This is a genomic window from Binatus sp. (SeqCode) (assembly GCF_049584895.1).
Lineage (GTDB): Bacteria > Desulfobacterota > Binatia > Binatales > Binataceae > Binatus.
Genome location: NZ_JBAUYR010000063.1, coordinates 1 through 56,541, shown reverse-complemented (window position 1 = coordinate 56,541; position 56,541 = coordinate 1). Strand labels below are relative to the sequence as shown.

General features: G+C 61.4%; 55 protein-coding genes and 1 pseudogene (1 of these 56 only partly in view). 39 read left to right on the top strand and 17 right to left on the bottom strand.

Annotated elements, in window-relative coordinates:
- The 18 genes from WB650_RS11925 to WB650_RS11840 form a co-directional block, all read left to right on the top strand.
- Nucleotides 1-355: the 3' portion of a PadR family transcriptional regulator gene (locus WB650_RS11925; RefSeq protein ID WP_423960609.1), read on the top strand. The gene continues 350 nt to the left of window position 1, outside the view; 355 of the gene's 705 nt are visible here — the last part of the coding sequence; its start codon lies beyond the left edge, outside the window; the stop codon is at nucleotides 353-355.
- 344 nt (nucleotides 356-699) lie between these two features.
- On the top strand, nucleotides 700-1,350 hold the full coding sequence (locus WB650_RS11920) for an RNA polymerase sigma factor (RefSeq protein ID WP_422304005.1): 651 nt from the start codon (nucleotides 700-702) through the stop codon (nucleotides 1,348-1,350).
- Entirely contained in the window at nucleotides 1,343-2,878 is a 1,536-nt protein-coding gene (locus tag WB650_RS11915) for a cupin domain-containing protein (protein ID WP_423960607.1), read from the top strand. The genes WB650_RS11920 and WB650_RS11915 overlap by 8 nt, the downstream gene beginning before the upstream one ends.
- A gap of 18 nt (nucleotides 2,879-2,896) precedes the next feature.
- A complete protein-coding gene (locus WB650_RS11910) occupies nucleotides 2,897-3,394 on the top strand; it encodes a VOC family protein (RefSeq protein WP_422304007.1) in 498 nt (165 codons plus the stop codon).
- A 2-nt stretch (nucleotides 3,395-3,396) separates the two neighbouring features.
- Nucleotides 3,397-4,965, top strand: a complete 1,569-nt coding sequence (locus WB650_RS11905; protein WP_422304008.1) for an alpha/beta fold hydrolase — start codon at nucleotides 3,397-3,399, stop codon at nucleotides 4,963-4,965.
- A 10-nt stretch (nucleotides 4,966-4,975) separates the two neighbouring features.
- Nucleotides 4,976-5,452 carry a VOC family protein gene (locus WB650_RS11900; protein WP_422304009.1) on the top strand — a complete coding sequence of 159 codons (477 nt, stop codon included), beginning with the start codon at nucleotides 4,976-4,978 and terminating at the stop codon, nucleotides 5,450-5,452.
- 262 nt (nucleotides 5,453-5,714) lie between these two features.
- Entirely contained in the window at nucleotides 5,715-6,554 is an 840-nt protein-coding gene (locus tag WB650_RS11895) for a phytanoyl-CoA dioxygenase family protein (protein WP_423960605.1), read from the top strand.
- A gap of 358 nt (nucleotides 6,555-6,912) precedes the next feature.
- A complete protein-coding gene (locus tag WB650_RS11890; RefSeq protein ID WP_423960603.1) occupies nucleotides 6,913-7,605 on the top strand; it encodes a hypothetical protein in 693 nt (230 codons plus the stop codon).
- A gap of 232 nt (nucleotides 7,606-7,837) precedes the next feature.
- Complete coding sequence (locus WB650_RS11885; protein WP_423960601.1) at nucleotides 7,838-8,299, top strand: peroxiredoxin; 462 nt, start codon at nucleotides 7,838-7,840, stop codon at nucleotides 8,297-8,299.
- Between the two features lie 230 nt (nucleotides 8,300-8,529).
- Nucleotides 8,530-10,200, top strand: coding sequence for a DegQ family serine endoprotease (locus WB650_RS11880; RefSeq protein WP_423960599.1), 1,671 nt, complete (start codon nucleotides 8,530-8,532; stop codon nucleotides 10,198-10,200).
- An 88-nt stretch (nucleotides 10,201-10,288) separates the two neighbouring features.
- Nucleotides 10,289-11,524, top strand: coding sequence for an FAD-dependent monooxygenase (locus WB650_RS11875; protein WP_423960597.1), 1,236 nt, complete (start codon nucleotides 10,289-10,291; stop codon nucleotides 11,522-11,524).
- Nucleotides 11,525-11,557: 33 nt separating this feature from the next.
- Nucleotides 11,558-11,866 carry a hypothetical protein gene (locus WB650_RS11870; protein WP_423960596.1) on the top strand — a complete coding sequence of 103 codons (309 nt, stop codon included), beginning with the start codon at nucleotides 11,558-11,560 and terminating at the stop codon, nucleotides 11,864-11,866.
- An 11-nt stretch (nucleotides 11,867-11,877) separates the two neighbouring features.
- Nucleotides 11,878-12,714 carry a helical backbone metal receptor gene (locus WB650_RS11865; RefSeq protein WP_422303819.1) on the top strand — a complete coding sequence of 279 codons (837 nt, stop codon included), beginning with the start codon at nucleotides 11,878-11,880 and terminating at the stop codon, nucleotides 12,712-12,714.
- 50 nt (nucleotides 12,715-12,764) lie between these two features.
- Nucleotides 12,765-13,160, top strand: a complete 396-nt coding sequence (locus WB650_RS11860; protein WP_423960594.1) for a hypothetical protein — start codon at nucleotides 12,765-12,767, stop codon at nucleotides 13,158-13,160.
- Between the two features lie 53 nt (nucleotides 13,161-13,213).
- Entirely contained in the window at nucleotides 13,214-14,416 is a 1,203-nt protein-coding gene (locus WB650_RS11855; protein ID WP_422303821.1) for a CaiB/BaiF CoA transferase family protein, read from the top strand.
- Between the two features lie 69 nt (nucleotides 14,417-14,485).
- Nucleotides 14,486-15,808 carry an aspartate aminotransferase family protein gene (locus tag WB650_RS11850; protein WP_423960591.1) on the top strand — a complete coding sequence of 441 codons (1,323 nt, stop codon included), beginning with the start codon at nucleotides 14,486-14,488 and terminating at the stop codon, nucleotides 15,806-15,808.
- A 39-nt stretch (nucleotides 15,809-15,847) separates the two neighbouring features.
- The gene (locus tag WB650_RS11845; RefSeq protein ID WP_422301964.1) at nucleotides 15,848-16,720 is read left to right on the top strand and encodes an alpha/beta fold hydrolase; all 873 of its coding nucleotides are present in this window, start codon (nucleotides 15,848-15,850) and stop codon (nucleotides 16,718-16,720) included.
- A 38-nt stretch (nucleotides 16,721-16,758) separates the two neighbouring features.
- Complete coding sequence (locus tag WB650_RS11840; protein ID WP_422301966.1) at nucleotides 16,759-18,822, top strand: chloride channel protein; 2,064 nt, start codon at nucleotides 16,759-16,761, stop codon at nucleotides 18,820-18,822.
- On the opposite strand, the gene WB650_RS11835 is transcribed toward WB650_RS11840, so the two are convergent.
- From WB650_RS11835 to WB650_RS11820, 4 genes are read right to left on the bottom strand one after another with little or no spacing between them, the layout of a single operon-like run.
- Nucleotides 18,795-19,454 (bottom strand): PHP-associated domain-containing protein, encoded by a 660-nt coding sequence (locus tag WB650_RS11835; RefSeq protein WP_422301968.1) that lies wholly within the window; start codon nucleotides 19,452-19,454, stop codon nucleotides 18,795-18,797. The two genes, WB650_RS11840 and WB650_RS11835, sit on opposite strands and share 28 nt — an antisense overlap.
- A gap of 10 nt (nucleotides 19,455-19,464) precedes the next feature.
- A complete protein-coding gene (locus tag WB650_RS11830) occupies nucleotides 19,465-20,994 on the bottom strand; it encodes a serine/threonine protein kinase (protein ID WP_422301970.1) in 1,530 nt (509 codons plus the stop codon).
- Between the two features lie 59 nt (nucleotides 20,995-21,053).
- Nucleotides 21,054-21,395, bottom strand: a complete 342-nt coding sequence (locus WB650_RS11825) for a hypothetical protein (protein WP_422301972.1) — start codon at nucleotides 21,393-21,395, stop codon at nucleotides 21,054-21,056.
- Nucleotides 21,388-22,719, bottom strand: coding sequence for an FHA domain-containing protein (locus WB650_RS11820; protein WP_423960588.1), 1,332 nt, complete (start codon nucleotides 22,717-22,719; stop codon nucleotides 21,388-21,390). Before WB650_RS11820 ends, WB650_RS11825 begins: the two co-directional genes overlap by 8 nt.
- 142 nt (nucleotides 22,720-22,861) lie before the next feature.
- On the opposite strand from WB650_RS11820, the gene WB650_RS11815 reads away from it, so the two are divergent.
- Nucleotides 22,862-24,103 (top strand): CaiB/BaiF CoA transferase family protein, encoded by a 1,242-nt coding sequence (locus WB650_RS11815; RefSeq protein ID WP_422300599.1) that lies wholly within the window; start codon nucleotides 22,862-22,864, stop codon nucleotides 24,101-24,103.
- Here the strand turns inward: WB650_RS11815 and WB650_RS11810 are convergent.
- Nucleotides 24,100-24,927, bottom strand: a complete 828-nt coding sequence (locus WB650_RS11810) for a TIGR03619 family F420-dependent LLM class oxidoreductase (RefSeq protein ID WP_422300598.1) — start codon at nucleotides 24,925-24,927, stop codon at nucleotides 24,100-24,102. The two genes, WB650_RS11815 and WB650_RS11810, sit on opposite strands and share 4 nt — an antisense overlap.
- On the opposite strand from WB650_RS11810, the gene WB650_RS11805 reads away from it, so the two are divergent.
- From WB650_RS11805 to WB650_RS11790, 4 genes are read left to right on the top strand one after another with little or no spacing between them, the layout of a single operon-like run.
- Nucleotides 24,926-25,654 (top strand): TetR/AcrR family transcriptional regulator, encoded by a 729-nt coding sequence (locus tag WB650_RS11805; protein WP_423960586.1) that lies wholly within the window; start codon nucleotides 24,926-24,928, stop codon nucleotides 25,652-25,654. The two genes, WB650_RS11810 and WB650_RS11805, sit on opposite strands and share 2 nt — an antisense overlap.
- A 24-nt stretch (nucleotides 25,655-25,678) precedes the next feature.
- The gene (locus WB650_RS11800) at nucleotides 25,679-26,701 is read left to right on the top strand and encodes a hypothetical protein (protein ID WP_423960584.1); all 1,023 of its coding nucleotides are present in this window, start codon (nucleotides 25,679-25,681) and stop codon (nucleotides 26,699-26,701) included.
- Nucleotides 26,702-26,720: 19 nt separating this feature from the next.
- Nucleotides 26,721-27,494: an enoyl-CoA hydratase/isomerase family protein gene (locus tag WB650_RS11795; protein WP_422303269.1), complete on the top strand. Its 774-nt coding sequence runs from the start codon at nucleotides 26,721-26,723 to the stop codon at nucleotides 27,492-27,494.
- Nucleotides 27,495-27,510: 16 nt separating this feature from the next.
- Nucleotides 27,511-27,768, top strand: a complete 258-nt coding sequence (locus WB650_RS11790; RefSeq protein WP_422303268.1) for a hypothetical protein — start codon at nucleotides 27,511-27,513, stop codon at nucleotides 27,766-27,768.
- Between the two features lie 9 nt (nucleotides 27,769-27,777).
- On the opposite strand, the gene WB650_RS11785 is transcribed toward WB650_RS11790, so the two are convergent.
- On the bottom strand, nucleotides 27,778-28,893 hold the full coding sequence (locus tag WB650_RS11785) for an LLM class flavin-dependent oxidoreductase (protein WP_423960582.1): 1,116 nt from the start codon (nucleotides 28,891-28,893) through the stop codon (nucleotides 27,778-27,780).
- 203 nt (nucleotides 28,894-29,096) lie between these two features.
- Between WB650_RS11785 and WB650_RS11780 the strand changes: the two genes are divergently transcribed.
- Nucleotides 29,097-30,134: a Dyp-type peroxidase gene (locus WB650_RS11780; RefSeq protein ID WP_422300606.1), complete on the top strand. Its 1,038-nt coding sequence runs from the start codon at nucleotides 29,097-29,099 to the stop codon at nucleotides 30,132-30,134.
- Nucleotides 30,127-30,936, top strand: coding sequence for a family 1 encapsulin nanocompartment shell protein (locus WB650_RS11775; RefSeq protein WP_422300604.1), 810 nt, complete (start codon nucleotides 30,127-30,129; stop codon nucleotides 30,934-30,936). Before WB650_RS11780 ends, WB650_RS11775 begins: the two co-directional genes overlap by 8 nt.
- A 20-nt stretch (nucleotides 30,937-30,956) precedes the next feature.
- Here WB650_RS11775 and WB650_RS11770 read toward each other — a convergent pair whose 3' ends face one another.
- The 4 genes from WB650_RS11770 to WB650_RS11755 are packed head-to-tail and all read right to left on the bottom strand — an operon-like array spanning nucleotide 30,957 to nucleotide 35,755.
- Complete coding sequence (locus WB650_RS11770; RefSeq protein WP_422300603.1) at nucleotides 30,957-32,612, bottom strand: PfkB family carbohydrate kinase; 1,656 nt, start codon at nucleotides 32,610-32,612, stop codon at nucleotides 30,957-30,959.
- The gene (locus WB650_RS11765; RefSeq protein ID WP_423960579.1) at nucleotides 32,605-33,747 is read right to left on the bottom strand and encodes a dihydrodipicolinate synthase family protein; all 1,143 of its coding nucleotides are present in this window, start codon (nucleotides 33,745-33,747) and stop codon (nucleotides 32,605-32,607) included. Before WB650_RS11765 ends, WB650_RS11770 begins: the two co-directional genes overlap by 8 nt.
- Before the next feature lie 44 nt (nucleotides 33,748-33,791).
- Nucleotides 33,792-34,502: a hypothetical protein gene (locus WB650_RS11760; protein ID WP_422303038.1), complete on the bottom strand. Its 711-nt coding sequence runs from the start codon at nucleotides 34,500-34,502 to the stop codon at nucleotides 33,792-33,794.
- Nucleotides 34,499-35,755, bottom strand: a complete 1,257-nt coding sequence (locus WB650_RS11755) for a hypothetical protein (protein ID WP_422303039.1) — start codon at nucleotides 35,753-35,755, stop codon at nucleotides 34,499-34,501. Before WB650_RS11755 ends, WB650_RS11760 begins: the two co-directional genes overlap by 4 nt.
- On the opposite strand from WB650_RS11755, the gene WB650_RS11750 reads away from it, so the two are divergent.
- From WB650_RS11750 to WB650_RS11690, 13 genes are all read left to right on the top strand, one after another.
- Nucleotides 35,733-35,981 carry a hypothetical protein gene (locus WB650_RS11750; RefSeq protein WP_422303040.1) on the top strand — a complete coding sequence of 83 codons (249 nt, stop codon included), beginning with the start codon at nucleotides 35,733-35,735 and terminating at the stop codon, nucleotides 35,979-35,981. The genes WB650_RS11755 and WB650_RS11750 overlap by 23 nt on opposite strands.
- Nucleotides 35,982-36,136: 155 nt before the next feature.
- On the top strand, nucleotides 36,137-36,376 hold the full coding sequence (rpmE, locus tag WB650_RS11745) for a 50S ribosomal protein L31 (protein WP_422303041.1): 240 nt from the start codon (nucleotides 36,137-36,139) through the stop codon (nucleotides 36,374-36,376).
- A 150-nt stretch (nucleotides 36,377-36,526) separates the two neighbouring features.
- Nucleotides 36,527-37,588, top strand: a complete 1,062-nt coding sequence (prfA, locus tag WB650_RS11740) for a peptide chain release factor 1 (RefSeq protein WP_422303042.1) — start codon at nucleotides 36,527-36,529, stop codon at nucleotides 37,586-37,588.
- Between the two features lie 6 nt (nucleotides 37,589-37,594).
- Nucleotides 37,595-38,464, top strand: a complete 870-nt coding sequence (gene prmC / locus WB650_RS11735) for a peptide chain release factor N(5)-glutamine methyltransferase (RefSeq protein WP_422303043.1) — start codon at nucleotides 37,595-37,597, stop codon at nucleotides 38,462-38,464.
- A gap of 6 nt (nucleotides 38,465-38,470) precedes the next feature.
- Nucleotides 38,471-39,730: a UDP-N-acetylglucosamine 1-carboxyvinyltransferase gene (gene murA, locus WB650_RS11730; protein ID WP_423960577.1), complete on the top strand. Its 1,260-nt coding sequence runs from the start codon at nucleotides 38,471-38,473 to the stop codon at nucleotides 39,728-39,730.
- On the top strand, nucleotides 39,727-41,088 hold the full coding sequence (gene hisD, locus WB650_RS11725) for a histidinol dehydrogenase (RefSeq protein ID WP_422303045.1): 1,362 nt from the start codon (nucleotides 39,727-39,729) through the stop codon (nucleotides 41,086-41,088). The genes murA and hisD overlap by 4 nt, the downstream gene beginning before the upstream one ends.
- Entirely contained in the window at nucleotides 41,057-41,725 is a 669-nt protein-coding gene (gene hisB / locus WB650_RS11720) for an imidazoleglycerol-phosphate dehydratase HisB (RefSeq protein WP_422303046.1), read from the top strand. Before hisD ends, hisB begins: the two co-directional genes overlap by 32 nt.
- Nucleotides 41,726-41,730: 5 nt before the next feature.
- The gene (gene hisA, locus WB650_RS11715; protein WP_422303047.1) at nucleotides 41,731-42,468 is read left to right on the top strand and encodes a 1-(5-phosphoribosyl)-5-[(5-phosphoribosylamino)methylideneamino]imidazole-4-carboxamide isomerase; all 738 of its coding nucleotides are present in this window, start codon (nucleotides 41,731-41,733) and stop codon (nucleotides 42,466-42,468) included.
- 449 nt (nucleotides 42,469-42,917) lie between these two features.
- Nucleotides 42,918-43,088: a Flp family type IVb pilin gene (locus WB650_RS11710; protein WP_422301108.1), complete on the top strand. Its 171-nt coding sequence runs from the start codon at nucleotides 42,918-42,920 to the stop codon at nucleotides 43,086-43,088.
- A gap of 103 nt (nucleotides 43,089-43,191) precedes the next feature.
- On the top strand, nucleotides 43,192-43,362 hold the full coding sequence (locus tag WB650_RS11705) for a Flp family type IVb pilin (protein ID WP_422301110.1): 171 nt from the start codon (nucleotides 43,192-43,194) through the stop codon (nucleotides 43,360-43,362).
- 104 nt (nucleotides 43,363-43,466) lie between these two features.
- Nucleotides 43,467-43,637 carry a Flp family type IVb pilin gene (locus WB650_RS11700; protein ID WP_422301112.1) on the top strand — a complete coding sequence of 57 codons (171 nt, stop codon included), beginning with the start codon at nucleotides 43,467-43,469 and terminating at the stop codon, nucleotides 43,635-43,637.
- 159 nt (nucleotides 43,638-43,796) lie between these two features.
- Nucleotides 43,797-45,968, top strand: coding sequence for an acetate--CoA ligase family protein (locus WB650_RS11695; RefSeq protein ID WP_422301113.1), 2,172 nt, complete (start codon nucleotides 43,797-43,799; stop codon nucleotides 45,966-45,968).
- A 32-nt stretch (nucleotides 45,969-46,000) separates the two neighbouring features.
- Nucleotides 46,001-47,179 (top strand): acyl-CoA dehydrogenase family protein, encoded by a 1,179-nt coding sequence (locus WB650_RS11690; RefSeq protein ID WP_422301115.1) that lies wholly within the window; start codon nucleotides 46,001-46,003, stop codon nucleotides 47,177-47,179.
- A 272-nt stretch (nucleotides 47,180-47,451) separates the two neighbouring features.
- Here WB650_RS11690 and WB650_RS11685 read toward each other — a convergent pair whose 3' ends face one another.
- Complete coding sequence (locus WB650_RS11685; RefSeq protein WP_422301116.1) at nucleotides 47,452-48,843, bottom strand: hypothetical protein; 1,392 nt, start codon at nucleotides 48,841-48,843, stop codon at nucleotides 47,452-47,454.
- A 52-nt stretch (nucleotides 48,844-48,895) separates the two neighbouring features.
- On the opposite strand from WB650_RS11685, the gene sppA reads away from it, so the two are divergent.
- The gene (gene sppA / locus WB650_RS11680; protein WP_423960572.1) at nucleotides 48,896-50,713 is read left to right on the top strand and encodes a signal peptide peptidase SppA; all 1,818 of its coding nucleotides are present in this window, start codon (nucleotides 48,896-48,898) and stop codon (nucleotides 50,711-50,713) included.
- Nucleotides 50,714-50,721: 8 nt separating this feature from the next.
- Here sppA and WB650_RS11675 read toward each other — a convergent pair whose 3' ends face one another.
- The 6 genes and pseudogenes from WB650_RS11675 to WB650_RS11650 form a co-directional block, all read right to left on the bottom strand.
- On the bottom strand, nucleotides 50,722-51,645 hold the full coding sequence (locus WB650_RS11675) for a DUF2333 family protein (protein WP_423960571.1): 924 nt from the start codon (nucleotides 51,643-51,645) through the stop codon (nucleotides 50,722-50,724).
- Between the two features lie 26 nt (nucleotides 51,646-51,671).
- Nucleotides 51,672-52,481 (bottom strand): acyl-ACP desaturase, encoded by an 810-nt coding sequence (locus WB650_RS11670; RefSeq protein WP_423960569.1) that lies wholly within the window; start codon nucleotides 52,479-52,481, stop codon nucleotides 51,672-51,674.
- 92 nt (nucleotides 52,482-52,573) lie between these two features.
- Nucleotides 52,574-53,848 (bottom strand): D-alanyl-D-alanine carboxypeptidase family protein, encoded by a 1,275-nt coding sequence (locus WB650_RS11665; protein WP_423960567.1) that lies wholly within the window; start codon nucleotides 53,846-53,848, stop codon nucleotides 52,574-52,576.
- 106 nt (nucleotides 53,849-53,954) lie between these two features.
- Complete coding sequence (locus tag WB650_RS11660) at nucleotides 53,955-55,028, bottom strand: GNAT family N-acetyltransferase (RefSeq protein WP_423960565.1); 1,074 nt, start codon at nucleotides 55,026-55,028, stop codon at nucleotides 53,955-53,957.
- A 194-nt stretch (nucleotides 55,029-55,222) separates the two neighbouring features.
- Complete coding sequence (gene gspC, locus WB650_RS11655) at nucleotides 55,223-56,209, bottom strand: type II secretion system protein GspC (protein WP_422301128.1); 987 nt, start codon at nucleotides 56,207-56,209, stop codon at nucleotides 55,223-55,225.
- Nucleotides 56,210-56,541, bottom strand: a pseudogene (locus WB650_RS11650) (hypothetical protein); the annotation flags it as partial.

Here is a 56,541-nt window from a genome sequence, read left to right as displayed (position 1 = left end):
GATCGAATGGCTCGAGAGTCCGTTCGAAGGAATCAACCTGAAGCATCCGCCGCTGCTGCGATGCCGCTTCCTCGGCCATCTCGGCGCCGACGGCGCGATCGCCGTGCTCAGGGAAGAGCAAAGGTCGTGGGCGATTCATCTGAAGCGCTACCGCGAGATAGACAAGGACTACTTCGCCGACGGCAAGGGCTATCGCGATGTGAACGCGATGTTCTCGATGTTCACGCTCAAATACGGGATCGACTGGATGGAAGAGAACATCAAGTGGTGCGAGTGGGCAATCGACGAGATCGATCGCAATCGCGAGTTGTTCCCAGCGGAGAAGAAGCAAACGGCAGGAAAGGGGGCAGCTTAAATTGAATGTGAAACCCGCGCGGTGGGTTTCACGCTTCCTTCGGCAGGGGTAACCCCTGCACCTTAGTATTAAGAAAGATGCGGGACGGAGTTTACCCTGAGTACTCGTAGGGTCCCTGTTAGAACTGGTTAGCAGAAGACCGGTCGCTCCTCTGTTCTTGTCCCACGGCCGCTGCGGCCTCCAAATACCTCGCCCGTTAAGTTACGGGAGAGGAGGCCGGCCGCAGCGCGGCCGGTAGGTGAGGGTTCTGGATCGCACCACAAGAGCCTGCCCGCTCACCGTCTTGTTCCTCTTCGTTCCGTAACCTTTCCGGGATACCGCGGTTTCTGTAGATAGAGGCTGATGTGTCCCCGCAATCTGCATCCTTATTTGCGCGCTCTGCGACGCGCGAGTTCAGTCGCGCATCGGAGGCCGTGTTGAAGGTGCGGGCGGCGGCTAAGACCGACGTCGATTACTCTGCGGAGCGGGCGCTGATTGAAGCGGCGCAGCTGGATCGTAGCCGGTTTGCGGATTTGTATGAGTCTAACTTCGAGCGAGTTTATGCATATGTCGTCCGGCGCGTTCGTGATCGCGATGAGGCGCAGGATATCACCGCCGACGTTTTTCATTTGGCGCTGAAGAGTTTGCCGCGGTTCGAGTGGCGCGGGGTTCCTTTTGCGGCGTGGCTGTTCAGGATTGCTTCCAACGAAATCGCTGATCGCTCCAAGCGCATCGCCCGACGCCGCGCCCAAGAACGAGAGATTTCTTTCGAGACAACCAACGCTCGTGGCGAGGTAGTCGCTGGCATCGACGAGGCGGAGCGGCGGGGGCGGTTGTTTGGACTGGTCAAGCGGCTGCCGCGCGATCAGTCCCGTGTGATCGTGATGCGGTTTGCGGAGCAGAAATCGATTCGCGAAATCGCAACTGCGCTCGGGCGCTCCGAGGGCAGTATCAAGCAGCTTCAATTCCGCGGCCTGCAGAATTTGCGGGTGCGGATGGGTGATACGAATGGCTAAGGGGAAACTTATCGAGCAACTGGACGACGCGGTGGAGGCTCTCGTGGCCAAGCCGAACGCGCCGCTGCCCACGTCCGATCCGCGGCTGGCGGCGATTTTGCGGATCGCGGGCGAGTTGCGGGATTTGCCGCGCGCCGATTTCAGGAATCGTCTGAAGGCAGACCTGGCGGCGCAATCGAAGGAACTGCAATCAGTCGTCGCCACCAGCGCGGGCGGCAAGCCGCTCATCACTCATCAGGATATTGAAGAGCGGCTCAAGGAGCTGGCCGAGCAGCCGAAATTTGTCGTCCATGACGTGCGCGCCGCACTGAGCGATTTGCCCGAAATGTCGATGCGCTTTCTCGACACGATGAACGATCATCTGTTGGTGGCGTCGCGCGGCAACCGCCGCACCAATTGGGAGCGCCATTTCGGCTCCGACGAAATGATCTACGTGATGGATGGCGAGACCGATATTGTCACGTTGATCGACGGCGGACCGGTCGAGTCTACGATTCATGCGGGGTCGTTGTTTGTCTGCCCCGAAGGATTGTGGCATCGCCTGACGCCGCGTCCGTTCGTGTCGGCGTTCTACCTGACTCCGAGTCGCACCGAGGGATCGACCGCCAAGGATCCGCGGCCGAAAAGCGAGCGCGTCGCGAAGCGTGCGGTGCGCAGGACTACCGCCGCCAAGCTCCAGGAGCGCGATCTGCGCGCGGCTCTGCGCGAGGCGCCGCATCTCAATATTACGTCCGACACGACCGGCGATGACGCTAACGCCGCGGTGCGCAACGTCGCCAGGATCGGGAATCTCACATTGGGCGTGATGAGCTACACGGGTCTGACGCCGTGGGAGCGGCATCCTGATGGCGACGAATTGCTGCTGGCGCTCGATGGCGAGCTCGAGGTGACGACGCTGACCGACGACGGCCCCGTGACGCGAAAGTTGCGTGCGGGCGAGGCGTTCGTGTGCCCGCAAGGAATGTGGCATCGGCAGTTTGCGGAGAAGTCGGTCTCGATGCTGTACGGGACACCGATCGATACGACTGAGAACTCGATGGCGGACGATCCTCGCGTCGTCGTCGAGAGAGTCGAAGCCCCGGCAGCCGCGAATGTCTCACGCAGCATCATGCCGTTCCTGTATATCGAAGGCGCGGCCCGCGCGCTGGAATTCTACCAGAGTGTATTCGGCGCGACGGTGTTGATGCGCGACGAAGAGCCGAGCGGAATCGTGAGCCATGCGATGCTCAAGATGGGCGACACCACCGTCATGCTGTCCGATCCCAGTTCGGCGGACGTGAAGCAGAATGACGTGCATCGGTTGTCGCGCCCGCCGCGTTCGTACGGCGGATCGCCGGTGCATCTGTACATTTACGTTACCGATGTCGACGACGTTGTGAAGCGCGCAATCGCAGCTGGAGCGAAAGCTATCGATCAGGTCGAGGATCGGGACTGGGGCGACCGGTGCGGTGGAATCGAGGATCCGTGGGGTCATGTCTGGTTTGTCGGGACGCCGCTCAAGGATGTGCCGCCGAGAAATTCGAATTAGCGAACGGGGAGAACAACCATGGCGAGCAAAGTGAGATCGATTCCCAAAGGGTGGCATAGCGTGACTCCGTTCCTGTGCGTCAACGACGCAGCGCGGGCAGTCGAGTTCTATCGCAAGGCGTTCGGCGCGACGGAGTTGGAACGAATGGCGGAGCCTGACGGGAAAGTGAATCACGCGCTGCTGAAGATCGGGGATTCGATCGTAAGGCTCTCGGATGATAGTTCCAGGCACGTGGCGGAGTGGGTGGCGAAGGGCTGGTCGCGCAGTCCGCAATCGCTAGGTGGCACGCCGGTGCACTTTTATGTCTACGTCGAGGACTCGGACGCGGTATTCAAACGTGCAATAGCCGCGGGCGCGAAAGCGATGGAGCCGGTGACGGACAAGGAGTGGGGCGACAGGCTGGGCTCGCTGACAGATCCGTTTGGACATATCTGGATGATCGCGACTCACAAAAGAGATGTGCCTTTCGAGGAAGTCTCGAAGGGGCGCGCGGGAGTCAGTCGCGCGGCAAATTGAAGATGAAAATTTCTCGCATCATCTCAATCGTCCTGGTGCTGCTGTTCATTGTCGCGGTTGCGCGGTTGGCGCGACTCGAGAATGGCGGGCCGCCGCATGCCTTCGTGATGCTGCCCGGTCAGGAGCCGGCGACAATGTATCTGCCGGGGCCGGGAGATCCGTTCTATACCCTGTTTCCCAAACCAGCGGCGCAGCGGCCGCCGGCTGTCGTGCTGATTCATGGCTTCACCGGCGATCGCGTGCTGATGAGCGGGCTCGCACGACGACTGGCGGAGAACGGTTACGCTGTCCTGGCGATCGACGTAAACGGGCACGGCGAGAATCGAAATCCGTTCAATGGCGGCACGGCTGAGAGCGACAGCCTGCGCGCGAACGTGAAGACTGCGGTCGATTATCTTCGCGACAATCAGCTGGTAGATGGATCGCGAATCGTCGTGATGGGGCATTCGATGGGCGCGGGCGCCGCGCTCGACTACGCGACCCACGATGCCAGCGTCAAAGGCGCGGTAATGATTTCGGGCGGCTGGGCGCTCGGTCCCGAGCGTCCGAAGAACGCGCTGTTCATTTTTGCGGAGCGCGATCCGCAGGAGCCGATCCAGGACACGTCCACCGCGCTTGCGGCTCATCTGGCGGGCGTGCAGCAAATCGAACTCGGCAAGATCTACGGCGACTTCGCGCAGGGCAACGCAGTCGAGGCGATCCGGATGCCGGGCCTCAATCACATAACGATCGTCAACTCGCCGGCTGCTGCGACTACGATCATAAAATGGCTCGACGGCACATTCGGGATCGCGAGAACCACTCCGATCGAACTCAAAGATGCGCGGCGCGGCTCTGCGCGATTCGCGCTCTTGATGTTCGTGTTCCTGCTTGTGCCGCTTGGCATCGTCTGCGGATCCTTGGCGCCGGGCTGGACCATCGAGCCTCCCGGGCCGAGCGGATGGATGGGGCTATTGATACTCGGCGGGGCGTTGGTTGCAGCGATGCCGCTGTCGGCGGCGAATCCGGCGTACTTTCTGCAGATAGTGGTCGGCGATGTCCAAATCTCATGGTTCATGGTCGCGGGACTGATCATGTTGGGCGTGATTGCGCTGTCGGAGACGCTGGATTGGGAGCGTATCCGGGCGGGCGCAGGTGTCGCGATGCTTGCCGGGGCCGCGGGTTTCGCGGTGGTGTACGTATGCCAGGTCGCGATGTCCGCGATGCTGCATCATCTGTCGTTGTCGCCGGAGCGTCTGATGGTGATGGCGATGGCGACGGTGCTGCTGTTCCCGTTCTGGATTAGCTTCGAGTGGCTGGTGCGGCGCGGAGGGCTGACGATTTCGACGGTACAGGCATCGCTCGGGCGCATCCTGATCCTGGTGTTGACGGTGGTGGGCGTGAGCCTGAACGCTCTGCCCTTCGTACTGATGCTGCTCATGCCGATCCTGACGATTGCCTTCGTGATGATCGAAATATTCTCGGCGTCGGCGTACAGCGCGTCGCGCAATCTGATAGTGATCGCCGTTTTTGAAACGCTGTGGTTCGCATGGATGATCGCGGCGGCGAGCCCGATCACTTTCATGTTCTAGGAGAGCAATGATGGCAGGCAAAATTTATACAATCCCGGTCGGGCCGCGCGCGATCACCGCGTACCTGACGATAAAGGGCGCGGCGAACGGAATCGAGTTTTACAAAAAAGCGTTCGGCGCGAAGGAGTTGATGCGCTGGACGGGGCAGGACGGCAGAGTAGGGCACGCTGAGATCGAGATCAGCGGCACACCGGTGTTCATCAGCGACGAGCATCCGGAGATGGGCATCGTCAGTCCCGAAACGCTGCGCGGCACGTCCGTCGGACTGCATCTATTGGTCGAGGACGCCGACGCAACCTTCAAGCGAGCGGTGGATGCCGGCGGAAAAGCAGTCAGGCCGTTAGAAGACGAGCCGTGGGGCGAGAAATCGGGAACGCTGCAGGACCCATTCGGCCATCGATGGTACGTCACGCAGCGCACCGCCGAACTATCCGCCGACGACATGGACAAAATCGGCAAATCCGCCGGCTACGAAACACTGCGCTAAATTCCGACGTTGCGGCGTCTAAGTGCCGGGGAAGGGGGACGGATTGGATTAGAAAGAGGTTGTAACTGGGTGCGGGCGGTGGCATAAACGAGGTTAGTCGGCGAGCTTTGTAGAGTCTCGCTGCCGGAGCGAAAATATCTGGGCTTGCTTTGCGGATTGCGAGGCGGGCGCTGAACGCGGGGACGCCCCGTGTTTGTCCATCCGGAGTTAGTGGTGGACAGGCACGAGGCGTTTTCATTTTTGTATTTTGGGAGGTGCTCAAATGCTTACTGGTCAACAACGAGATGAATTCGACCGATATGGAATAGTCAGGATGCCTGGGGCGGTCGGGAAAGCTGCGGCTGACGAGATGCTGACGACGGTCTGGGATTGTCTTCGCGACCGGTACCATCTCCATCGCGGGGCTCCCGATACGTGGCCGGAGCCTCAGAGACAAAGCGCGGGAGGACTGCAGCAGATTGGAGGAGCGCATCGGTATTTGGGGACGCATCACATCCCCAAGTCCCTGACGTTCGAGCAGGTCGGCAATACGGCGGTCTGTGGCGCGGTTGACGACGTTCTAGGATCAGGGAACTGGCAGCGGCCCGAGCGATGGGGATCGCTGCTGGTGACGTTTCCGGAATCGACGGAGCGCTGGGAGGTTCCGTGCAGCAACTGGCATCTGGATTTCCCGGCTTCGCAGTCGCCGTCGGGGCCAGCGGGCGTGCGTATCTTCAGCTGCCTGGCGAAATTGCCGGAATGCGGTGGCGGTACTGTTTTCGTCGCCGGCTCTCATCGGCTGGTGGAGAAGGCTGCGCGCGCGGGGGAGATTCTTCGTTCCGCCGACGCCCGGATGCGCCTGATTCGCGCGTATCCGTGGGTGAAGGCGTTATGCTCGAGGGATGAGAAAGCTGACCGCGTGCGCCGGTTCATGCGCGAGGGTACAAGAATCGACGGGGTTGAGGTGCGCGTCGTTGAGATGATCGGAGAACCCGGCGACGTGGTGCTGGTGCATCCGATGATGCTGCACGCGCCGGCGCTGAACTGTTCGTCGATGCCTCGGTTTGTGGTGCAGACCACTGCGTTTCGTAAGGGGGTCGAGCCGTTTAAGCTTTATAGATGATGCGAAGAACCTAACCCCTAACCCCTTCCCATCGTGGGAAGGGGAACGAGAAGAGTGGTGGGTATCTCGTGTCGTCCTATCCCCCTAGCCCCCTTCCCAATAGTGGGAAGGGGGGACTGGAAGTTTGACGCGAAGTGTCCCCGTCTTTAGGTTTTTAAACGTACATTAAGCTGCTCTCTCCGTGCGCATTTTTGGGGTTTGTTTGTCCGGAAACGTTCAATTGCAAAAATTGCCGATTTCTTTGTTCACGGTTGTTTTGGGGTGTCTATTGCTGAGAGGCGTCGGCTTTTCAAGGGGTTTTTTCAAGGTCAGCGATTGGCATCCTTGATGCTCTACCTGTTTGGTGGAGGTTATGACGATGAAATTCAGCAAGAACATAATGACCGGATTGATTGGGGTTGCCCTGATGGCGGCTCCTATCACTGCCGCGGCCCAAGATCACAAGGATAATTCGCGGCAGGCGCAGTCGGAATCGCGATCGAACGAATCGCGTGGCAGCGCTCCCGCACATAATGCGGCGCCGGCCACGCACAATAAGTCACGCGATCAGCATAGCGCGCGCACCGAGACTCCGCGCACTGAGACTCATGCTGCCGCGCCCGCGAATATGAATCGGAACGAGGGCCGCGACGAGCGTGGCGCTCGCGAGACCCGTAATGCGGCGCCGGCGGTTGCTACTCGCAATGAATCACGCGATAACGGCCGCACCTACAACAACGCGCCGGCGGTGGCGACTAATCGCGACTCGCGCGACTACGGCAACCGCGGTGGCAATGATTGGAACCATGGCGATCGTGACGGCCGGAACTACGGCCGAGATTATGATCACGATGACTACGGTCATGATCGTGAGTACGCCGCGAGCGGTTGGGCAATGCCGGGCGGTTACTATGGTGGAGCGTGCGGATGGGCGCAGCATCTTCGTAATGTCATTCGTCACGACGAATACACCGGTCATCCGGCGGCCGCATCCGACCTAATCTATCAGCTGCATCGTGCGGAGCGGGCCTGTGGTGGAGTGCCTTACGGCTATAATAACTGGAGGTACTAAGTCTCTCGATTTCTCCCGGTCCTAGGACCGCGCGCCCCGTCTCCTCCCGGCGGGGCGCGCTTTTTTTTGGTGTTCAGAAATCGTGGTGAATGTGGGCTACCTAACTTAGGTCGCCCGCAAATCTTCAGTGCGAAACGCATCCCACCCGTGCTAGGCTTTGTTGGAGCAGATCAATTGGGCCTGCTCTCCATCACTATTAAACCCGTCGTACGCGACGAAAGGAAAAACAATAATGCTCGAGACAGGAAAACCGTTTGTCAATTTCAATCTGCAGAACCAGGACGGCAAGCAGATGAAGCTCGGCGATTTCGCGCGCAAGTGGCTGGTGGTCTATGTCTACCCGAAGGACGACACTCCCGGATGCACGATTCAGGGCAAGTCATTCACCGCGAGCAAGGCCGACTTCGATGCGGCGGGAATCAAGGTGGTGGGCGTCAGTGCGGACGACGTCGCGTCACACAAGAATTTCTGCAACAAGTTTGCGTTCACGATCGATCTGTTGGCGGACACGAACCACGAGTTGCTCAAGGCGGCGGGCGTCGGTCAGACGGATTACAACGGTACCAAGTACTGGAACCGGACCAGCTTCGTGATCGATCCCAAGGGCAACCTGCGCAAGGTGTATGAAAAAGTGAATCCGCAAGGGCATGAGAAGGTGCTGCTCGAGGACATCAAGGCGATGCAGAAAAGCTAGCATCGAAGGTGGCTCGGGACCGCAATATGCGGGTTCCGGGAACGTTTTGTTGGTGCGGCGAATTTTGATTTGATGTACTATTGGTAAGGGTCTTGGCCAGGCGGCGAGAACGATAGGTGATTCGGCGGGTTACCTGAATTTTGGACGAATTCTATCGTCCTACAACTAGATGGTCCGGTACTTGCCCTGCCTCATGATCCAACAGTTTCGCTACATTCCAGGAGGAATGCATGGTTAAGAAGATCGCCGCCGTAACCGGCGGCGTTTTGATCGGCTTGGTCATTGCCTTTGCGCGCGCCGGGGCGTTCCCTTTTTGGGGATCTGACTCCGACGCTTCCAAGGCTAACCCACCTGCGCAGCAGCAAGCACAGGCAAACCCGGCTGCTCCTCTGCCGGCGCCACCGGTTCCCGGGGTTCATGTGGCGCCGCCGCCCCAGCCTGCGGAGCCGAATGCACCTGAGCCCGGTGAAAAAGTCGGAGTAATCACCTCGTTCGCGCCTCTTGTCAGGAAGATGATTCCGGCGGTGGTGAGCGTCAACGTCGTGCAGGATGTGAAGGTTTCGGGAATGCCGTTTGGCCCGCAAGGCGGACCCGGCGACGATAACGGCGGAGGCAATGACGACAACGGTGCTCAGGGCGGAGGCGGCGATCAAGGAGATCAAGGCGGGATGCCGCCCGGCGGCGGCGATCCGTTCGATCAGCTGCGCCGCTACTTCGGACAAGGCGGTCAGCGCGAGTACAAACAGCATGGGCTGGGTTCGGGCGTGATCGTATCGGCCGACGGCTATATCCTGACCAATAATCACGTGGTCGGTAATGCGGAAGAAATCCACGTCACGCTGCAGGACAAGCGAGAGTTCACCGCCAAGGTGATCGGCAAGGATGCGAAGACGGATCTCGGACTGATCAAAATCGACACCAAGGACCCGCTGCCAGTCGCACCGCTGGGCGATTCCAACTCCACTGACGTCGGCGACTGGGTAATCGCGATCGGCAATCCGTTCAACGTCGGCATGACGGTGACGGCGGGAATCGTGAGCGCCAAGGGAAGAATCCTCGGCGGCGACTACGACGATTTCATTCAGACCGACGCCTCGATCAATCCCGGCAACTCAGGCGGGCCGCTGATAAACACGAAGGGCGAAGTTATCGGAATCAACACCGCGATCTACAGCCGCACCGGTGCTAACAATGGCATCGGTTTCGCGATTCCAATCGACATGGCGCGCAACGTAATGGACCAGTTGAAGGCGCATGGACGTGTGGTTCGTGGATGGCTGGGCGTGGAGATCCAGGAAGTGACCCCCGACCTCGCGCAGTCGTTCGGATTGCCGAAACCCGAAGGCGCCTTGGTCGCGAGTGCGGACAAAGACGGCCCCGCAGGCAAGGGTGGCATCGAGCGCGGCGATATCGTGCTGAGCTTCAACGGCCATCCGGTCGACGACGAGCATGAGCTGCCCGCGCTGGTTGCGCAGACGCCGATCAATCAGAAAGTGCCGGTCGAGGTGGTGCGCAACGGGAAGCACATGACCCTCGAGGTCACGATCGGCGAGCGCAAAGAACCGCAGGTGGCGTCGGCCAAGGCGGAGACTCCTGGCGGGAACTGGGGAATGCAGGTGGGAGACATCACTCCCGAAATTGCCCAGCAGTTCCATCTCGAAGGAACCAAGGGCGTAGTGATTCAAAAGGTCGCGCCGGATAGCCCTTCGGCGGACGCGGGTCTGCAGCCGGGCGACGTGGTGATGGAAATCAACCACGACAAAGTCGCTACGGTTACGGATTTCGTCGCGAAGGCCAAGGATGCGCAGACGAATAAGAAGCCGGCCCTGCTGCTGGTGCAACGCGGCGGCGCGACGCTCTACACGGTGATCAAGCCGTCTGAGGGACAAGCGCAAGGCTGATCGAGTCGTAAGTAAGATAGTGAACGCGGGGCGCATCGAGGAAGTCGATGCGCCGCGCTTGTTTTGATGCTAGGCGTTGAAGCCTCGGATGGAAGCCTCGCGAAAATTTGACGTCGTGATCGCAGGCGCTGGGCCGGCGGGACTCGCGACCGCGCTGTTCCTCGTGAAGAATCGGCCTGCGCTCGCGGGTCGAATCGTGGCGATCGAGAAATCGGCGCATCCGCGGTTTAAGGTCTGCGCCGGCGGGCTGATTCCCAAAACGATGCTCGCGCTCGACGAACTGGGACTCAAGCTCGACGTGCCCGCGGTCGAAGTGATTCGCGGTGAAGCCGCGACGCCGATAGGCGACGTCGACTTGTCGCGCGGCGGCGACGTGCTCGCCACAGTGATTCGACGCGACCTGTTCGACGCGATGCTCGCACGAGCCGCGAGCGACGCGGGTATCGAGATCCTCCAACGCAGTCGCGTGCTTGACGTCACTCAGGACGCAAGCGGCGTGCGCGTCGACACCGACCAGGGCATCTTCGAAGCGCAAATCCTCGTCGGCGCCGATGGATCGGGCAGCCGGGTGCGTCGCGCAGTGTTCGGCGCTCGCAAGGAGACCATCGGGCGCGCGTTGATGACGGATATCGCAGTCGATCCCGAACGTACGCCCGAATTTATCGAACAACGCTACCGCTTCGACTTCCGATGCGTGAGCCACGGAATCAGCGGCTACAGCTGGTCGTTCCCGTGCTTTATCGGCGGCGCACCGCATCTTAATGTAGGCATTTACGATCAGCGGCCGAGCGAATTTGCCCAAAATGGAGGCGAGCAATCGCGGATGATGGCCGAACTAATCGCGGCGTTTCCCGAACTTCCACTCGACGGGTTGAAGCGGCACACCACGCGATGGCAATCGTTTCCGATTCGATGGTTCGACGCGCGCGACAGCTATGCTCGTGGACGCGTCATCCTCGCCGGCGACGCGGCCGGCGTTGATCCGCTGATGGGCGAGGGCATTTCGTGCGCGTTCGAGCACGGCAAGCTGGCGGCAGACGCAATCGTCAAATTTCTCGACGGCGACGGCGACGCGCTGCGGATTTACGATCTCACGCTGCATGAAGGTGCGGTTGGAAAGAAATTGAGCAAGCTCGCGTTTGCCGCGCGTCATTTCTACAGCCCGCATCATCGGCTGTTCTTCCGAGTCGCACGCATCAGCCGCCGCGCGCGGGAAATTGGCGTCGACTGGTACAACGGCGCGCGGCATCTCGACGAGCTGCCCACCCGGCGCCTGATCGCGCGATGGGCGCGCGCGGTTCTATTACGCGAGCCCGTGCGGTAGCATTTTGGTGTCGCTCGCGGTGGAGAGGAACAGGTGGCGGATCGAGTACGAGTCGCTCATGCGCGAAAGCGCAGAGGTGCGAAGCGTCCGGCGAAAAGGAAGAGGACGCGCGGGCTCAGGGTCTTTGGGCTGTCTCTGCTTGCGGCGCTGATTTTGGGATTTTTAGCTAAACGAGTGATGGTTCCGTCGGTGGTTCACTACCTCGCGTATCGACCGCCCGATCAGCCGCAAGCAAATGCTCCCGCCGCGTCGGAAGCAACCGGCGGCGACAACGATTCGGAGAATCTAACGCCCGACGATCGCCGTCAGCTCGACGAGATCATCAAGCGCAAGGCGAAGTGACGAACGGCTAGATGGCAGGCTCGATGCAAATTGCGGACGACATGGGCTTTCGCGTAGAGCTCGAGCGGCCGCCGGTGCGAATCGTATCGTTGGTGCCAAGCTGGACCGAGACGCTGTTCGCGCTCGGCTTCAGTTCCGAAGTCGTGGGTATCACGAAATTTTGTGTCGAGCCGGTCGCGTCGGTTGCGTTGATTCCAAAAGTCGGCGGTACCAAGAATCCGGACATCGCCGCGATCGTAAAACTCGAGCCTGAGCTCGTGATCGCCAACGCTGAGGAGAACCGGCGCGAGGACATCGAGCGAATGCGCGCTGCGGGTATCCCGGTGTTCACGACGTATCCGCGCACGGTGCCGGGCGCGGTCGAATCGATCCTGCGATTGGGCCGGGTGCTCGGTCGCGAACCGCAGGCGGCCGCGCTGGCCAAGGAAATCACGCTCAGCGTGAGCGGCATCGAGGCGTCGCTCGGCGTGTGGAGCAAATTGCGGCTTCGCGTTTTCTGCCCGATCTGGAAAAAGCCGTGGATGTCATTCAACGCCGACACCTACGCGCATGACGTGCTGCGGATGCTTGGCTACAACAATATTTTCGCATCGGCGGGCGAGCGGTATCCCGTTACGACGCTCGAGGACGCGGTCGAACTTCGTCCTGATATCGTGATACTTCCCGACGAGCCGTACGCATTCGATGAGTCCGATGTCGCCGAGCTGAAACCTCTCTTGCCGCCCGCACTCAGCCGCCGCGTGCTGATAGTCAGCGGCCGCGACCTGCATTGGTACGGCGTTCACATGGTGCTGGGGCTCAAGTCGCTGGCGGAAAGAATGGCGCGGGTGCGCGCCGCGGTTCTATAATCGGGCGAGATGCTTCGACGCCATATGATCGGAATGAATGGGAGATTGGTATGATCCCGAAAATCAGCCTCGCGGCCGCGTTTGTTCTGATGATGGTGCCGCCGATGGCGTGCGCTTCGAGTCACGAAGTTGCTAACTCCGCACCGATAACCCGCCAGGCGAATCAGTCGCTGCCGAAAGTTGTCCTTGCGCAAGATAGTCAGGACGCTCCCAGCATGGGCACGACCGACAGCGACAACGATAACAGCAACGACAACGACAACGATTCAAATGATAGCGCTGACAACAATCAAAACGGCGACAGTGGTCAGACCGATCAAAATGCGGCCGGCGACGATCAGACGATTCCGCCGACAGTCCTCGGCTCGCCCGACAATGGTCAGGGCGAACCGGGGCAGGCGCCGCAGATGAATTCATATCCGCAGCCGGTGAACCCAAATCAATAGCAGCGCGCGACTCGCGCACTTGCTTGCTCAATAGCTCTTCCGGGGGACGGACGATGCCTGCACCACTCGACGGAATCAAAGTACTCGACCTGACCAAGCTAGCGCCGGGGCCATTCTGCACGATGATCCTGGCCGACCTGGGCGCCGACGTGATCAGGATCGAAGAGCCGGGTCCTCCCACCGGAAGACGCGCGCAGCAAGCGGGCGCCGCAGGCAGGCTTCCGGCGGGCAACAACTTCAACAGTTCGCCGCACAACGCGCTCGCGCGCAACAAGAAGTCGATCGGGATCAATCTCAAGAGCGGCGCGGGCAAGGAAGTGTACTGCCGGCTCGCCCAGCGCGCCGACGTTATCGTCGAGGAATACCGGCCGGGCGTTGCCAAGCGTCTCGGCATCGACTACGAGAAGCTCGCGTCGCGCAACCCACGGCTGATCTATTGCGCGATCACGGGCTTCGGACAGACCGGGCCGTATCGCGATCTGGTCGGCCACGACCTCAATTACATCGCGACCGCCGGCGTCCTGTCGATGTTCGGACGGCCCGGGCAGCCGCCGACGATTCCGCACAACGTGGTTGCGGACTACGCCGGTGGCGGGATGCATGGCGCGATCGGAGTGCTCGCGGCGCTGGTCGCGCGCAACCAGACCGGGCGGGGGCAGTACGTCGACATCTCGATGATGGACGGCAGCCTCGCGCTGCTGGCGCAAGCGTTCTCGACATTTTTCGCCAATGGGAAAGTGCCGAGGCGCGGCGAGACCATAAACGACGGCGGAATTCCGAACTACAACGTCTATCTGACCAAGGACGACAAATACATTACGATCGCGGCGATCGAGCCGTGGTTCTTCGCCAACCTGTGCCGCGCGCTCGGCCGCGAAGACTTCATTCCGCATGAATACGATTCGAGCAAACGCGCCGAAATTGGGCAGGTTTTCACCGAGACGTTCAAAACCAGGACGCGCGACGAGTGGTTTGAGATTTTGAGCAAGAACGATATCTGCGTCGGCCGAATGCTCACGCTCGACGAGGTGCCCAACGATCCACAGGTACAGGCGCGCAACATGATCGTCGAAGTGGAAGGCGAGGGCGGCAGGAAGTTCAAACAGGTCGGCATCTCGGCGAAGTTCTCGGACACGCCCGCTTCGATCAGGTCGCTCGCGCCGCGACTCGGGCAGCATACCGACGAAATCCTCGGCGAACTCGGCTACAGCAAGGACGAACTCGACCGCTGGCGCGAGTCGGGCGCCATCAAGTAGTAGCGAGCCATCGCGTCGGTGGCGCGCGCTACGTTGCCCGCGGCATCGAATCACGGTTAAGATTTGGCTATGCCACAGCCAGTTCCGATGTTCATGCGCGGCCCGCACGATCCGATTCGAATCGAGCGCGCCGAAGGCCCATGGCTCTACACCTCCGACGGCCACAAGATTCTCGACGCCGGTGGCGGCGCTGTAGTGGTGAACATCGGGCAGGGACGCCGTGAAATCGCCGAAGCGGCTGCGCGCACGATCTCCAAGCTCGACTACATTGTGCCGGTCTGGACTTCGGCCGAGCGCGAGAGGCTCGTCGAGCGTCTAACGCGATGGACTCCGGCGGGGCTGTCGCGATTCTTCTTCACCAGCGGCGGATCGGAGGCGGTCGAAGCCGCGCTGAAGTTCGCGATTCTCTATCACAAGGCTCGCGGCAAACAGTCGAAGAGCAAGATCATCGGCCGCCGCTTCTCGTATCACGGTAATACCATTGCCGCGTTGTCGGCGGGTGGGAGCGGACGACGCGCTGACTACGAACACATCCTGCTCGACTGGCCGAAGATCGATCCGACGTACTGCTATCGATGCCCGTGGGGCAAAACATATCCGTCATGCGATCTCGACTGCGCGACCGCGCTAGAAAAAGAGATCCTCAAGAATGGTGCCGATTCGATCGCAGCTTTTATCGCGGAGCCGATGATGGGATCGAGCGGCGGCGTCGTGCCTCCCGTCAAGGAATACTGGCCGAAGATTCGCGAGATCTGCAGGCGCTACGACGTGCTGCTGATTGCCGACGAAGTGATGACCGGCTTCGGCCGAACTGGTCGGCGCTTCGGCGTCGATCATTGGGAGGTCGTGCCGGACATCCTGGTCGGCGGCAAAGGCCTCACCGGCGGTTACATGCCGATGGGCATGATCGCGGTGAAGGAATCGCTGGTCGAAGAGGTCGAGCGCGCGAAGGCCGAGTTCATGTTCTACACCTACAGCTCGCATCCCGTGGCGTGCGCGGTTGCCGACGAAGTGCTGGCAATCATGGAGCGCGAGCGGCTGGTCGAGCGATCGGCAGAAGTCGGCGCGCGGCTCGGCTCGAGCTTGAAGGAAGAACTGTCGGGGCATCCGATGGTCGGCGACATCCGCGGTACCGGGATGTTCTGGGGGATCGAGCTCGTCCAGGATAAAGCGACCCGCCGGCCGTACTCTCCTGAAAAGAAGGTGACTAATCGAGTGCTGGGCGCGGCGGTTCGAAAAGGTTTGTTCTTTTATCCGGCGACCGGGATGGCGGGGAAGGCTGGTGGCGACGCGATGATGATCACGCCGCCGTTCATCATTGGTGACGCGGAAATTGAGTTCATCATTCGTACGGCGCGCGCGGCACTCGACGAGATCCAGCCTAACCTGTAGCGTTTGACACACGTCTAAGACTCGTGGAGAGACCGGCACATGGCCGATAGCATCATCGGGCCGACTTCGCACTATTTTTATTCGCAGCGCCTGAAACTGCATTACGTCGATTGGGGCAATTCCGACAAGCCGCTGCTCGTGCTGGTGCATGGGGGCCGCGACCATTGCCGCAACTGGGATTGGGTCGCGCTCGATCTGCGCCAGCACTTTCACATCATCGCCCCCGACCTGCGCGGTCATGGTGATTCCGACTGGGCTGTAGGCAGTGGCTATTCGATGATCGATTACGTGCTCGATCTCGCACAGCTGATGAACGCTGCGTCGACCGAACCCGCGACGCTCATCGGCCATTCGCTCGGTGGTGGAATCGTTTTGCAATACACCGGCACGCATCCCGACGCGGTCAAGCGCGTGGTTTCGATCGAGGGGATGGGTCCGCCGCCCGGAATGATCAAGGATACGCCCGCGTATGACCGCATGAACAACTGGATCGGACAGATGCAGACGCTCGCGCGGCGCAAGGTGCGCGAGTACCCGACGATCGAGGAGGCACTCGCGCGCATGCGCGAGGCCAATCCGCATCTCAGTCGCGAGCAGGCGCGCCATCTCACGATTTGGGGAATTCGCCGCAACGAGAACGGCACCTACTCGTGGAAGTTCGACAACTACGTTCACGCCACCTCGCCGTACATGTTCAACAACCGCGACGCGCGCGAAATCTGGGGGCGCATCACGTGTCCGACGTTGCTGATTCGCGGCACGGAATCGTGGGCGGGCGATTGGGTCAAGGACGGGCGCATCCAGGCGTTCAAGCACGCGGAGTCGGTGACGATCGACAAGGCCGGCCACTGGGTGCATCACGATCGGCTCGACGAGTTTCTAGCGGTCACGCACCGCTTCCTTGGCGTGTAGTTGGTGGCAGATAGCTCGATCACCGGAAGGGGTTGCTGATGCGTCGACCTACGCTTTCGCTGCGTGTCGATCAGTTCGAATACGTGCAGCTGATTTTGCTGGCGGTGATAGTGGGCGTGCTCGCCGCGCTGGGAAATCTGGGATTTCGCCAACTCATCGAACTTTTCTCATGGGTGTTTCGCGAGCTCGAATGGCAAGCGCTCGGAATTGAAAAGGGCGGATTCCATCGCGCGTTGATTCCGCTCGTTCTGCTGAGCGGCGGCGTCGCAATCCTGGTGCTCGACCGGATCTTTCCCGAAGACGTACTCGGTTACGGCTTTCCGAATTTCCTGGAGATGGTGAACCTCGGCACCGCGCGGCTCAAACGCCGATGGATCTTCGTGAAAGCAGCGGGCGCTGCGCTTTCATTGGGATCAGGAGCGTCGGTCGGGCGCGAAGGTCCTATCGCGCAAGTGGGAGGCGCGATCGGCTCGACTATCGCGCAGCTCAGAAAACTCTCGCCCGATCGCGCCAAAGTGCTGGTCGCGGCGGGTGCGGGCGCGGGCATCGCGACGACCTTCAACGCGCCGATCGGCGGCCTGATGTTCGCGCAGGAGATCATCCTGCTCGGCCACACCGAGATCGCCAATCTCACTCTCCTGATCATCGCGACATTCACCGCCGTGATCACCTCGCGCGCGATTATCGGCAACGCGGTCGTCTTCACCGTGCCGGAGTTCGTACTGCGCAGTTACTGGGAGATGGCGACCTATGCGTTGATGGGTGCGGCTCTCGGCGCCCTTGCCGCTGGCTACATCCGATTTTTCAACGCAACCGAAGCGTGGTTTCGCCGGCTGAATCTCCCGGTTTGGGTCAAGCTCGAGGCGGGACTCGCGGTGGTTGGCGTGATCGCAATCTGGCTTCCTGAAAATCTGTCGGACGGATACCCGGTGATCAATCGCGCGATGGCAGGCGAGTTCGGCATCGGGATGCTGGCTGCACTGACCTGCGCGAAAATCTTCGCCAGCAGCGTGTCGCTCGGATGCGGCGCGCCCGGCGGTTCTTTCGGTCCAACGTTTTTCATTGGCACGATGGCGGGCGGCTTCTTTCAGCGCGTGTCGGCGATGGCGATTCCACATCTTACGGGTCCGCGCGGATCGTACGCGCTGGTTGGGCTCGGCGCGTTTCTGGCCGGGACCACCCATGCGCCGCTCACCGCGCTATTCCTGCTCTGGGAGATGACGCACAGCGACACTATCGCGTTGCCTGCGATGATCGCGACGATCACCGCGCTGGTGGTGGCGCGCGCGATCGAAACCGAATCGATCGACGAGTTCCGCCTCGCCCGTGAGGGCAAGACCCTGCAAATCGGCCGCGAACGGCTGGCGCTCGCGCTCATTCCGGTAAGCGCGGTGGTGACCAAAAACGTCACGATCGTAAACGAAAATACCTCCCTGGCGGAGGTGCTGCGCACCGCGGGTGAGACCGCGCAATCCACCCTGCCGGTGCTTAACAGCGATGGCGAGCTGGCCGGGACAATCGTCGTGCGGGATTTGTTGACCGTGATCGGCGGCGGGCAGGAGCTGGGGCCTCTGGTAAACGCATTTGATATCTGCAACGTGCACGGCCCAACTGTGACGCTCGATGCGAATCTCGACGAGGCGAGCCAGTTGATGGAGCACGACGGTCTCGATGAGATTCCGGTGGTCGAACGCGTCAGCCGGCGATTTCTCGGGCTGGTTACCAGCCGGCAGATTGCGCAAGCGCTCAATCGCGTGTCGGTTTCGCTCTCGACGCTGGCCACTCGCGACACCAATATTTACTGGGCGACCGGTTATCGCGTCACGCGCATCGGCGTCCCTGCCAACGCTGCGGGGAAAACGTTGCGTCAACTCGATCCCCGCGCGCGATTCAGTATCACGGTGCTGGCGGTTCAGGATGCGAACAATCCGGATAGCGGATTCGCGCCGATCGCGCCTGACCGTCCACTCAAGCCGGGCGACGAACTAGTCGTCGCGGGGCGTTCGCAAGATATCCGGCAATTTACGCATGAGCTGGAGAGCATCCAGCCGGCCGAAGCGGCGAGAGCTTCGGCTCAATCGAGCGGATCGGGAAAGACATAGGGACGCGCGCGTCCGGCGCGGATTTCTGCACACATTTGCTCGACCGTCTTCACGTCGCGCTCGAATTCCGTCGCCACTGTCATGAACCATTTTGCCGTCGCGAAATGAGCGTCGCTGCCGCCGACCGCAGTCAGCCCGAGCTTGAGCGCCGCGTCCTCCGCGCGCCGATTCTCCTCGATCGAGTTCTGACCGTTCAGCACTTCGACCGCGCCAATCGCCGCGCCATGGCGGCTGAGCAGCGCGTCGAGGCGCGATCCGTAACCCGAATCGCGAAACGGATGTGCCGGTATCGCGACGCCGCCCTCGTGATGAATCACTTCGATCAGGCTGTCGCTCTTGAGCATTCGCGCCGTCAGATCGAATCGACGCATCACTTCGTCGTTGACGCCGAACAGCAGCAGATGACCGAGGTCGGTGTCGGCCTCGATTCCTTTGAAGATCGCAATTTGAAAACGATCCGCGAGTTCCCTGTATAGCCGCTCAACTTCGGCGTCGTTCGGAAACAGCCGATGCTCAGTGAAGCAGATGGCACCGAGGCCGCGGCCCGACGACTTCGCGAATTCGAGATACTGCTCCGGCGCGACGTTCGAGTCGGACGAAAGCTTGGTGTGGACGTGGAGGTCGGCGATCATGAAGTGGATGCTACGGCTCGGCGAAGAAGTTATCGCGCACCTGGAGATGGTCTTCGATTGAGAAAATTCGCGCGACCAGGAAGATCTGCGTCTGTACCATCAGGCGATCGGCTTCGGTCGGTACTGAGCCCCACAGGATGATCGTGTCGCCCTCCATCTTAAAGTGCACAGAATTGTAGCCTTGTGCGTCGAGCGCTTGGCGAAGCGCGATCTCCCGTGGCTCGGTATGCGCTGGCTCGGCCGGCTCTCCCGGCACGGGCGCATCAGGATTGGGCACCGCAGGGACCGAACCGTAGTCGGGTCCGGGTCCGGTGTCGCCGTCAGAGGGCGCCGGCTGTGACGAATGGAAAATCAGGTATCCCAACAGAAAAAATCCACCGATCACGAGCGCCAGCGTTCGCGCCGGACGTCGCCGGCGATGACGCTCATGGAAGATCGGACCCGGAAACTCGCGAGGCGAAGCGACGTCATCGAGTATGATCGTCTGCGCCTCAGGCGTCGCGCCGCGATCCATCCCCGACAATCGTCCCGTCACGTCCGCCGCGCAGAAGGAGCAGTAATTCGAGTCCACCGGGATGCTTCGGCCGCATCGCGGACATTGCGTATCGATCTGATTGCTCAGCATCGTCGGCGCCGACGCTTGCTGCTCTCTGTCCTTGACGCCGCTGAGCGGCAGCTTGAGTTGCGGACGCGACGACGCCGCCGTGGAGGAATTTCGCTGCGGCATCGTAATAGGCGTCCCCGACTTGATCGCCATCAGCCGCTGCCGGAATTCCGCCGCGTCGGCCACTCGCAATACCACGTCGTACTTGAGCGCCTGATCGACCACCTCGCAAAGCGCGGGAGTAACGTCGGGGCATAGCGAGCGCAGCGGCGGAAAACTGAATGGCGGCTCGACCGCAGGATCGCGGCCCGACAGCGCATGATGCATCGTGGCACCCAACGCATACAGGTCAGATCGAAACTCGACCTTGCCGCGATATTGCTCGGGCGGCGCGTAGCCCTGCGTGCCGATCATCGTAGCGTTGCTCAGCGGCTGAAACAGTCGCGCGATTCCGAAATCGATCAGCTTGACCTGCTCCGACGGCGTGAGCATCACGTTCGACGGCTTGAGGTCGCGATAAATCACCGGCGGCTCGAGGTTGTGCAGGTACTCGAGCGTGTCGAGAACCTGCAGCGCAACTTCGATAACCTCGCTCTCGGGAAGCTTTCCGCCGGCGTTCTGGAGTTTCTGCTCGAGGGTTATCCCGTCGATAAACTCCATGACCAGATAGTGATGGTTCTGGTCGCTGAAGCGATCGAACACGCGCGGAATATGTTCGTTGCTGAGTTGCGCGAGCATGTCGGCCTCGCGCTGAAACGCAGCGACGGCAGCCTTCTGAGTTTCGGGGCTGGTGAAAGTATCGACCATCTCGGCCAGCGCGCACTCGCGCGAGGCCAGTCGCAGGTCCTCGGCGAGATACACGAGCTTCATCCCGCCGCCGCCGAGCGGCCTCATCACGCGGTAACGTCCGCCGACGATTGTGTTGGACGCAATCATCCCTGCAATCAGAATCTAACCACTACTCATTTTTATAGCAGCCGAAGCGCGTCTTGGGATCATCGCGCCAGCATGTCTTCGCGGATCGTGTCCGAGAAGGCAGCATTCGCCGCGCATATGATGTGTATCAGGATACCGAACGGGGGCCCCATACCGTAAGCTATCGACACGAAGAAAAACCACATGATTCCCTTGAACGGCTTGCCGCGGTAGATGTGGCCGACACCGGGAACGATGCTCAAAACCAGCGCCAGCACCGGGTTGAACCCCGGGGTTCGGTGCAGCAACGGGAAACGGGTCACCGGCGCGCCGCAGGATTTGCAAAAGCTCGCCTCGGCGACCACGATCGGCGCACCGCATCGCGAACAGAACCTGGGCTTTTCGAAATCAGCTTCAGCCACGGAACGTAAACTGCGCGTCGCCAAAGCGTACCGCCTCGCCGTCGTTCACGCGAGTCGGCTCGGTCACGCGCCGATTGCCGACGAACGTTCCGTTCTGGCTGTTCAGGTCTCGCACCACGAATGAGCCGTTGGAATTTTCGATACTCGCATGATGCCGCGAGATCGACGAATGACTGACGACGATTTCGTTGTCGAGCGCGCGCCCGACCCGGGTAATCGTGCCGGCGCGGACAGGATAGGCCTGTCCCGACGCGTCGATCAGGCTCGGGCCGTCGACCTTGGCATTCGCTCCCGCCAGCCGCGTCGCGATGTGCGCGGGATTCACCGCGTCCGCCGCGAGCGACGCCTGTTCGCGCGCGGGCGCCGACGTTCCACGCAGATGGAACATCATTTCGTAGCCGCCAATATTGATTCTGTCGCCGTCGTGAAGGTCCACAGTTTCGATTCGCTTGCCGTTGACGAAGGTGCCTTCCTGGACGGCGATATTCCTGATCACGTAATCGGCGCCGCGTCGCTCGATAATCGCGTGCCGCTGCTGTACTGACGGGTCGCCAAAAAGGCCGACCGGATTTTCCTCGGCGCGCCCGATTGTCGCGCGCGCGCCTTCGATTCGATACTGACGTCCGCGCAGCCGGCCCTGCTCGACCGTGACCCACGCGGCCTTGGTCAGCTCCTGTACCAGCCCGATGAACAATCCGATCGCCAGACCGGTGACCGCTTCGCCAAAGAAGCGAGAGGCCAACCCGCCGCCGGCGATCGAGCCGATCAAGTCGAAGGCGATTCCGCCCACCGCTCCACCCACCAATCCGCCCACCGCGCCCTTGGGGACGTTGTCCATTGTGAGCGTCGCCAATCCCACACCGGCGCCAACCAGCGCTCCGTCGATTGCCCATCCCATCAATCTCGCGATGACGAGAGTTATGATCGATCCCGAAACCAGCTCGCCGTTTGGGCTGAACATGACGCCGCCAGCCTGCAAGACCCAGTTGAAGACGAGATTTCCGAGCCAGGTCGAGACCAGGGACAGCGCCGCGCAGATCAAAAATCCGCGGATGAAGCGTCGCTGAGTCTCCGGCGTTATACGAAGCTCGGACGTGTCGACGGCGGTGATAAACGCGCCAATCAAGCCGGCGGCAATCGCCGCCGACAGGTAGTACGCGATTAGCGCACCTGTAGTCTGCGCCTCGCCGAGATGAGAGTTGTGCGAGGCGAGTTCGACTGGCAGCCATCCGATCGCGCCGCCACACAGTCCCGCAAGAGCTTTGAGCGTGAGTTCGCGCCGGTTCAGGGAATCGCTTTTGAGAAGAGCTAGAGGTGAATTCACGGGCCCTCTACATCAAATATGCTCATCAAATAATAGCCTGCAACGTAGCCTCGGAAAACGCTCTCCGTGAACTGCGTGCAATCAGTACGCTGCGCACTCGTATTGCTCAGGTCCAGCAAAAACAGGCATCATCGCCGGAACCATGAGCATTGAAAATCTCGTTACGGAGAAGTTCGGCCCGCTGCAGGGCGTGAAAATCGTTTCGACCGGGACTTTGATTGCGCAACCATTCGCCGCCGAGCTGGCGGCCGAGATGGGCGCCGAAGTGATCCAGATCGAGCGGCCGGGAATCGGCGACGTCGGATGGCGCAATATCGGGATCAGGCTCGCGACCAAAGACGGCAAATCCGCCGTCGCGACGACCTGGATCCAGGAACGCCGCAACGTATTTTGCATCTCGCTCGATCTGTCGAAGCCACGCGGCCGCGAAATCTTTCTGCAGCTGATCGCGCGCGCCGACATCTGGATGGAAAGCTCGAAGCCCGGCACCTGCAAAAAATGGAACCTCGACGATGCGGCAATCTGGAAGGTCAACCCCAAGCTGGTGATCACTCACGTCTCCGGCTTCGGGCAGACCGGCGACCCTGATTATGTGCATCGCGCGTCGTACGACGTGGTCGGGCAGGCGGTCGGCGGCATGATGAGCCAGACCGGGTTTCCCGATCCGATTCCGCCGACGCGCGCCGCACCGTGGACCGGCGACTACATTACCGCGCTGTTCACGATGTGGTCGTCGCTCGCCGGCCTGACCTACGCGCGCACGACCGGCAAAGGTCAGTCGATCGACGTCGCGCAGTACGAGGCGATTCACAAAACGCTGGGCGGCACGATGGTCGAGTACTTCCAGGACGGCATCGTTCGCGAACGTTCTGGAAATCGGGCCCAGGGTTTCCAGCCGCTCGACACCTTTCAAGCTTCCGACGGATGGGTCGTGATGGGCGCGATTGGCGACGTGTATTCGCGAATGCTGCGCGTGATCGGGCTCGATCCCGCCGTCCCAAAATGGGAAACCGCGCGCACCCAACTCGAATCGATCGAAGGGATCGAGTTCGACGCTATCCTGCGCGGATGGATTTCCGAGCGCACCGTGAAGGACGTCGTGACCGCGATGGCGGCCGCCAACGTGCCATGCTCGCCAATCATGACGAGCAAGGACATCGCCGAAGACCCGCAATATCGAGCTCGCGGGATGCACGTCGAGTGGGACGACGAGCAGGTCGGCAAAGTGAAAGGCATCGGTGTCGCTCCAAAGTTCTCCCTGACGCCGGGAAGAATAGTGCGCGGATCGGTGCCGATCGGCCACGACAACGATCGCGTCTATCGCGAGATGCTGGGCGTCAGCGCGGACGATCTCGAATCGCTCCGCCGCGACAAAGTGATCTAGCTCGCGACTTTACCCATGAAGGTCTCGACCGATCTCCCGAACGATTGCTCGTCCGGATAGCGCCCCAAATCCAGGATAAAATAGGTCGCGCCGGCTTCCTGCTCAGCCGCGACCTTCGCGCGCGCCGCGGCGGTATCCTCGAGCTTGAGGCCTCGCCGGACGATGATCTCAGGAACCGCCCGCCCGGCTGCGAGCGCACCCGCGTGCAATTCTTCAACTTTTGCTTTAAGTTCTGTCGCGGGCAGCATCGGATGCCATCCGTCGCCGAACTTTACCGCGCGAGTCATCGCAGCCGGTCCGTTGCCGCCGATCCAGATGGTCGGGCGCTTGGGTCTCGGCAGGAAAACGAACGACGGAAACTTCACCAGCTTCCCCTTGTACGCACCCGGCAGGTCGGCGCCAAACAGATGATGAATCACGTTCAATGTTTCATCGGTAATCGCTCCACGACGGCGAAACTCAACCCCAAGTGCATCGAACTCAGGTTTCATCCATCCGACGCCGACGCCGAGAATCATTCGCTCGCCCGACAGTTCCTGGATCGTGGCCACCTGCTTTGCGGTCAACACGGAGGGCCGATAGGGAACGACCAGCACTGAAATACCGAGCCGGATTTTTTCGGTCGCGCCGGCGAGAAACGCCAGTGTGGCGAGCACGTCGAGATAGCGTCCACCGGAACCTTCGGTCTGGTCGGGCGGGATGCATAAGTGATCCGATACGAAGAGCGCGTCGAAGCCGGCGTGTTCCGCGATTCGTGTGCAGGCGCGAATCGTGGTGCGGTTGGATTGCGGACCCATGTTGCGAATTGCGATTCCGAATTTCATGGCGATTACTCCGGCGACGTCACTGATACTAAAAAACACTGGCAAGCGTGCGCGCATCCAGTCAAACTACTCGGCCATTGGAGGCGATAAACGCGTGGGCCGTCCATCCGCGAAGCAGCGCAAGCCCTATAACCTCGACGCGATTCTCGACGTTGCCGTGCGCGTGTTCCGCGAGCGCGGGTACGACGGCAGCACGCTCGACGACGTCGCGCGCGCGGCGGGAATCACCAAGGCGAGCATCTACTATCACGTTCGCAGCAAGGAAGAGCTGCTCGCGCGCGGCGTCGGACGAGCGCACGACGCTCTGTTCGCCGTGCTTGACGAGCGGCCGGCCAAACGCGGCCGCGCGGAGGCGCGTCTCAGGTACATCGTGCATCGCACGATCGAAATCACCGTCGAGCAATTGCCCGAAGTGGCTCTCCTGCTGCGCGTTCGGGGCAACACTCCGGTCGAGCGGCGGATCATGGAGCGGCGGCGCACGTTTGACCATCTGATCGCGCGGCTGATGCGTAATGCGCAGCGCCAGGGCGATTTGCGCGCGGACATAGAGCCGCGGCTGGCAACGAGGCTTTTGTTCGGAATGCTAAACTCGATCACTGAATGGTACCGGGCTGGCGGCGACCTCGATGCGCCCGAAGTAGCTGAAGCGGTTTTCCGGATCGCGTTCGAGGGAATGGAGCAGGGCGCCCGACGACGCGTTTTGACAAATCAACCAAATGGTAGATAAACTGGATTCAGGAGACAAACGCCGATGAGTGAATTCGAGATTCCCGCGGGCGGCCTGGTCGAGGCGCCTGCCGTTGCCCAGCCGAATATCTTTCCAATCGAATGGCGATGCGAGACGCCGAAGCTCGCCGAAATCTACGAGCGCGCCAAACGCGAGGGCTTCAATCCCGCCGACATCAACTGGAGCGAGCTTTCGCCCGAAGCGTGGAGCGACGACGAGAAGGTCGCGATCATGTACTGGTGGGCGCTCCTGTCCAACTTCGACTCGTCGGGGCCGGCGGTGTTTGCGCGCGCGACGATTCATGCGTGGGAGATGCACGAGGAAGATCCAGTTCGCAAATGCTTCTTCTCGATCACCCGCGACGAAACCAATCACGAGGAGACCTGCCAGCGGGTCATCCAGCGCCTGGTGCCCAACGGGCCGCAAGGCTTCACGCCGACCAGCGAACTGCAGCGCGTCGCGCTCAACAATATCGGCTGGCTGTATCATAACGGCGGCCGCTACTGGACCGGTTATAACCGCGCGATCGATCGCTATCCGCTGGCGGTGATCTTCACTTCGTTCATGATGGGCGAGGTGGCGTCGTCGACGCTGTTCCACGGGATGGCGCACGCGACGACGCATCCGGTGTTCCGCGAAATCTTCACGAAAATCGGACGCGACGAAGCGCGCCATCTTCAGATTTGTATCAACCTGCTCGAGAAGGAGTGGCCCGGCCTCACCGACGAGCACAAGACTTTCATCACCAAGCAGCTTCGCGCGGGATTCGTGTTCCTCTCGATGGTGCTGTGGGAGCCGCCGGCACAGTTCTGGGATTTGCCGGGTTACTTTCTGCACAACCATCGGATCTTGTTGCGCACCGCGCGCGAAGCGGGACTCGGAATTCTCACCTACGAGCAGCAGGCCGACAACTGGCGCCTGGCGATAGCGCGGGTGCGTAAGCTGGTCGAGCGATGGGACATCCAGTTTCCCGCGATTCCCGAACTTGATATTGAGGGAGTTGACGTCGGCGATATCACTGCCGAGGACATTATCCCGGTATTCTGAAACCTCAGGGGCTACAAATATGAGCGTCGATTTGTCGGTCGAAGGCGGTCTCGCGGAAATCGTTCTCAACCGGCCCGACAAGATGAACGCGTTGAACGACGCGATGGTCGCCGAACTCAACAGCGCCCTCGAGCGCGCGGCCTCGCAAGGTGTGCGCGCGATGATGATTCGCGGCGAGGGGCCGGCGTTCTGCGCGGGCCGCGATCTCGCGGATGCGCATCCGGGCGACGAAGACGCCGAAGCGATAATCGAGACGACGTTCAATCCTCTGATCAAGCGAATCGCCTCGTTCCCCGCGCCGACTTTCGCCGCTGTTCATGGCGCGTGCCTGGGAGCGGGCCTCGGACTCGCGCTGGGATGCGACGTGGTCTATGTCGCCGACGATGCGAAGATTGGATCGCCGTTCGCGCGTATCGGTGCGGTGCTCGACTCGGGCGGCCATTCGTTTTTCGTTTCGCGCCTGGGAACGCATCGCGCGCTCGAGCTGATCTACACTGGACGATTGCTGTCGGGCGTCGAGGCCTCACAGCTGGGACTCGTGAATCGCAGCATGGCGAAGGATTCGCTGGTCGCGGAGACGCGCAAGATCGCGGCGCAGGTTGCGCAAGGACCCACGGCGGCGTTCATGCAATCGAAGCACCTGGTGCGCAGGATCGACGAAGAAGCGATGGGCCTCTTCGCGGTTCTGAAGCTTGAAGCTCAAGCGCAAGGCGCGGCGGGAAAAACTGCAGACTACAAGGAAGGCATATCAGCCTTTCAACAAAAGCGCGCGCCGAAGTTCGTCGGCAAGTAGGAAGAGGAGAAAACTCGTGCAGGAGAAAATCAAAGTTGGTTTCCAGGCTTTCGTTTCCGACGGCGGCGAGGAGTTCGGTGCCGTTCGCCAGGTTGCTCCCGGCGGCCGGCCCGAGCTGGTGATCTACGTCGAAAACGCGGGTGACTTCACGGTTCCGATCAGCGCCGTCGAAGCCGTGCATTCGGAAAAGGTCGTGTTGAATTGCGCCAAGCTCGATCGCAAGCTCCGCCTTGCGATCGGGCACGCGCACGACGCTGAAAAGCCGGGCGCTTGATCATCCTGCTCAGCGGGCGGCGGCTGACGACGGGATTGACGCCGGCTCGGTGAGCGGCGCCGTGTTCCACTTCTTGAGTTCTGGCAATACATACTTCGCGAAGCACTTGATGCTGCGCTCCGCATCCTCGTAGGGCATTCCGCCGAAACTGAAATTAAAGAACAGACCGTTGGCGTCGATCGTGTCGCGGATGAACGCGCACTTCTCGATCACCTGGTCGGGAGTGCCCCACGGCATCAGCATCGCGAAGTCGCGCGCGGCAACGTCGGGACCGGTCTTTTTGATGAACTTGCTGACGTTGCTGTAGAACTCGTAGCTTTTCTTGGTGCCGAACTCCGGCGACGTCATCTCGTAGTGCTTCATGACGGTGTGGTAGTTGGCGGCGATCCATTTCATCGCGAGCTCTTCGGCGCGGTCCTTGTTTTCGTCGACGACGCAGAAACCGCCGGAGAGCGGCTTGGGCGCGGGCGCGTCGCCGTTAACCTCGCGCCAGACCTTGCGGTAGACCTCGAAATCTTTTTTGACGGCGTCCCACGGTTTTTGCGGAATCACCAGCAGGCCGACTCCGAGCTTCGCCATTATCGGCATCGACTCGGGCGAGACGGCGGCGGCGTAGGTGCGCCCTTTGAATGAGCGCGCGGGGCGCGGACGAATCTCGCGGCGCGGCTGGCGAGTGAATTTGCCGCCCTCCATATAACCGGTTTCGAGCGCGTCCAAAACCAGCTCGGCGTATTCGACGAACAAGTTGCGGCCTTCGTTCTGATCGAGGCGAAAACCGTCGTACTCGATTCGCGCGAGACCGCGGCCTAGTCCGAGAATCACGCGCCCGTTGGAAACGTGATCGAGCAGAGCGACTTGCTCTGCAACGCGGATAGGATCGTGCCACGGCAGCACGACCACGCCCGATCCGAGCTTTATGTGCGAGGTGCGGCCGGCCATGTAGGAGAGGAATTGCAGCACGTCAGGGCACATCGTGTAGTCGTCGAAGTGATGCTCGACGCCCCAGATGGAATCGAAGCCAAGCTGCTCGACCATCTCGGCGAGGCGCAGCTCGTTGCGATAAACCTCGGCGTCGGAAAGTGCGTTGTTGGGATTCTGAAATACTGCTCCGTAGCCAACGTGCATGGTGAGCCTCCTTGGAGGGATTTAAGAGTCATAGATCGGCCGGGTACAGAAGTACAGGATTCCCTCTGTTCTAATCGGTTCGCGGGGCGTTACGATCGGCTTTTTCCAACCTTGCGATCGTGCTCAAATGCTGCGCTGTGCCTAACGCCGACTCCCCCAGGACTGCGACCTATCCCCAGCCTTCCTCGCCACAGGCGGTGGTGATGGGACCGACGGCGGCGTCGCTCTTTCTGGTCGTAACGATTGACCCGCGCCCTGAAAGCGCGAATGCGGTCCGCTCCCTTTGCCCCGACTTGGCCAACCTGCTGCGCGCAGTTGGGTTCCGCGACACCGCGGCAAAGCTTACCTGCGTGATGAGCTTTGGCTCCGCGGCATGGGACCGGCTGTTCGGAGAGCCACGGCCTGCGGAACTCCATCCGTTCCGCGAGATCAGCGCCGGATCGCGCCACGCCGTATCGACGCCGGGCGACGTCGTTTTCCACATCCGCGCCGAACGAACGGATCTTTGCTTCGAACTCGCGACGCAGATCACGTCGGCGCTCGGCGACGCGGTTTCCGTCGAAGACGAGGTCCACGCCTTCCGTTATTTCGACAACCGCGATCTGCTGGGCTTCGTGGACGGCACCGAGAACCCGGTCGACAGCGAGGCGCTCGAGGCAGCGCTGGTCGGCGACGACGATCCGGCTTTTGCCGGCGGCAGTTATGTGGTCGTTCAGAAGTATCTGCATGATCTTACGGGATGGAACGCGCTGCAGACAGAAGTCCAGGAGCGGATCATCGGCCGCACCAAGGTTGCGGATATCGAACTGGACGACACCGTCAAACCGACCTCTGCGCACAACGCGCTTACGACTATCGTTGAAGATGGCGTCGAGAAGAAGATCTTCCGCGCCAACGGCATCTTCGGTCGGCCAGGACAAGGCGAGTTCGGCACCTACTTCATCGGCTATGCGCGCTCGCCGCGGACGATTGAGCAGATGCTGCAGAACATGTTCGTTGGACTCCCGCCGGGCAATTACGATCGAATACTGGACTTCAGCCGCGCGGTCACCGGCAGCTTGTTCTTCGCGCCGCCGACATCGTTCCTCGACAGCGTGACGCCCGCCGGCACCGCGGCGGCGGCATCCGCACCCACACCCGCACCCGTTTCCGGTCAGACTGGCTCTTCGCCGGATGCCTCGAGTGCCAGCGACGGCTCGCTCGGCATCGGCTCATTGAAAGGAGAATCGCGCGATGAATAACCTGCACCGCGAGCTTGCCCCCATCTCAGACGGCGCGTGGGCTCAAATCGAAGAAGAGGCGCAGCGCACCCTGAAACGCTATCTCGCAGGGCGGCGAGTGGTCGATGTCAAAGGTCCGGGCGGCGTCATGCTGTCCGCGGTCGGCACTGGCCATCTGAGCGATCTGGCGGCTCCCGGCGACGGTATCATTGCGCGCCAACGCCAGGTCAAGGCGCTGGTCGAACTCCGCGCTCCATTCCAACTGGATCGGCAGGCGATCGACGACGTTGATCGCGGCGCGAATGATTCGGACTGGCAGCCGCTGAAAGATGCGGCGAAGCGGATCGCATTTGCCGAAGACCGCGCGATCTTCGAAGGATATGCCGCCGCCGGAATCGAAGGCATTCGGCAAGGGACCAGCAACAAAGTCGCGGCGCTGCCCGGCGACCCGGCTCACTATCCGGACGCTGTCGCCGAGGCCTTGAGCCAGCTGCGCCTCGCCGGCGTCAACGGGCCGTATTCGGTGGTGATGGGCGCCGATGCGTACACGGCGCTGAGTGAGGCCAGCGATCACGGCTATCCGGTTATCCAGCACATCCAGCGGCTCGTCAACGACGAGATCATCTTCGCGCCTGCGATCGCTGGAGCGTTCGTGCTGACGACGCGCGGTGGCGACTTCGAGCTGCATCTCGGCCAGGACGTCTCGATTGGGTATCTCCGCCACGACGACAAGAACGTGGGGCTGTACCTGCAGGAAACGATGACCTTCCTGCTGCTGACTTCGGAAGCGTCGGTCGCGCTCAAACCCGCGTCGCGAAAGTAGCGCGAGCGTAAACTGCTGCGTTACGCGCGGCGGCTTGAGGTGCGGGTCTCGGCGAGGCGGCGGGCCGCTTCGCCGATTGCGCCTGCGCGATGCCATCGCGAGTACTCTTCGACGGTCAGGCCGTGGGCTAGTTCCAATGCGACGGACAGTCCTGCGAGCACGAAGACTTCGCCGAGCACGCTGATGCGCGGGGCGAGGCCGAGGCCGCCGCCTTCGTTGGGGACCGGGACGTGGATCACCAGGTCGGCTAGTTGCGCGAGGCTCGAGTCCTTGTTGCCGGTGATTGCGATCAACTGCGCGCCTTGCTCACGGATGGCGGTCGCGGTCGAGAGCAACTCGTCGGTGCTGCCGCTGTTGGAAATCGCGATGACGATGTCGCGCGGATGCACCTGGCCGAGGCTGCCGTGCAGGGTTTCGGTCGCATGCAGAAAAGTCGCGGGCGTGCCGACCGAGCAGAAGACGCTGGCGGCGTAGCGTGCTACATGCTCGGGCTTGCCGACACCGGTCACGTGCACGCGACCGCCGCGGCCGAGCGCGGTGCGAATTATCTCGACGGTGCGCGAGATGGCCGCGATGTTCAAGCTGCCGCGCAGCGCAGCGAGCTCGGCGAGTGCCAGGTCGAAGAATTTTTCGACTTCGCCGGTCGAATCACCGATTGCGGCTTCGCGCGGCTCGGCGTCGAGGCGCGGCGTCGGCAGTGCGAGCGGCTCGGCGTAAATATCGAGAATTTCCTCGCGCACTTCGAATCCCGACGGAAACGCGCCGAGGCGCGTGACCGCGACGGCGCCCGCAGCGTTTGCGAGGCGTCCGATCTTTTCCCACGGCAGGCCGAGGCGGAGGCCGGCGCAGACGCCGGCGAGGAACGCGTCGCCGGCGCCGGTCGAGTCGACCTGCTTGACCTTGAACGCGGGCACGCGAACGGAAGTGTCGCGCGCCACGATCGAGCATCCCTTGTCGCCCTCGGTGATGATGACGGCGCGATTTCCGTACTTCGCGCGGATCGCGTCGGCAATCTTTAGAGGATCGCGGCCGTTGCCGGCGATTTCTCGCGCTGCCGCCTTCGACGGCTTGAGCCAGGTCGCGAGTTTCAATGCGCGTTCGAGTTCGGCGCGCGTGCCGAGCGATCCGATCGCGTCGGAGGGCGGCACGTCGACGTCGAGAATCGTCGGAATCGAATGGGTGCGTGCGAACAGCAGAATCGCGATCACGGTGCGGAGCGGGAGCTGCGAAATTTCGGTTGAAACAAGATTTGCGCGGCGGATGAAAGCGCCGTGACGATTGCGTACCTCGGCGGGAGTGAGCTCGCCGGTCGCGCCGCGCGCCATGTAGATAGCGCGATCGCCGGCGGCGTCGACGAAGATGGTCGCGAACGCGGTCGCGGTGCCGTCGAAGGTCAGGTGGTGGCGGATGCCGAGGCGATCCATCCCGTCGCGGAGAAACTCGCCGTTGCGGTCGTCGCCCATCTTGCCGAAGATGCCGGTTTTGAGGCCGAGGATTCGGCCCCATCCGACGTGATTCAGGACGAGACCGCCGACCTGGGTGCGTTCAATCGCGGCGCTCGCGGTATGCGCGCGCAGTAAAATCTTTTCGTCGGCGCGGATGATCCGCGGCGTGCGGTAGAACAGGTCGACGACCATGCTGCCGCATCCGACGACGTCGAGTTTTTCTTCAGCCATTGCGCCCCGCAGATTTTCGTTCGGTTGCCGGCGCGTGCCCGGCGGGCGAATCGTATTCGCTGACCCATCCGCGCTCAAGCATCTCGGCGTTGCGATCGCGCAGTGCGGCGAATCGCGTCGAGAATTCGCGGCGCTCGGTATCGCTCAGCGGCGGCGTGCCTGCACCGACTGCGTCGCTCTCGATGACGCCCATTTCCTTGAGCGACGCCTTGATCGTCGCGATCGTCGGGCGATAGGACTTGGCGCCGCGCTTGAATGTACACGTGATGCGGAATTCCTCGATCGCGTCAGCATACAAGCGCATCAGCTCGATGTCGCCCGAGCGGCAGACCTGCCATCCGCGCTGCCATTCGCGCGGCATCGCATTGGCAGGCCCGGCGACGACGCCGTAAGGGCGCGTGCGCTGAGTCAGATAGCGATTCCAGTAATGGCGCATGCGATCGCCGACGCCTTCGGGCGGAGCGAACAAATCGAAGATGAGGTACGCGTTGCCGGCATAGATCGCGAACTCGTGACCCGCCTTGAAGTGCGACGCGGCGCGAGTGTAGTTGCCAATGACGGTCTTGCTCGCCGTGACTTTTATTCCTCGGACGTATGGCAGCCGCGCCATCGCCTTGACGTCTCGCGTATGCAGATGCGGCGATTTGCCGGGAGCGGCGATATCGGCGTTGTCGTAGAGAAACAGCGGGAGCATCCGGCCCGCGCGATTGAACACGGCGCCGATGTCGCGCTCGACGAATTCAGCGGGATTCTTGACGTCTTTGATCGAGAGCGGCGCGACGACCACTGCGTCGGCGTCGGCGTGGAGCGCGTGGGTGAGGTTGTCGAGCGTGTCGGCACGGGTGTGCGCGGTGATCCCGGCCCATGCTTCGATCTTCTTGGCGGCAGACTCGCGCACGCGGCGGCATTCTTCGATCGCGATTCGTGCGACGGCCTGGCGGCGCGAATTGTCGATGCGATCCCATTCGCCAGTGGTGCCTGCGGCGAAGATGATGTCGGCGCCGGCGCCGTCCTGGAGCGCGAAGCGAACGACAGCGCGCTGCTGGTCTTCGAGGACGCGGCCGCGAGCGTCGAGAATCGTGACGATGGGAACGGAGAGGCCGGGACGCGGGATGTAGTCGTCGAGCGATTGCACGCGCGGGATTCTAGCAGAAGCAGGTCGGTGCTGCCCGCATGCGATTAGCTGATGCCGAGGCCGAGGTCGGTGATGAAGCTCCAGTGATGCTCGTCGCTGGAGGCGTAGTTTTCCATCTTCAGCTTGATGGTCAGCTTGTAGGTGCCGTCGTCGGAAATCGCCGCGGCGGGAGGATTCTCGTACCAGATGCTCTTCTTGCACACTGCGAGCATCATCTGATCGATCCTGGCCTTGCCCGAATGTTGCTCGAGAATGAGTTCGGTGAGCTTGCCACTTTTGTCCAGGATCGCGGTGATAATGACCGCCTTGATGTCGGTGGGCAGCTTGGTTCTTGAAATTTCCTCGCTTCGTTCCGCTTCGATCAGGCTTCCATAGATGCGATCGAGAATCACTTCCGAGAAATCGCCGAACTGTGCGGCCTTGGTGTTGAGCAGGCGTACGGTGCCGGGATTGGCCTCGTTGCCAACCACGCGCGAGATGCCGGGATCGACCTGATTTGTCCGCGGCCCCGCAATAACCGCGTCAGGGCTGGAATCATGCAGCAGTCCTTCGCCGCGGGCCGGAGCCGGCTGGGCAGCGGCGAACGGATTGATGGGAGCGTCGGATACGGAAGACAGATCGCTCAGCAATTTTGGCTGCGGGCCGGCGTCCGGGGCAGCGGGCGGCGGCTTGTCATCGGCAGCACATCCGGCAGCGCAGATTGCGACTCCAAAAAGCGCCGCTGATAAAAACGGTTTCCATCGTGCACGGATCATTTGGATTTTTCCCGCCGGTTATTCTTGTCCGAATCCAAAGCGACGATTGCCGGACGCGCCTCATTGTAGTCGGCGACGAAGGCGTCGAAAAGTTCTTCGCCGAATGCGCGTTCCTCGGCGCGAACCTTGTCGTTGTGTTCCTTCGCGATCGCATCGCCGATGCGCGCGAGCAGCTCGAGCGTCGGCGAGTAATCCAGCTGGGCGGTGAAGCCGCCGGAAAAATCATAAGTGCCGTTGGGGAGCATCCGCGAGCTGAGTTTTGAACTCAGGCCACCATCGCCGGTTGCCAGCACTCGCAGAAAATCGCCGGCAACCAAATCCATCACCTGATGCACTCCGGGCGGCGCGACGAGTTGTGGAATCGCGTTCATCCGGTTCACGAAGGTACAGGTATCGGCGTCGCGGCGGTAATCGGTGGTGAATCCAATGTTGGCGAGGCCAAAGTTCATCGCGAGGCTGGTAATCTGGCCCGATGCGAGCGTGCGATAACTCCCGCGCGTGATTTCGCCGATCGCGACGCTGTCGCCTGCCGGTTGCATCGCGGCGTTGAACGGCGTCAGCAGGCCGTTGCGGATCATTATTGTGAAGTGGATGTGGCCGTGGTCGAAAGCCTCGCGCATCCAGTAGTTGCCGTGCGGGTCGAGTATGTCGGATTTCGCGACCACGGCGGGCACGACCTTCCGATAGAAGTCGTAAAGCAGCGGATATTTTTTAAGCGCGTCGAGGCGAACTTCCATATCGACGTTGAAGAGCACGATTGGACCGGCGGGCGAGTTGAATTCGTCGAGCAGGTTGCTGAACTTGAAATAGTGATCGAACTTCGCCGCAAGATGCGGCATGTTGCGATGGAAGCGGTCGAGCGCGGCGCGGTCATGATGATTGAAGTTGCCGGGCACCGAATCCCATGGCGGTTTCAGGTCGCCGTGAAACTCGCGCAGCACGTCGGCCATCGTATCGACCAGCGCGCCGAGGTCGTACGTATCGATCATTAGCTCGCCCGCCAATGTGCCGGTGACGCTCGAAACACTGTCGGGAGTGGAGTCACCGTATGGCTTGAGGCTGAACATGCCCGCAAAGCGCCCCGGTTCCTCGGGACTGCGGCATTGCGGGACCAGCGTGTAGAGATAATCGCTGTCGTCGGGACGGCCCGCGACGCAAATCTGATGCGTGCCGTCGGGCTCGTCGTGCCATGGAATCTCAGCCTTCGAATAGAGCGCGGCGGCGCGAATCATGGTCGATTGGCGCGGCGGCATCTGGTCGACGACTTTCTGGAGCGACCGACCAATTTTGGGATGGAACGAGAGTTTGCGCTGGAAGGCAAGCTGGCGATCGAAAATCTCGATCGCGCGCGACGCGCGTGCGGGACCCGGCGGCGCGAGACAGACAATCGGTGCGAAGAGCGTTCGGCTATCGGGCGCGAAGCCGGAATTTGCAGCCGTTGGCGCTGATGCGGGCTTCGGCGGCGAAGATGCGGCGTAGCTCGCAATCGCGCAGATCGTGATTATTATTGCTGCGGATGAGGTGGCGATAGCGATACGGAAAAGGCGAAATCGCAGCAGGAGTCGGCGAATTGTTTGCGATACCGTGCGGTGGTATCCTGCGATACAATAGTCAAAAGGGCTTGAGAGATTAAAATGAAACCCGGAATCCATCCTGAATACCGCCGCTGCACGGTAGTTTGTGCGTGCGGCAACACCTTCGAGACGCGCTCGACGCTGAAAGAGCTTCACGTCGAGGTCTGCTCGAAGTGCCATCCTTTTTACACTGGCACGCAGCGCCTGGTCGATACCGCGGGGCGCGTCGAACGGTTCAATCGCAAGTACGGCATCAAGAAGCCGGCCGAGAAGGCGGCGGAAACCGCTGCCGAAAAGTAGCATAGCAGCTCCCGCCGCCTGCGGTGCTCGACGCACCCGGGTGCGCGGGGGAGAATCCATCGGCACGGCCATCGCGGCCGCGCCGTTCTTTTTTCTTTTTCAGGAAAGTTCTTCGCGGATTTCTTAAAGGCCGATGATCGTGATGAGGCGATGCTCGATAAGGCAAGCGCAATAGAAGAGCGGGTTGCGGAACTCGAGCGCAAGCTCAGCGATCCGGCGACGCTCGGCAATCAGCGCGAATACGCGCGGCTGGCCAAGGAGCGATCGCAGCTTTCCGAGGCGGCGCAATGCGCGCGCGAGTACATTCGTATCGCGGACGAAATCGCGGGCCACAAATCGATCCTCGACGGCAATGACGCCGACCTGCGTGAGCTGGCAAAGGCCGAGATGCCGACGCTGCAGAAAAATCTCGAGGCGGTCGAAGAGAAGCTCAAAGAGCTGCTCACGCCGCGCGATCCCAACGACGAGAAGAACGTAATTTTAGAGATACGGGCGGGCACTGGTGGGGAGGAAGCGTCTTTGTTTGCTGGCGACTTGTATCGGATGTACACGCGATACGCCGAGCGCCACGGATTCAAGATTGAAGCGCTCAGCATGAGCGACACCGGGCTCGGCGGAATCAAGGAAGTGATCGCGCTGGTGACGGGACGGGGCGCGTACTCGCGGCTCAAGTACGAAGGCGGGGTGCATCGCGTGCAGCGGGTGCCGGAGACTGAAGGATCGGGACGCATTCATACGTCGGCGGTAACGGTCGCGGTGATGCCCGAGGCGGACGAAGTAGAGGTTAATATAAATGAGGCGAAGGACCTGCGAATCGACGTGATGCGCGCGTCGGGGCCCGGCGGGCAGAGCGTCAACACTACAGATTCGGCGGTGCGAATCACGCACATCCCGAGCGGGATGGTGATAATCCAGCGCGACGAAAAATCGCAGCATAAGAACAAGGCGAAGGCGTTAAAGATCCTGAGGGCGCGGCTGCTCGAGCAGGCGCAGTCGGAGCAGCAGGCGAAAATCGCGCAGACGCGCAAGTCGATGGTGGGGACAGGCGACCGATCGGAGCGCATCCGCACTTACAATTTCCCGCAATCACGGGTGACCGACCATCGCGTCAACGTGACGATTCATCAGCTCGACAATTTTCTCGATGGCGCTATCGATCCGGTGATCGACGCGCTGGCAGCCTACGATCGCGAGCAGTCGCTCAACGCGTAAGAGGTCATGAGAGACCTCGCGCGGATGGTGTTGGTAGCGATTGGTACCGCGTCGCGCAAGCTCGCGAACGTCGGAATTGACTCATCGCTACTCGACGCTGAATTGCTGATGGCGTCAGCAGCGGGCGTCACGCGCGAGGAAGCGATTACCGGCTCGATCGAGCTGTCAGATGAAATACTGTACAAATTCGAAACGTTCGTCGCGCGTCGTGAAAAGCGCGAGCCAACGGCGTACATCCTCGGGCACAAGGAATTTTACTCGCTCGATTTCGAAGTGACGCCCGCGGTACTGATTCCGCGGCCGGAGACGGAGTTCGTTGTCGGCGAGGCGCTGGAATATATAAAGGCCAAGCCGGTTGCGCGCGTGCTCGACATCGGCACCGGGTCAGGCGCAATCGCAATTGCGATCGCGGCAAACGCACCGAGGGCGCAGATCACGGCGGTCGATATCTCCCCCGACGCGCTTGCGGTGGCGTCGCGCAACGTCCGGCGTCATCGAGTCGAGGATCGAGTCACGCTCCGGCGTGCCGATTGCTTCGATGTTCTCGATGGCGGCGCGGCGCTCGGGACATTCGACGCAATAGTCTCGAATCCGCCTTACCTGGATGATGTGGAGATCACAGCTCTGGAGCCCGATGTACGTCACTACGAGCCGCACGTTGCTCTAAGCGGAGGGGTAGGGGGCCTGCGCGTCATCCGAAAGATATCGAGCGGCGCTGGCGCACATCTGGAAACCGGCGGCGAGTTAATCATGGAAATGGGCTTAGGCCACGCCAGTGACGTTGTAGGAATCATGGTGCACGCGGGTTTGTTAGTTCTCGATGTGATAAACGATTTCGCGGGACAGATGCGGGTCGCGAGGGCGCGGGTCAGGTAATTCAGAATGGAAAAAATGATAATTCATGGCGGTGCTCCGCTGCGCGGCACTGTCACGCTGAGCGGCAGCAAGAATGCCGCGCTGCCGATCATGATGGCGTCGTTGCTGACGTCGGAGCCGCTCGTGCTGAGCAACGTCCCGCGGCTTCGCGACGTGAAGACCGCGATGGACCTGCTGACCCAGCTCGGCGTTGCGGCGCGCTGGATCGACGACCATCGTGTCGAGCTTCACGCGGCGAAGGTTACTTCGCATGAGGCGTCGTACGAACTGGTCAAGACGATGCGCGCGTCGTTCGTCGTGCTCGGACCGCTGCTGGCGCGGACGGGACGGGCGCGCGTCTCGACTCCGGGAGGATGCGCGATTGGTGCGCGCCCGGTGAATCTGCATATCGCAGGGATTCGCGCGCTCGGCAGCAAGATCCAGTTTCGTCACGGCTATGTCGAAGCGCATGCAGAAAAGCTGACAGGCGGACGCATCTGGCTTGATTCTCCGTCGGTCGGCGCGACCGAAAATATTCTGATGGCAGCGGTTACCGCTCGCGGCCGCACTGTGATCGAAAATGCCGCGCGCGAACCAGAGGTGCAGGATCTCGCGCGAGTGCTGGTCGCGATGGGCGCGAAGATCAGCGGCGCCGGCACGCACGTGATTGAAATCGAAGGCGTTGAGCGGCTGCATGGCGCCGAGCACGAAGTGATACCGGACCGGATCGAGGCGGGATCGATGATGGCGGCGGCGGCAATCACCGGCGGCGACGTTACGATTACCAACGCACCGATCGAGCATCTCGAGGCGGTCGCGACCAAGCTGCGCGAGGCGGGCGTGACGGTCGAGGCGAACGGAAAGGGCGTGCGCATCGCGCGCAACAACGGACTCAAGCCGGTCGAGCTGCGCACGCTGCCGTATCCGGGTTTTCCGACCGACCTGCAGGCGCAGATGATGGCGATGCTGACGCAGGCCGACGGCAGCTCGGTGATCACCGAGACGATATTCGAGAACCGGTTCATGCATGCGCAGGAACTGGCGCGGATGGGCGCCGACATCCTGATGAAGGGGCCTACTGCGGTGGTGCGTGGGCCGTCGAAGCTTAGCGGCGCGCCGGTGATGGCGACCGACCTGCGTGCCAGTATGGGGTTGATAATTGCAGGGCTCGCCGCGGAACACACGACCGAGCTCAGCCGCATCTACCATCTGGATCGCGGGTACGAAGCGCTTGACGCGAAGCTCTCGAGCCTCGGCGCCCGAATCGAGCGTGCGCAAGAACAATGAAGCCCCGCGTTCTCAAGTCTGAATCACCAGAATTCAAAAAATTCCTGTCTGCGATACTCGCGCGCAGGGGTAGCGACAGCGCCGGCATCGACTCCGTGGTGTCGAAAATAATCGCCGACGTACGAAAGCGCGGCGATCGCGCGCTGATCGATCTGACGGCGAAGTTCGACCACGTGAAGCTCACCGCGAAGACGCTTCGGGTGACGCCGGCCGAACGCCAATCGGCGATCAATCGTATTCCGCCTGTGGATCGCCGCGCGCTCGAACTGGCTGCCGAGCGAATCGCGGAGTTTCATCGCCGCACGATGGAGAAATCGTTCATCTACCGCGACAAGGCCGGGATGCGGCTCGGGCAGATAGTGCAGCCGATGCGTCGCGTCGGGATTTACGTGCCGGGCGGGCTCGGCGCGTATCCGTCGTCGGTGCTGATGAATGCGATTCCCGCCAAGGTCGCAGGCGTCGCGGAAGTCGTGATGGTCTCGCCGCCGTCGTCGGAGGGGGAGAGGCTGGCGGTGCTAGCGGCCGCTGAAATTGCCGGGGTCGACGAATTCTACCGCGTCGGCGGAGCGCATGCGGTCGCGGCGCTCGCATACGGCACCGAGACCATCAAGCCGGTCGACAAGATCGTCGGTCCCGGCAACGCGTTCGTGCAGGCCGCCAAACGGATGGTCTACGGCGTCACCGATATCGACAAGATGGCCGGGCCGAGCGAAGTGCTGGTGATTGCGGACGACCGCGCGAATACCCAATGGATCGCGGCCGACCTGATCGCGCAGGCTGAGCATGGCTCCGGCGACGAGGCGGCCGTGCTCCTGACCCCGTCGGAGAGTATCGCGAATCGTGTCGCTGAGGCGGTGGAAAACTCGCTCAAGACTTTACCGCGCGCACGCCAGGTCGAGGCCGCTCTGGCGAAGCGTGGCGCGATGGTCGTCGTGAACGATCTCAACGAGGCCTTCGATCTGGCCAACCAGATTGGCCCGGAGCATCTCGAGCTCGACGTGCGCAATCCGTCACGATGGCTGCCCAAGGTCAAAGCCGCGGGCGCCGTTTTTCTCGGGCCGCTGACGCCTGCGCCGCTGGGCGACTACCTGGCGGGCCCGAATCATGTTCTGCCGACGGGCGGAGCGGCGCGTTTCGCGTCGCCCCTGGGTGCATACGATTTCCTGAAACGAACCAGTATAATCGAGGCGTCGACGGGTGCGATTGCGGAGCTCGGGCCAACGGTCGCGCACCTGGCACGGATGGAAGGGTTCGAGGGCCACGCGCGCGCAATGGAGCTGCGCAACGGTGTCGGCGATGGGAAGCCAAGGCGGGCAGGGAATCGAAATGCAAAAACACAAGGTCAGCGCGCAAAATAAAGGCAAGACCGCCAGTCCGGTTGCGCGGCTGGCGCCGGCCGAGGCGAAGCGCAGCGCCGAAGTCGAACGCAAGACGCGCGAGACTTCCGTGACCGTCGCCCTCAAGCTCGACGGCAGCGGGCGCGGCGAGGCCAAGACCGGGGTGCCGTTCCTCGATCACATGCTCGAGAGCTTCGCGCGCCATGGATTCTTCGACCTGAAGGTCGCGGCCACTGGCGATTTGCACATAGATGACCATCACACGGTCGAAGATGTCGGGATGGTAGTGGGCAGGGCGTTTCGGCAGGCTTTGGGCGACCGCGCCGGAATCAAGCGCTTCGGCGAGGCCGCTGTGCCGCTGGACGAGGCCGTCTGTACCGCGATTGTCGATATCAGCGGCCGTGCCTATCTCGGCTACAATGTGCCTATCAGCCAGGAGCGGGTGGGTAACTTCCAGACTGAGTTGGTGCACGACTTCATGAAGGCGCTGACCGACGAGGTCGGCATGAACCTGCATCTCAACCTGGTGAGCGGCCGCAACCCGCATCACATCATCGAGGCGACGTTCAAGGCGTTGGCGCGTGCGATGGACCATGCGACGGCCCGCGAGCCGCGGCTCTCTGGCGTGCTTTCGACCAAGGGCACGCTCAACAGCTAGGTCGCTTGTTCGAGAAGTTCACCGTCATTCCCGCGATTGACCTGAAGGGGGGCCAGGTCGTGCGTCTGATCCACGGCGACATGAGCAAGGCCACCATCTACGGGGCGGATCCGGACGAGACGGCGCGTCGCTTCGAGGAAGCCGGAGCGGAAGTTATCCACATAGTCGATCTCGATGGTGCTATTGCCGGAACGCCGCGAAATGTCGATGCGATCGCGCGAATTCGAGCGTCGGTGAAATGCGCAATCGACGTGAGTGGCGGCTTGCGCACAATCGAGGCCGTGCGCGCGACGTTCTTAAGCGGCGCCGACCGCGTCTCGATCGGTTCGGCCGCGCTGCTGAACCCCGAGTTGGTCCGCCAGGCCTGTGCCGAGTTCCCGGGACGAGTTTTCGGATCGCTCGATATTCGCGAAGGCAGGCTTGCCGTCAAAGGATGGGTTGAGACCAGTCAGCTCACTATCGCCGAGGCAGCAGACCGGTTCCGCACCGCGGGCGTCGCGGCCGCGATTGTTACCGACATTGCCCGCGACGGCGCGCAGGTCGGCGTCGATCCAGTTCGTATCGAAGAAATCGCCAAGGCGGTGCGAATCCCGGTGATAGCGTCCGGCGGCGTCGCGAGCCTCGACGACATTCGGGCACTCCGCAAGAGATTCGAGGCCGGCGTCGTGGGCGTGGTCGTCGGGCGAGCGCTGTACGAAGGAAATTTCGATTTGCGTGACGCGTTGGCTGCGGCGATCCGTTAAGATTATCCAATCGGCATCGCTATAGCGGCGTTATAGCTCCCCATCCTAGCTTTAAATTTCTTTTGATCCTTTGGGCACCTTATGGTCGCCCTTTGGCGCTGCACACAGTCCGTTCTATGCTCCATAGCACGACAACAAGTGCTTTGGCTTGTATTCAAGTAGATTTACGAGCACAAAACACGCTTGACTTAAGTACGACCCCTGTAGAGAATGCCGAAGCTGGGTAAAGACATGTTTGTATCGTCTCAACCAAGCGTAACCAATCAAGAGCAAATAGCGATTCAGTTTGGATGGGTTACTTAGTAGGATTTGGAATTAGCTAGTAGTAGGTGTTTATAACTAGAAGTAGAGATATCATCACAACAAGTAAAATCGTCGCAAGGCGCGGGGGTAGATGGATTCCCGCGTATGGTTGTTCGAAACACACAAACGGACGGAGGGACACGAAAATGGATCGGATTCGGAAACTGTATGTGAAGGCAGATGGATTCGCGCGGGGACAGACGATGGCTGAGTATGCGTTGATTCTCGCGGCAGTCGCGGTCGTGGTTTTCGTTGGTTACCAGACCCTGGGTACGACGATCACCACGCTGTTGGGCAGCGTAGACACCAAGCTTTAATCGGGCGCCGATCTTTGGCACAAAGCTGACTGGTAAGACCGGCGGGGGGAACGCCTCCGCCGGTAACTGGTGGACGAAACTAAAGAAATAGGAACTCATCATTATGAATAAACTCAGAAAGCTCTACGTGCAGGCCGACAGCTTTGCGCGCGGCCAGACGATGGCTGAATATGCGCTGATTCTCGCGGCGGTCGCGGTCGTAGTGTATGTCGGCTACCAGACAATGGGGACGACGCTTACCACGATGCTGGGCACGGTCGATACCAAGCTCTAATCGCATGCCGATTTTTATTACAAAGCTGACTGGTAAGACCGGCGGGGGTAAGCGCCTCCGCCGGTAACTGGTCGACGAAACTAAAGAAATGGGAGCTCATCATTATGAATACACTCAGAAAGCTCTATGTGCAGGCCGACAGCTTTGCGCGTGGCCAGACGATGGCTGAATATGCGCTGATTCTCGCGGCGGTCGCGATCGTAGTGTACGTCGGCTACCAGACCATGGGGACGACGCTTACCACGATGCTGGGCACGGTCGATAGCAGCCTTTAATCGGCAACAGACCAATCACTCAATTGCGAACCCGGTCCGGGTTGTCCTCTTTGGAGGATGCAACCCGACCGGTGGTCTCGCCTGCGACTCTCAGCAGCATCCCACCGGGGTTCCCCGACGGTTTCAATTAGTTGTCGCGCTCTGCTATACGCGACAAGCGTGGCTGATTCCATTGTTTCATCGGTAATATCGTCGGCTCGTTCGAGCGGACGGTCGGTTCTCACGGAAATCGAGAGCAAGCGAATCCTGCATTCGCTCGGCCTGCCGGTTGTGGTGCCGGAAACGGCGGCCACTGCAGACGGCGCGGTGCTAGCGGCGTCGCGGATTGGCTTACCGGTCGTGCTGAAAGTGCTGTCGCCGGACGTGAGTCACAAGAGCGACGTCGGCGGTGTCGAGCTGAATCTCGCCGACGAAACCGCGGTGCGCGACGCGTTCGAGCGAATTCGTCGTAACCTGGCCGCCAAGGCGGGCGACGCGCGCTTCGAAGGTGTCGCGGTGCAGCCGATGGCCAGGCAGGGCGTCGAGCTGATCGCCGGGACATTCCGCGACGATCGATTTGGCCCGATGGTGATGGTCGGGCTCGGCGGCGTATTCGTCGAAGTGATGAAGGATACCGCGCTGGCGCTGGCACCGATTGGCGGGCGCGAGGCGTCGGAGATGCTCGCGCGGCTCCGCGGCGCTCAGATTCTCCACGGGGTCCGCGGTCAGCCCGGCGTCGATGAGGACGCGATCGTTTCGCTCCTGGAAACAGTCTCGGGAATCGCCTGGACGCATCCGGAGATCGCCGAGATGGATCTCAATCCGGTAGTCGCGTATGAGGACGGTCTCGCGATCCTGGATGCGCGAATCGTGCTCGCCGACGCAAAGGTCTCGACGCCGAATCCGGACCCAAATCGGGCGGCGCGGCTCAAAAATCTCGAGCGCGCGTTCAACCCGCGCACGGTTGCGGTGATCGGTGACAAGCGGATGGGCGGGTATATGTGGCTGCGCGCGATGGCGCATCTCAAGGGCAAGCTCTACTCGATCCAGATCGATCCCAACGAGATACCGGGAATCGAAGCGATGGGCGTCGAGAACCGCAAGAGCCTGGCCGAAATCACGGAGCCTATCGATTACGCGGTCAGCGCGGTCCCGCGGCAAATCGCACCACGAATTTTGAAAGATTGCGTCGCCAACCACGTCGGCTCGATTGGATTTTTCACTTCAGGATTTTCGGAGACCTCCGAGGAGCTGGGAATCCGGCTGGAGTCCGAGCTGCGCGACATCGCGATCAACTCGGAAATCGCGCTGGTTGGCCCCAATTGCATGGGGCTGTACAGTCCGGGCACCGGGCTGCGCAATTTTCCCGAAGAGAAGGTCGGCGAGGCGGGCGACGTCTGCTTTATCTCGCAAAGCGGCACTCACACGATCAACTTCTGCCTGCAGGCGCCCACTCACGGCATCAACGTGAACAAGGCGGCGTCGATCGGCAACGTACTGGTGCTCGAGGCGGCTGACTATATCGATCTGATGGCGGCTGACCCGGCCACGCGCGTGATCGGGATGTATATCGAAGGCGTGCGCGACGGGCGGCGCTTCTTCGACAGCGTCCGGCATGCGGCCGAGCGTCATCCGGTCGTCATCTGGAAGGGCGGGATGACCGCAGCGGGCGCGCGCGCGACCTTCTCGCACACTGGATCGCTCGCGACGCCCGAGGCGACCTGGCGCACGGTAGTGCGGCAGAGTGGCGCGGTCGAGGTAGCCAGCCTCGACGCGATGCTCGACGCGGTCGAGCTGTTCGCGCGTGCCAAGCGTCTCGGCGGTAAGCGGATGGGCCTGGTCGCGATGACCGGCGGGCAGTCGGTGGTGATCACCGACACGTTCGCGACGGCGGGCCTCGAGATTCCCGCACTGTCGGACTCCTCATACGACGAGCTGAAAACGTTCTTCAATATAATCGGCGGCAGCTACCGTAATCCGCTCGACGCGGGTGGCACCATCGGCGCCGGGCATCATCAGGGGAATCTTGATCGCATCCTCGAAATTCTCGAACGCGACCCTGTCATCGACGCGATCGTGCTCGAGGTCGGCACGGGGCTGCGCGCCGCGCGATGGGCCACACACGAGGACGAAATCACCGGCCTGCTCGACAAGCTGGCGGATTTTGCCGGGCGCTCGACTAAGCCGTTCGCAATCGTGATGCATCCTGCGCACGTCGAGTCGATCGTCGCACGGGGCAAAGAGCTCGCGCGTGCGCGTGGGCTGGTCGTGTTCGACAGTTTCGAGCGCGCCGCTGCCGCCTTTCGCACGGCGTCGGACTACTGGGCAAATCGCGCTAGACTCGGCGATTAGACTCACCGAGCGCCGGAACTCAGGTGCTGAATATGGATCGTCTCATATCCGAACGCGCACGGCCTTATTTCGAAAAGATACAAAAGCTCGCACCGATAATTCGCGCGCATGCCGATCGGGCCGAGCGCGAGGCGCAAATCCCGCGCGAGGTAATCGCAGCGTTTCATGACGCCGGACTGTTTCGAATCCTCATTCCCCGCAACATGGGCGGCGGCGAACTAACGATTCCCGATTCGCTGCGGCTTTGCGAGGAAGTCTCGCGCATCGACGGATCGGCGGGATGGAATTTTGCGATTTGTTCGGGCAGTCCGCTGTTTGGGTATAACCTTTCGCGCGCGGCGTTCGAAAAGATTTACGGCGATCCTCTCGGCGTGAGTGCGGGATCGCTGAATCCCGCCACCACTCGAGTTGTGGCGTCGGACGGCGGATGGCGTTTCAGCGGGAAGGCCACCTATGCCAGCGCGTCGGCTCATGCGACCTACCTGATGGCGGCGGGGATGGTCTTGCGCGACGGCGCGCCGCAGATGGTCAACGGGTTCCCGGTGATGCGAGCGGGTCTGTTCCCGATCAAGCATGCGAAGATTCTCAACACCTGGGCGACCGCCGGGATGCGCGGCACCGGCAGCAACGATTGCGAGTTCGATAACGTCTTTGTCCCCGACGAATTCACCTTCGATTGGCTGAACGCGAAATCGCCATGGCAGCGCGGCCCGTTCGAGAACATTCCGCTGCAGCTGCAATTTGTCGGCGGCCTGGTATCGGTGGTGCTCGGCACTGCGCGCCACGCTCTCGATACGCTGAACGAAATCGCGCAAGCCAAAGTGCCGGCTGCAACTCGGGCGACGTTGCGCGAGCGTCCTCTCGCACAGATTCAGTACGCGCAAGCGGAAGGCCTGCTGCACGCAGCGAGCGCCTACTTCTACAGTTGCAACGATGAAATCTGGCGCAAGGGCGAGGCGGGCGAAAGTTTCAGCTTCCAGGACCGCGCGCACGCGCGGCTCGCAGTAGTAACCGCGGCGAAGCTGGCGGTGCAGGCGGTCGATCTGGTCGCAGATGCGGCCGGGATGAACTCCGCGCAAACTTCCTGTCCGATCGAGCGATGCTGGCGCGACGTGCATACCGCGACGCAACACGTCCTGATGAACACCGCCCGCTTCGAGGTAGTAGGGCGCGTGCTGTTCGGGTTGGATCCAGGCTCGCCGGTAATTTGATCCGGTTCGAATTGGTGTGATCTCTTGGAAGCGCGCTCTTTAGTGTCATCCCGAGCGTAGCCGAGGGACCCCCGAGTCTTTCAGGATGCTGGCCGACGGACCATCACCATTTCGCGATCGCGACGCAACCGAATGGCTTACGGTGAGTCCGGAAGTCAAGATTCCTAAGTGAGGTCGAACTGTTTTGCGCCGAGAAAGATCCGGGGTCCCTCGGCTACGCTCGGGATGACACAAAAAATCGGGACGTCAGAACGGAGCCGCAGGTCCGAAAGCTACCTCGGTGGTTCGAGCACCGTCATCACCGTGCCGATCGTTGCGTCGCCGTCGAGGAATGCGAGCCAGCGTCCTCGCAGCGACCAGCTCATATTGACGATGCCTTGGGCCGGACCTTCGGCTAACAGGAACGCACTGTCGTAATGAATCGAGTAGGTGACGATTTTTCGCCAGGGAATTGGCTTGCTCGGAGCGTAAATCTCCATCGCGGCTTCGTCGGCGCCGGTCGAAAACGCCATCGTGCTCTGCGCGAGCATTTCCGGCCACGTGTCGAAGCCCAGCGATTTCACGTCGATCTGAGTCAGGTCGGGTTGCGCTACCGCGACCTGCGCGGTGACCGGTTCTCGCGGACGCTCGATCGCCACCTTGAATGTGAGTTCTCGATTCCCCAGCGTCAGCGTATTGCTGCTGTTGGCGAACGCGGCTCCTCCGGTAGATACGCCCATCAGATGTTCGGCACCGGTCGGGATGTTGTACTTGAATACGCCAACCGTGTGGCCCGTGGGGTCGGGCGCGACGTAGAGGAATGAGCCTTCGTCGTTCTTGTCCCAATCGAGCACGTGGATCGGCTGGCGCAGGTGAAATCGCGTGCAGGTCGCGGCGCGTCGATCCACTATGACCGGCGGAGCGCCCGCATCGCCCTGGCCGACCGCGTAAACGCCGTGCGCGCTCCAACTCAGCGCAGACATCGGGCACGACAACTTCAGCGGTAAGACGGAACCGGCGCCGGTGATCACGATCACTTGCAATCCGTCCGCGCGAGTAGGCGGCGGCTCGACGTCCGCCTGATCCGGATCGGATTTCGGCGCCTCCTCACTGGCGCCGGTCTCTTCGGGCGGCTCGGGATGCTGCCGGAGTGCGAGCGCGATGGTCGCGTCATTCAGCCAGCTCATCGAGATCGAATCGTACCGGCCATTGAAGTTCGCGATCACGTTGCCGGGCCCGGTCGCGATCAGGTCACGAATGATCACGTCGACTCGATCGGCGCCCGGCGCGACCATCGCGGTCGCCAGCGTCAGCCCGTTGGGACTCACTACCAGGTCGGCGATCGTTCCTGTCTCGGCGGCAGCGGGTCCAGTCTCCGCCGCGAGTATCCTGCCTGTGCGCCACGCGGCGCCTCCGAGGCCGTACATGATCGTGTGTCCGCCCTGCGTCCCGACGACGCCGATCTCCTCGCCGTTCTCCATCCACATCGGCGGGCGTGACGGAATCGGCGCGAACCCACTCGGCATCGCGACATTGGTCAGCACCTTGATACCGGTGGTGACCGCAAGCGTGGTCGACCGCGCCACAAACGGCGGCGGCTCGGGCTTGGGCGCAGGCGCAGTCGAACATGACGCGAAGGCCACGGCGCTGAGGGCGAGAATCAGGATGAGGACAGACCTGGGCATCAGAAAGCGGTAGTCTATTTGGACCGCTCAAAAAAGGCGACCAATTTAGACCATGAAGAATCCGTTCACCGATCGATTGTGGATAAGCCGCGAGGTTCGGCTCGGGATTGTTGTTGCGATTTTGTTTGTCGTCGGCGCGATTGGACTCGCCTTCGGCCATTGGAGGGTGGGAATCACCGCCATCGGAATCGGGATCGCATTGGTGGCGGCCTTCTATTTCGCTGTCGTCAGACCGGCGCAGATACCTCACGACGCCGTCCTGGTGATTCGGCTCGCGGGTGCGATCGAGGAGGACGTTACGCGCTCGCCACTCGATCAGATCATGCGGCGCGGAGCGAATAGCCTCGACCATCTCCGCTATGCGTTCGATTCGGCGGCGATCGACAACGACGTGCGCGCGATCATCGTCGAGATCGCGAGCTTCGGCGCCGGGCTTGCGACCGCGCACGAGATCCATCGCCTGATGCGCGCGGCGCAAGCCGGTGGCAAGCGGGTGATCGCGCTGCTGCGAGGCGATGACGCCGGCCTTCGCGAGTACCTGGTCGCATCGGGGGCGGGCGAGATCGTCGCCAATCCTGACACGATGCTCACGATGCTCGGGGTCGCGACCGGCGGCGTGTTCCTCAAGAACGCGCTGGACAAACTCAAGATCCAGGCGCAGACCCTGCAATGGAAGGAGTACAAGGGCGCCGCCGAGACTCTCGGCCGTGAGACTATGTCGCCGGCGGTGCGCGAGAGCATGGAGGCGATCGTCGCGGACTGGGAGAAAATCCTGATCGAGGTGATCGCGTCGGCGCGCCAACTCTCTCCCGAAAAAGCGCGCGAGCTGATTGCGGCGGGATTCGTCAGCGCAAAGTTCGCGGTCGAAAATAAACTGATCGATCGCGAAGGCTATATCGAGGACCTCCGCACTGAATTCGATCCCGAGTCCAAGCGCAAAGTGTTTATCAATCTCGCCCGCTACCGGCGGCACGCAATCTTCAACCGCGAGCGTGGACGGCGCGCGCGAATCGCCCTGGTGCATGCGAGCGGACCGGTGGTTTCGGGCGAGGCGCCTGCGACCGGCGAATATATCAGCGGCGTCGCGACGGCGTCGCAAATCGATCGCGCGTCGCGTGACGAGCGCGTCAAGGCAATCGTGTTTCGCGTGAATTCACCGGGCGGCTCTGCCGTCGGCTCCGACCTGGTATGGCGCGCGGTGCGCGAGGCGCAGGGGCGCGGCAAGCCCGTGGTTGTCTCGATGGGCGATGTGGCGGGATCGGGTGGTTACTACGTCGCGGCGGGCGCTGACGCGATCGTCGCGGAACCGGCGACGATCACCGGCTCCATCGGAGTCGTGTACGCGAAGTTCAATCTCGGCAATCTGCTCAGCGAGCTGGGCGTCCATTTCGATTTCGTGAAGAGTGCGCCGATCAGCGACGCGATGTCGATGGCGCGCGCGATGACCGACGCCGAGCTCGCGCAGCTCAACGAAACCGTCGGGCATCTTTACACGACCTTCACCGCGAAGGTCGCAGAAGGCCGGCATCTCAGCCCCGAGCAGGCCGAAGCTGTCGCCAAGGGGCGTATCTGGAGCGGTCTGGCGGCGAAGGAGCGCGGCCTCGTCGACGAAGTCGGCGGACTCTCGACCGCGGTGGCAATCGCGCGCGATCGCGCGCACATCGCCAAGGATCGACGCCATGAGCTCATAACCTATCGCGCCGAGCGTCGATGGCTGGATTTTCGCGGCAGCAGTGCCGACGTCTCGACGCCGTGGACGATTCGCGCAGCCGCCGCGACCCTCGGCATCCCAAGCCGCTGGGCCCCCGCGATGCTCGAACTGCTAATCTGCGGCGGCGTGATGCTGCTGTGTCCGTTTATCGAGCTGTAACGGCGCGGCTAGAGCGGGGAGCGTTCGAGTTCTTCGCGGATTGAGTACATCTTCTGGCGCGCTTCGGTGATGTACGCGTCGAGGTTGCGGCGATGATTCGCGAAGAGCCCGTCGGGCGAGCCGTCCATCACGATTAGCGGTTTCATCACGGCGGCCTTGCCGAGCGCGTCGATCGAATCGTCGAACAGCGTCTTCAGGACCGGGTCGTCTTTGATCTGCCCCGCGTATTCGCGCTCGAGCGCCTGCATCATGTGGTACATCACGTGCGCGTAACCCTGCGAGTGATAGAAATAATGGTCGCAGTCCCAGCTATGAACCGGGCTACCGTCGTCCTTGGTGCTCCGGTACAGATTCGCGTGCGCGTCGCCGAGGAGGTCGGTCCACGTCTGGATCAATCGGACCAGCTCGACCGCCCGCGTGTTGAGCTCGCGCGACGACGGCGGTGTGGTGTGCAACCCGGCGACATACATTCGCAGATGCTGGATGCCGTCGTCGTACTTGCCCTCGGGCGACGGCAGGATCCACTTCTCGGCATCGTTGCGAAAATCAGTATCGGCGATCACCAGATTCGGATCGTACTGATTCGAGGAAACCTTGGTCAGATGATCCTTGAACACTCGGGTGGTCTCGCGGATGGCTTGGATGATCCCGAGCTGCCGATCGGAATTATTATCGGCCGCGACTTTCGGCCCCCACAGGAAGAAATCGTTTGGACGCCATCCGAAGCCGGTGTGAAGCTCGTGGTCCATGATCGCGGCCAACGTCGACGCATAGATCTCGCCGGGCGAGAATGGTTTGTCGAGCGGAAACTGCGCGTTGATGTCGTAGGGGAGAATGTCGTGATGCTTCAGGCCGAAGTGAAGCGCCAGGTTGCCGCAGATCCAGATCAGAAGGAGGGCCGCAGCCCCGTACAGGAGTCGGTTCCGGTTCATTACCGGACGGAACTATAACACGATCGCTAGGAAGCCGCGCGCAGTGGAACTACTGCGGCAGTGGCGCTCTTGAGCTCGTCGCGGCTGGTGCCCAACTGCTTGAGCAACGGGAACACTGCACGCGTCAGGAACAGGCGCGGAGTGATCCCGCCGCCACCGATTCGGAGGTTCTCGTGATAGTCCGGAATCAGGCCGTCGCCCGGCATCTTGAAGTTCGCGATCACGAGCGCGAGGTCCGACAGCGTGCCGGCGCGGTCCTCGGACATGTCGATCTCGATCATCGAGCGGTAGAAGCCTGCGTGCGCGGCCTCGTCGCGGCTGACGAGGAAGAAGATCGCTTCGAGGGTCGGATCGTGCTCGACCTCGGCGCGATCTTTTTGCGCGCGATACGCGAGATAGGTCGCAGATTCCTGCAGCGCTCCGTAGCAGCTCATCTGGCGGCGCGTCTTGAATGGAGCTTTCCATCGGCGCGAGAACACGTCCGACTCGAGTTTGTCGAATTGCTCCTGCGTGCGCAGACCGGAGCGAATCAGATATTCGCGGAACACCAGGCCGTGGCGCGATTCCTCGTAGCTCCACGCGTTCTGAAACCATGCGAGCCCGAACACGCCGCGTAACAACTCGTTACCGGCTTCGGTGTAATCCGGCAGGAACATCTCTTCGGCGCAGTACGTCTCGATCCGAATCGCGCGCTCCTCGGTGTTAGCGCTCGCGGAAAGTTTATCCCACGGAATATCCTCGAAGAGATTCCAGCGGCGCTTGCGCTCCGCGGTTTCGAAGAAATCCATGTACGCGCGGTAAAATTTATCTTTCGCAGTCATCAGACGTGCAGTCATTCTGACGGGAACAACCGCCTGAAGAGTAACACGCCGGTCGGTCGAAACCTAATCTGAAATGTTCTTCGTGCGACAAATCGAAATAATGTTGGTCAGAAAATACTTAATAAACGTTTAGTTAACGAGGCGCTTTTGGCGACGTCGGAAGGCGCCAGCAATGCGATCGAGGCGACCGGTTTGCCGCCTTCGGTCACATTTGCAGTTCCTATCTGCTGACCCGCTTTCAGCGGCGCTGCGATCGACGATGGCAAATTGTAGTCGACTTTGATCGCGTTCTTCTCGTCGCCACGCTTTACGAAAACTCCAGCGTCACCACCCCAAACAGGCTTGATGCTGTTGGTATCGGCGTCAGTTATCGCGACAGATTGCGCGATTGGCGCGCCTTTCCTCGCGACCGGATGCATCTCGTAGTTGAGAAATCCCTGCGACAGCATCTCGGATGCTTCCTTGAAATTGGTCAGCTTGTGCTGACTCCCGAGCACGACTGCGATGAGCCTCAGGTCGTTGCGTTTTGCAGTGGCGACCACGTTGAACCCGGCCTTGTCGTAGAAGCCGGTCTTGAGGCCGTCGCATCCGGGATACGTCCGCACAAGGTGATTGGTGTTGCGCAGAATGAACGTTCCCGCGCGAAACGGCGCAGTGTCGATCGACGCCCATCGAATCACGTCGGGATATTTCAGCAGCTCGCGCGCGAGAATCGCCTGGTCGTAAGCGCTCGCGACATCAGGCGGCTGTCCCTTCGCCGGCGGCAGGCCGTGAACCGAATAGTAGTGCGAGTCCTTCATCCCGATCGCGGCCGCTTGCTGGTTCATCATTACCACGAATGCTTCCGTCGAGCCCCCGATATACTCCGCGACCGCGACCGACGCGTCGTTGGCCGAATGCACCACGACCGCCTTCATCATGTCGTCGAGCGAGAACGTCTCGCCTTCCTTGAGATACACCTGCGAACCGCCCATCTCAGATGCTTTGGCCGAGGTGGTGATGTTGTCGGTCAGCTTCAGCGATCCGTCGTGGATTTTCTCGGCGACGATCAGCATCAGCATCATCTTCGCGAGCGACGCGGTCGGCCACGGCTGGTGAGCATTGGGCGATTCGAAGATGACGGTCCCCGTCGTAGGTTCGAGCACGCAGGCTTCGGAATAAGCGCCGAGCGCAGTGCTCGAAGTGCTGGCGTTGCTCTCCTCATCGGTCGCCTCAGCCGCCGCGGCCGCATGATGTCGTCGCGCCGCTAACGCCGACTGCGACGAAAGCAGCGCGGCGATCACTATCGTCAAAACGATAAATCCAAATTTTCGGATGGTGACAGCAGTGGCGCGGGCCGCCGTGCCCGCGGCCGACTCGCCAGATGACGACAGAACCTTCATCGCATCCACCTCCCGCAACACATCAGAACAACGAAAGGATACTAGCCAACAACTCGCCCTGCGGCGAGAGACATGCGCTACGCGCGTATAACAATTGTTTAAAAATCTAGAAACGATCGGCGGTCCAGAAGACGGATCGCGAATCGGCGAAGATTTCGAAGGCGTGACTCGACGCGGCTTCCGCCGTCATCCCAAATCGTCGCGCGAGTTTATCGGGCGCGAGCACTCGCCACATGTAGTTGTTGTCGAGGTGATGCGCGACGGGGCATCCGGCGTCGCCCAGCGCGTTTTCCAGTGCGGGATCGTGCGCAGTATGCGTCACGATCACGCTCGGGTCGTCCGGCTTCGATGCGCTGTGGAGCAGGGCGGCCCGCCGATGATCCCCGGTTCGTCGAACAGTGACGGGGGCACCGGCCGCCGACTCGCCGAGGTACTTGAAGGTCGCGAGCATCGCGTCGATCCCGATGCGGTCGGGCAAGTAGCCGAACTCCATCACCATCGAGACGCCGTGAAAGCGCGTCACCCGGGCGTACGCCGCGACTTGCGAGCCGTCGCGGCACACGACGAAATACTCCTCGGAGCCTTCGCCGGGATGAAGCGGCTGATTGCCCGCAAATTTGAGATTCGCACGCCACGCGGAGTCGTCGCGAACCGCGGTGACATTGAAGCGGCCGCTGTACCCTCGATGAATCGCGGCAATCTCGGCAAGATCGCGTTCGGTTTCGAACGAATCGATGACGAAACGATCCGGCACGTTAAGCCCCGCCGCGGCCGCCAAAATACTGAACTTGCGATCGACCTCGCGCCATCCGAACTGGTTGTAAAAAGTGAGCCGCTCCGCGAACAGCAGCGATACTTCGAAGCCCTCGCGAATCATCGTATCGACACTGAGCCGCATGAGCGCCGACGCGACCCGCTTGTGCCGATACTCCTTGAGCGTGAACACAGACCCGATGCCGCCCATCGGCACCGTTTGCCCATCGAGATTGATGGCCCGATCGAAAATCTGAACAGTCGAAACGAGCCGCCCGCCATCGCGCGCAACGAGGCAGAGCGCATCGCGAAAAGTAGGATCGTTCTGATTGTACCGCGCGAAAAACTCGCCGCGATCGTCATACCAATGCCCCAGCAGCTCGAGCACCTCATCCCGCTCGCTATGATGCGCCGATCGAACTTCCATAAATTTGGTTTGTAACGTAGTTCAGCGAGTGCCGCTATAGGAGCCGATTGCAACGGACCCGCCCAGTTGAGAGACGATGGCGAACGCGAGCAAAGTTGAAGTGTCGATGGGAACGCGCTAGCGCGAGATCCTTCGCTTCGCTCAGGATGACACAAAGAAGCGATGGGGGCTTGGAGACGTAGTAAATCGTGCGGTTATCGCAGATCGAGATGAACTGACGTCGGGGTGCCGCCGCGATTTACCGTTAGGTCGATCGCTGACGCCGTCTTCACCGCCTGGATCAGGCTCATCGCCTGCATTGGGTTGGTGACGGGCTGGCCGTCGATCGAGGTCAACAGGTCGCCGTCCTGGAGGCCGAGTTGTTGGAAGACTGAGCCTGGCGCCACCTGCGAGATCGAGAAGCCGTCGGTCTTGCCGTTGACGAAATGGGGCAGCGCGCGCATCTGCGAGAAAAACTGCGCGGGATTTTCCATCGTCTGCTGAACCTCGGCGCGGCTGACTTCGAATTTTCCCGGGCCAAGTTTCTTCAGCTCGATCTTGCTGCTGTTGTCGTCGCTATCGTCGTTGTCGTCGCTGTCGCCCGCCGCGGCAGGTGTGCGACCGAGCCTTTGCAGCCTGTGCCGCATCGCGGACGGGAGGCCCCTGAGCAGAGGCCCGCGGATAGCGCCAGGGCCGGCAGGCCCACTGCCCAACTGCGACGGCGGCACCGAGGGAAGATCCGACGTCGGAATCTCGATTGCGACGCGATGCCCGCCGCGGTCGATGATCGCGCGGTCGGTCTCGACGCTCACCAGCTTGCCCGCGTCCGGGATGTCTTCTCCCACCTGGTAGAGCGTTTCGTTGCCGGCCGGGTCTTCGATTATCGCGTACGGCTTCGCCTTGCTCAGCAGCGAGGTTCCGATAAGTTTGATATTCAGATCCGCCTCGACTACCGGCGCGGGCCCGGTGTCCTGCGGAGTTTCGTTGAAGATGTCGCGCTTGACGATCAGATCGTAGTACGGGCGGGTCCGCATGCCGTTGGAAGCAATTCGCGCGAACGATGTGGTCGAGGCCAGGTCGGGTTCATTGGAAACGCTGCGCACAATAATGTCGCGCACGCACATCGCCGAGACGATCGCCAGCATCGCGATCAGCACGAAGTTCAGGATCGTGACGTGAATCTGTGAAAATCTCAGCTGCATTTACAGGATCGGCTCAGCCCCGTACGCGCACCCTTTCACTAGACGGCCAACATCGTAATTCCATTCACCCTTCCATCGGCTGATCACCAGACTCGCCTGGCTGTGGCCGCTGCGCACCAGGTCCATCAGTCGAAGCAGGTAGATGCTCTCATCCTGGCCGCTTTTGTTCAACGTCCGCTGGCGCTCGAGCCCCCTGGCCGCTATCTGCATCAGCTCGTAGCCTAGCTCCTGAAGTTTAATTTTTCCCGCGCGGGCGTCAAGCCCCTGCTTATGCGCGGCGTCGGTGATTTCGAGCCGCTCGCGATAGCTCCAGCGCTTGACCAGGTCCCATG

What these genes read in the sequence shown, in the direction of transcription:
- WB650_RS11915 (WP_423960607.1), top strand. Translation starts at nt 1,343, where the DNA reads ATGGCTAAGGGGAAACTTATCGAGCAACTGGACGACGCGGTGGAGGCT.
- WB650_RS11910 (WP_422304007.1), top strand. Translation starts at nt 2,897, where the DNA reads ATGGCGAGCAAAGTGAGATCGATTCCCAAAGGGTGGCATAGCGTGACT.
- WB650_RS11905 (WP_422304008.1), top strand. Translation starts at nt 3,397, where the DNA reads ATGAAAATTTCTCGCATCATCTCAATCGTCCTGGTGCTGCTGTTCATT.
- WB650_RS11900 (WP_422304009.1), top strand. Translation starts at nt 4,976, where the DNA reads ATGGCAGGCAAAATTTATACAATCCCGGTCGGGCCGCGCGCGATCACC.
- WB650_RS11895 (WP_423960605.1), top strand. Translation starts at nt 5,715, where the DNA reads ATGCTTACTGGTCAACAACGAGATGAATTCGACCGATATGGAATAGTC.
- WB650_RS11890 (WP_423960603.1), top strand. Translation starts at nt 6,913, where the DNA reads ATGAAATTCAGCAAGAACATAATGACCGGATTGATTGGGGTTGCCCTG.
- WB650_RS11885 (WP_423960601.1), top strand. Translation starts at nt 7,838, where the DNA reads ATGCTCGAGACAGGAAAACCGTTTGTCAATTTCAATCTGCAGAACCAG.
- WB650_RS11880 (WP_423960599.1), top strand. Translation starts at nt 8,530, where the DNA reads ATGGTTAAGAAGATCGCCGCCGTAACCGGCGGCGTTTTGATCGGCTTG.
- WB650_RS11875 (WP_423960597.1), top strand. Translation starts at nt 10,289, where the DNA reads ATGGAAGCCTCGCGAAAATTTGACGTCGTGATCGCAGGCGCTGGGCCG.
- WB650_RS11865 (WP_422303819.1), top strand. Translation starts at nt 11,878, where the DNA reads ATGGCAGGCTCGATGCAAATTGCGGACGACATGGGCTTTCGCGTAGAG.
- WB650_RS11860 (WP_423960594.1), top strand. Translation starts at nt 12,765, where the DNA reads ATGATCCCGAAAATCAGCCTCGCGGCCGCGTTTGTTCTGATGATGGTG.
- WB650_RS11855 (WP_422303821.1), top strand. Translation starts at nt 13,214, where the DNA reads ATGCCTGCACCACTCGACGGAATCAAAGTACTCGACCTGACCAAGCTA.
- WB650_RS11850 (WP_423960591.1), top strand. Translation starts at nt 14,486, where the DNA reads ATGCCACAGCCAGTTCCGATGTTCATGCGCGGCCCGCACGATCCGATT.
- WB650_RS11845 (WP_422301964.1), top strand. Translation starts at nt 15,848, where the DNA reads ATGGCCGATAGCATCATCGGGCCGACTTCGCACTATTTTTATTCGCAG.
- WB650_RS11840 (WP_422301966.1), top strand. Translation starts at nt 16,759, where the DNA reads ATGCGTCGACCTACGCTTTCGCTGCGTGTCGATCAGTTCGAATACGTG.
- WB650_RS11835 (WP_422301968.1), bottom strand. Translation starts at nt 19,454, where the DNA reads ATGATCGCCGACCTCCACGTCCACACCAAGCTTTCGTCCGACTCGAAC.
- WB650_RS11830 (WP_422301970.1), bottom strand. Translation starts at nt 20,994, where the DNA reads ATGATTGCGTCCAACACAATCGTCGGCGGACGTTACCGCGTGATGAGG.
- WB650_RS11815 (WP_422300599.1), top strand. Translation starts at nt 22,862, where the DNA reads ATGAGCATTGAAAATCTCGTTACGGAGAAGTTCGGCCCGCTGCAGGGC.
- WB650_RS11805 (WP_423960586.1), top strand. Translation starts at nt 24,926, where the DNA reads ATGGCGATTACTCCGGCGACGTCACTGATACTAAAAAACACTGGCAAG.
- WB650_RS11810 (WP_422300598.1), bottom strand. Translation starts at nt 24,927, where the DNA reads ATGAAATTCGGAATCGCAATTCGCAACATGGGTCCGCAATCCAACCGC.
- WB650_RS11800 (WP_423960584.1), top strand. Translation starts at nt 25,679, where the DNA reads ATGAGTGAATTCGAGATTCCCGCGGGCGGCCTGGTCGAGGCGCCTGCC.
- WB650_RS11795 (WP_422303269.1), top strand. Translation starts at nt 26,721, where the DNA reads ATGAGCGTCGATTTGTCGGTCGAAGGCGGTCTCGCGGAAATCGTTCTC.
- WB650_RS11785 (WP_423960582.1), bottom strand. Translation starts at nt 28,893, where the DNA reads ATGCACGTTGGCTACGGAGCAGTATTTCAGAATCCCAACAACGCACTT.
- WB650_RS11780 (WP_422300606.1), top strand. Translation starts at nt 29,097, where the DNA reads ATGGGACCGACGGCGGCGTCGCTCTTTCTGGTCGTAACGATTGACCCG.
- WB650_RS11775 (WP_422300604.1), top strand. Translation starts at nt 30,127, where the DNA reads ATGAATAACCTGCACCGCGAGCTTGCCCCCATCTCAGACGGCGCGTGG.
- WB650_RS11770 (WP_422300603.1), bottom strand. Translation starts at nt 32,612, where the DNA reads ATGGCTGAAGAAAAACTCGACGTCGTCGGATGCGGCAGCATGGTCGTC.
- WB650_RS11760 (WP_422303038.1), bottom strand. Translation starts at nt 34,502, where the DNA reads ATGATCCGTGCACGATGGAAACCGTTTTTATCAGCGGCGCTTTTTGGA.
- WB650_RS11750 (WP_422303040.1), top strand. Translation starts at nt 35,733, where the DNA reads ATGGTCGATTGGCGCGGCGGCATCTGGTCGACGACTTTCTGGAGCGAC.
- WB650_RS11755 (WP_422303039.1), bottom strand. Translation starts at nt 35,755, where the DNA reads ATGCCGCCGCGCCAATCGACCATGATTCGCGCCGCCGCGCTCTATTCG.
- rpmE (WP_422303041.1), top strand. Translation starts at nt 36,137, where the DNA reads ATGAAACCCGGAATCCATCCTGAATACCGCCGCTGCACGGTAGTTTGT.
- prfA (WP_422303042.1), top strand. Translation starts at nt 36,527, where the DNA reads ATGCTCGATAAGGCAAGCGCAATAGAAGAGCGGGTTGCGGAACTCGAG.
- prmC (WP_422303043.1), top strand. Translation starts at nt 37,595, where the DNA reads ATGAGAGACCTCGCGCGGATGGTGTTGGTAGCGATTGGTACCGCGTCG.
- murA (WP_423960577.1), top strand. Translation starts at nt 38,471, where the DNA reads ATGGAAAAAATGATAATTCATGGCGGTGCTCCGCTGCGCGGCACTGTC.
- hisD (WP_422303045.1), top strand. Translation starts at nt 39,727, where the DNA reads ATGAAGCCCCGCGTTCTCAAGTCTGAATCACCAGAATTCAAAAAATTC.
- hisB (WP_422303046.1), top strand. Translation starts at nt 41,057, where the DNA reads ATGCAAAAACACAAGGTCAGCGCGCAAAATAAAGGCAAGACCGCCAGT.
- WB650_RS11710 (WP_422301108.1), top strand. Translation starts at nt 42,918, where the DNA reads ATGGATCGGATTCGGAAACTGTATGTGAAGGCAGATGGATTCGCGCGG.
- WB650_RS11705 (WP_422301110.1), top strand. Translation starts at nt 43,192, where the DNA reads ATGAATAAACTCAGAAAGCTCTACGTGCAGGCCGACAGCTTTGCGCGC.
- WB650_RS11700 (WP_422301112.1), top strand. Translation starts at nt 43,467, where the DNA reads ATGAATACACTCAGAAAGCTCTATGTGCAGGCCGACAGCTTTGCGCGT.
- WB650_RS11690 (WP_422301115.1), top strand. Translation starts at nt 46,001, where the DNA reads ATGGATCGTCTCATATCCGAACGCGCACGGCCTTATTTCGAAAAGATA.
- WB650_RS11685 (WP_422301116.1), bottom strand. Translation starts at nt 48,843, where the DNA reads ATGCCCAGGTCTGTCCTCATCCTGATTCTCGCCCTCAGCGCCGTGGCC.
- sppA (WP_423960572.1), top strand. Translation starts at nt 48,896, where the DNA reads ATGAAGAATCCGTTCACCGATCGATTGTGGATAAGCCGCGAGGTTCGG.
- WB650_RS11675 (WP_423960571.1), bottom strand. Translation starts at nt 51,645, where the DNA reads ATGAACCGGAACCGACTCCTGTACGGGGCTGCGGCCCTCCTTCTGATC.
- WB650_RS11670 (WP_423960569.1), bottom strand. Translation starts at nt 52,481, where the DNA reads ATGACTGCACGTCTGATGACTGCGAAAGATAAATTTTACCGCGCGTAC.
- WB650_RS11665 (WP_423960567.1), bottom strand. Translation starts at nt 53,848, where the DNA reads ATGAAGGTTCTGTCGTCATCTGGCGAGTCGGCCGCGGGCACGGCGGCC.
- WB650_RS11660 (WP_423960565.1), bottom strand. Translation starts at nt 55,028, where the DNA reads ATGGAAGTTCGATCGGCGCATCATAGCGAGCGGGATGAGGTGCTCGAG.
- gspC (WP_422301128.1), bottom strand. Translation starts at nt 56,209, where the DNA reads ATGCAGCTGAGATTTTCACAGATTCACGTCACGATCCTGAACTTCGTG.